43 protein-coding genes are annotated in these 57,671 nt (G+C 53.6%); 25 read left to right on the top strand and 18 right to left on the bottom strand.

What is annotated here, in order from left to right; all coding sequences use genetic code 11:
• Positions 1-126: 126 nt before the first annotated feature.
• Genes F454_RS0112045 through F454_RS15930 form a run of 3 tightly spaced genes read right to left on the bottom strand, consistent with a single transcriptional unit; the run spans position 127 to position 5,480 of the window.
• A complete protein-coding gene (locus F454_RS0112045) occupies positions 127-1,173 on the bottom strand; it encodes a hypothetical protein (RefSeq protein ID WP_018970911.1) in 1,047 nt (348 codons plus the stop codon).
• Between the two features lie 9 nt (positions 1,174-1,182).
• A complete protein-coding gene (locus F454_RS0112050) occupies positions 1,183-1,767 on the bottom strand; it encodes a Pvc16 family protein (protein ID WP_018970912.1) in 585 nt (194 codons plus the stop codon).
• A complete protein-coding gene (locus F454_RS15930) occupies positions 1,764-5,480 on the bottom strand; it encodes a pentapeptide repeat-containing protein (RefSeq protein ID WP_018970913.1) in 3,717 nt (1,238 codons plus the stop codon). The genes F454_RS0112050 and F454_RS15930 overlap by 4 nt, the downstream gene beginning before the upstream one ends.
• Before the next feature lie 242 nt (positions 5,481-5,722).
• Here F454_RS15930 and F454_RS0112060 point away from each other — a divergent pair, with 242 nt between their 5' ends.
• The 15 genes from F454_RS0112060 (at position 5,723) to F454_RS0112130 (ending at position 33,144) form a co-directional block, all read left to right on the top strand.
• Complete coding sequence (locus tag F454_RS0112060) at positions 5,723-8,236, top strand: hypothetical protein (protein ID WP_018970914.1); 2,514 nt, start codon at positions 5,723-5,725, stop codon at positions 8,234-8,236.
• Between the two features lie 36 nt (positions 8,237-8,272).
• Positions 8,273-9,121, top strand: a complete 849-nt coding sequence (locus F454_RS0112065) for a hypothetical protein (protein ID WP_018970915.1) — start codon at positions 8,273-8,275, stop codon at positions 9,119-9,121.
• A gap of 135 nt (positions 9,122-9,256) precedes the next feature.
• Positions 9,257-11,392, top strand: coding sequence for a phage tail sheath family protein (locus F454_RS15935; RefSeq protein ID WP_156817270.1), 2,136 nt, complete (start codon positions 9,257-9,259; stop codon positions 11,390-11,392).
• Between the two features lie 49 nt (positions 11,393-11,441).
• Positions 11,442-11,906 carry a phage tail protein gene (locus tag F454_RS0112075; RefSeq protein WP_018970917.1) on the top strand — a complete coding sequence of 155 codons (465 nt, stop codon included), beginning with the start codon at positions 11,442-11,444 and terminating at the stop codon, positions 11,904-11,906.
• Positions 11,907-11,917: 11 nt separating this feature from the next.
• Positions 11,918-12,379 carry a phage tail protein gene (locus F454_RS0112080; protein WP_026292882.1) on the top strand — a complete coding sequence of 154 codons (462 nt, stop codon included), beginning with the start codon at positions 11,918-11,920 and terminating at the stop codon, positions 12,377-12,379.
• A gap of 27 nt (positions 12,380-12,406) precedes the next feature.
• Positions 12,407-12,604 carry a DUF5908 family protein gene (locus F454_RS0112085; RefSeq protein ID WP_018970919.1) on the top strand — a complete coding sequence of 66 codons (198 nt, stop codon included), beginning with the start codon at positions 12,407-12,409 and terminating at the stop codon, positions 12,602-12,604.
• A gap of 5 nt (positions 12,605-12,609) precedes the next feature.
• A complete protein-coding gene (locus tag F454_RS0112090; RefSeq protein WP_018970920.1) occupies positions 12,610-13,281 on the top strand; it encodes a CIS tube protein in 672 nt (223 codons plus the stop codon).
• 2 nt (positions 13,282-13,283) lie between these two features.
• Positions 13,284-15,080 (top strand): type VI secretion system tip protein VgrG, encoded by a 1,797-nt coding sequence (gene vgrG / locus F454_RS0112095; protein ID WP_018970921.1) that lies wholly within the window; start codon positions 13,284-13,286, stop codon positions 15,078-15,080.
• 22 nt (positions 15,081-15,102) lie between these two features.
• On the top strand, positions 15,103-15,402 hold the full coding sequence (locus F454_RS0112100) for a PAAR domain-containing protein (protein ID WP_018970922.1): 300 nt from the start codon (positions 15,103-15,105) through the stop codon (positions 15,400-15,402).
• Positions 15,399-15,824, top strand: coding sequence for a GPW/gp25 family protein (locus F454_RS0112105; protein WP_018970923.1), 426 nt, complete (start codon positions 15,399-15,401; stop codon positions 15,822-15,824). Before F454_RS0112100 ends, F454_RS0112105 begins: the two co-directional genes overlap by 4 nt.
• A 32-nt stretch (positions 15,825-15,856) precedes the next feature.
• Positions 15,857-22,510: a baseplate J/gp47 family protein gene (locus F454_RS0112110; RefSeq protein ID WP_018970924.1), complete on the top strand. Its 6,654-nt coding sequence runs from the start codon at positions 15,857-15,859 to the stop codon at positions 22,508-22,510.
• Positions 22,511-22,512: 2 nt separating this feature from the next.
• On the top strand, positions 22,513-26,055 hold the full coding sequence (locus tag F454_RS0112115) for a hypothetical protein (protein WP_020684024.1): 3,543 nt from the start codon (positions 22,513-22,515) through the stop codon (positions 26,053-26,055).
• A complete protein-coding gene (locus F454_RS0112120; RefSeq protein WP_018970925.1) occupies positions 26,048-30,697 on the top strand; it encodes a contractile injection system tape measure protein in 4,650 nt (1,549 codons plus the stop codon). The genes F454_RS0112115 and F454_RS0112120 overlap by 8 nt, the downstream gene beginning before the upstream one ends.
• A 41-nt stretch (positions 30,698-30,738) precedes the next feature.
• Positions 30,739-31,809 (top strand): glycosyl hydrolase family 17 protein, encoded by a 1,071-nt coding sequence (locus F454_RS0112125; protein WP_018970926.1) that lies wholly within the window; start codon positions 30,739-30,741, stop codon positions 31,807-31,809.
• A 393-nt stretch (positions 31,810-32,202) separates the two neighbouring features.
• Positions 32,203-33,144, top strand: coding sequence for a hypothetical protein (locus F454_RS0112130; RefSeq protein ID WP_018970927.1), 942 nt, complete (start codon positions 32,203-32,205; stop codon positions 33,142-33,144).
• Between the two features lie 124 nt (positions 33,145-33,268).
• On the opposite strand, the gene F454_RS0112135 is transcribed toward F454_RS0112130, so the two are convergent.
• The 6 genes from F454_RS0112135 to rseP all read right to left on the bottom strand — a co-directional run bounded on the left by F454_RS0112135 (position 33,269) and on the right by rseP (position 38,707).
• Positions 33,269-33,823, bottom strand: coding sequence for a hypothetical protein (locus tag F454_RS0112135; RefSeq protein ID WP_156817271.1), 555 nt, complete (start codon positions 33,821-33,823; stop codon positions 33,269-33,271).
• Positions 33,824-33,892: 69 nt separating this feature from the next.
• A complete protein-coding gene (locus tag F454_RS0112140) occupies positions 33,893-34,867 on the bottom strand; it encodes a hypothetical protein (RefSeq protein ID WP_018970929.1) in 975 nt (324 codons plus the stop codon).
• A gap of 17 nt (positions 34,868-34,884) precedes the next feature.
• Positions 34,885-36,102, bottom strand: a complete 1,218-nt coding sequence (locus F454_RS15940) for a glycoside hydrolase family 75 protein (protein ID WP_018970930.1) — start codon at positions 36,100-36,102, stop codon at positions 34,885-34,887.
• A gap of 146 nt (positions 36,103-36,248) precedes the next feature.
• Entirely contained in the window at positions 36,249-36,620 is a 372-nt protein-coding gene (gene rplT, locus F454_RS0112150; protein WP_018970931.1) for a 50S ribosomal protein L20, read from the bottom strand.
• Positions 36,621-36,774: 154 nt separating this feature from the next.
• A complete protein-coding gene (rpmI, locus tag F454_RS0112155) occupies positions 36,775-36,984 on the bottom strand; it encodes a 50S ribosomal protein L35 (RefSeq protein WP_018970932.1) in 210 nt (69 codons plus the stop codon).
• Positions 36,985-37,231: 247 nt separating this feature from the next.
• Positions 37,232-38,707, bottom strand: a complete 1,476-nt coding sequence (gene rseP, locus F454_RS15130) for an RIP metalloprotease RseP (RefSeq protein WP_018970933.1) — start codon at positions 38,705-38,707, stop codon at positions 37,232-37,234.
• A 101-nt stretch (positions 38,708-38,808) separates the two neighbouring features.
• Between rseP and F454_RS0112165 the strand changes: the two genes are divergently transcribed.
• Complete coding sequence (locus F454_RS0112165; protein ID WP_018970934.1) at positions 38,809-39,792, top strand: hypothetical protein; 984 nt, start codon at positions 38,809-38,811, stop codon at positions 39,790-39,792.
• A gap of 55 nt (positions 39,793-39,847) precedes the next feature.
• Here the strand turns inward: F454_RS0112165 and F454_RS0112170 are convergent, their stop codons facing one another.
• A complete protein-coding gene (locus F454_RS0112170) occupies positions 39,848-40,810 on the bottom strand; it encodes a 6-phosphofructokinase (protein ID WP_018970935.1) in 963 nt (320 codons plus the stop codon).
• Between the two features lie 115 nt (positions 40,811-40,925).
• Positions 40,926-41,645, bottom strand: coding sequence for a DUF1287 domain-containing protein (locus F454_RS0112175; RefSeq protein WP_018970936.1), 720 nt, complete (start codon positions 41,643-41,645; stop codon positions 40,926-40,928).
• 177 nt (positions 41,646-41,822) lie between these two features.
• Between F454_RS0112175 and F454_RS0112180 the strand changes: the two genes are divergently transcribed.
• From F454_RS0112180 to purU, 3 genes are all read left to right on the top strand, one after another.
• Positions 41,823-42,356 (top strand): NADPH-dependent FMN reductase, encoded by a 534-nt coding sequence (locus F454_RS0112180; RefSeq protein WP_026292885.1) that lies wholly within the window; start codon positions 41,823-41,825, stop codon positions 42,354-42,356.
• Entirely contained in the window at positions 42,353-42,814 is a 462-nt protein-coding gene (locus tag F454_RS0112185; RefSeq protein WP_018970938.1) for a hypothetical protein, read from the top strand. Before F454_RS0112180 ends, F454_RS0112185 begins: the two co-directional genes overlap by 4 nt.
• A 76-nt stretch (positions 42,815-42,890) precedes the next feature.
• The gene (gene purU, locus F454_RS0112190) at positions 42,891-43,745 is read left to right on the top strand and encodes a formyltetrahydrofolate deformylase (RefSeq protein ID WP_018970939.1); all 855 of its coding nucleotides are present in this window, start codon (positions 42,891-42,893) and stop codon (positions 43,743-43,745) included.
• Between the two features lie 15 nt (positions 43,746-43,760).
• Here the strand turns inward: purU and F454_RS15945 are convergent, their stop codons facing one another.
• The gene (locus F454_RS15945) at positions 43,761-46,838 is read right to left on the bottom strand and encodes a DEAD/DEAH box helicase (RefSeq protein WP_018970940.1); all 3,078 of its coding nucleotides are present in this window, start codon (positions 46,836-46,838) and stop codon (positions 43,761-43,763) included.
• A gap of 121 nt (positions 46,839-46,959) precedes the next feature.
• Here F454_RS15945 and F454_RS15140 point away from each other — a divergent pair, with 121 nt between their 5' ends.
• The gene (locus F454_RS15140; protein ID WP_018970941.1) at positions 46,960-47,775 is read left to right on the top strand and encodes a ParA family protein; all 816 of its coding nucleotides are present in this window, start codon (positions 46,960-46,962) and stop codon (positions 47,773-47,775) included.
• A gap of 73 nt (positions 47,776-47,848) precedes the next feature.
• Here F454_RS15140 and leuD read toward each other — a convergent pair whose 3' ends face one another.
• The 4 genes from leuD to F454_RS0112220 form a co-directional block, all read right to left on the bottom strand.
• Entirely contained in the window at positions 47,849-48,445 is a 597-nt protein-coding gene (leuD, locus tag F454_RS0112205; RefSeq protein WP_018970942.1) for a 3-isopropylmalate dehydratase small subunit, read from the bottom strand.
• A 76-nt stretch (positions 48,446-48,521) separates the two neighbouring features.
• Entirely contained in the window at positions 48,522-49,514 is a 993-nt protein-coding gene (locus F454_RS15145; protein WP_205619041.1) for an alpha/beta hydrolase, read from the bottom strand.
• Positions 49,515-49,744: 230 nt separating this feature from the next.
• The gene (locus tag F454_RS15950; RefSeq protein WP_018970944.1) at positions 49,745-50,527 is read right to left on the bottom strand and encodes a peptidoglycan recognition protein family protein; all 783 of its coding nucleotides are present in this window, start codon (positions 50,525-50,527) and stop codon (positions 49,745-49,747) included.
• Between the two features lie 110 nt (positions 50,528-50,637).
• Positions 50,638-51,513: a hypothetical protein gene (locus F454_RS0112220; protein ID WP_156817272.1), complete on the bottom strand. Its 876-nt coding sequence runs from the start codon at positions 51,511-51,513 to the stop codon at positions 50,638-50,640.
• A gap of 90 nt (positions 51,514-51,603) precedes the next feature.
• On the opposite strand from F454_RS0112220, the gene F454_RS15955 reads away from it, so the two are divergent.
• Complete coding sequence (locus F454_RS15955) at positions 51,604-52,482, top strand: alpha/beta hydrolase (protein WP_018970946.1); 879 nt, start codon at positions 51,604-51,606, stop codon at positions 52,480-52,482.
• 124 nt (positions 52,483-52,606) lie between these two features.
• Positions 52,607-53,230, top strand: coding sequence for an N-acetylmuramoyl-L-alanine amidase family protein (locus F454_RS0112230; RefSeq protein WP_018970947.1), 624 nt, complete (start codon positions 52,607-52,609; stop codon positions 53,228-53,230).
• Positions 53,231-53,258: 28 nt separating this feature from the next.
• Here F454_RS0112230 and F454_RS0112235 read toward each other — a convergent pair whose 3' ends face one another.
• A complete protein-coding gene (locus F454_RS0112235) occupies positions 53,259-53,666 on the bottom strand; it encodes a globin domain-containing protein (RefSeq protein WP_018970948.1) in 408 nt (135 codons plus the stop codon).
• 80 nt (positions 53,667-53,746) lie between these two features.
• Between F454_RS0112235 and F454_RS0112240 the strand changes: the two genes are divergently transcribed.
• The 3 genes from F454_RS0112240 to F454_RS0112250 all read left to right on the top strand — a co-directional run bounded on the left by F454_RS0112240 (position 53,747) and on the right by F454_RS0112250 (position 57,164).
• Complete coding sequence (locus F454_RS0112240) at positions 53,747-55,435, top strand: serine/threonine protein kinase (protein ID WP_026292886.1); 1,689 nt, start codon at positions 53,747-53,749, stop codon at positions 55,433-55,435.
• Positions 55,436-55,588: 153 nt separating this feature from the next.
• Entirely contained in the window at positions 55,589-56,557 is a 969-nt protein-coding gene (locus tag F454_RS15160; RefSeq protein WP_018970949.1) for a serine/threonine protein kinase, read from the top strand.
• A 28-nt stretch (positions 56,558-56,585) separates the two neighbouring features.
• A complete protein-coding gene (locus tag F454_RS0112250; protein WP_018970950.1) occupies positions 56,586-57,164 on the top strand; it encodes a DUF1877 family protein in 579 nt (192 codons plus the stop codon).
• A 25-nt stretch (positions 57,165-57,189) separates the two neighbouring features.
• On the opposite strand, the gene F454_RS0112255 is transcribed toward F454_RS0112250, so the two are convergent.
• Positions 57,190-57,504, bottom strand: coding sequence for a hypothetical protein (locus F454_RS0112255; protein ID WP_018970951.1), 315 nt, complete (start codon positions 57,502-57,504; stop codon positions 57,190-57,192).
• Positions 57,505-57,671: the final 167 nt, after the last annotated feature.

Consider the following 57,671-nt stretch of genomic DNA (forward strand, 5'->3'; position numbering starts at 1 on the left):
CTATACAAACCCACACCTAACGACTCCACTCCCTCTCTATGAATCGTTTTGAAGTAACTTGCTATGACGGCAAAAAAGCCAGCTCACAATGTTTTTAGTCCACCTGAGTTATTTCATAAAGTGCGCTTAGACTCGGATCGAGACGTCTGAGACTGGCCGCAGCTTACCTAATTTTTTTTCGTAGCTATGGCCAGGATTGGGATAAGGAAGAACGCCCCAGTACTGCCCCAATAGCTCGAGCTTCACAGCACCAGATGGGGCTTGTTTGAGAGGAATTGGCTTGCTGGAAGTGAAGCAGAGTGCTTGTTGGCCATTGGGTGCGATGGTGGCCTTGGGGAACCCAAACTTCACCTCCGTGCCATTCAGCTCACCATTCTGAATTTTGCATTGTGTTGGCTCAAGCGCTCTCTGACTGAAAAGAAAGTAGCGCCAATAGCTTTGTATCGCCTTGAATGGCAAAGCCTGATCCGGTACGGACAATGTTGAAGCCTTGGATTCCGAACCCTTTGTACTGGGCGGCGATTCAAAATACTCATAGAGCCCGATGCCAGGCTTCCAGGCGAGGGCGGCGGAGTAGACGAAGTGATAGGGCTCGAGGGTGCCTCCCCCATCGAGGGAGACCTCGAGGCTGTACTGGCCGTCGCCGAGGCCTTGGAAGTCGAGGTCGATCTGTCGCAGCAGCTGGAGTTCGGCGGCTTCGAGCGCGAGCTCGCCATTGGCGTGAAGCACGCGGTAGGTGCAGAGCACGGCGGCGCCAGCCTGTAGTCGATCTTGCGCACTGCGGCGCCCGATGGGCGCAGCGGCGATCGCGGCCTCGAGCGAATACGACCATGCGGCGGGCTTGCAGGGCAGGGTCTGCCAGCCGTCTTCACTCAGGTTGTTGGCATAGAGCACGCCTTCGCTAGGAGCTGGTAATTGGGTGATCATGGCAAAGAATGGCCCCTCGGCGCGGATGGTGAAGGCCCGCGAACCTTGCGTGGGCAACTCGGAGCTATCGCCATCCTTACCAATGAGCAAAAAGCCACCAGTCTGGGCTTTGAACTCTAAAGATCCGCCACGCACGGAACTGGCGCTAGAGGCGGCCGGCTCGACCACCAGCCCCTCAGCGAGGCCTGAGTCAAAGTAGGCATGCGGGAAGCTGACTTGGTGGCGTATGGAAAAGGAACAAATCACGAGAGCAGGTCAGGTTTGGGTGTCGATAGAGATCGTGCGGATTGGCCCTTCGTACTCAGGATCTTGCTCATCGAAGAAAGAAATCATGCGCAGTTTGTAGACCACCGAGGGCATGTACTTGGCTCCCAATATCCCCCACATGTGGTTCTGCGCATGAAAGTCCAGTGGCTCCATGCTAAACTCGAGGCGTTCAATTCCATCTGGGAGGCCGGGTGAGTTGGCACGAGTGAACGAGGACTTCGACTGAAAGAACTGCAAGATGAGGGTGAGGTAATTGAGCGCGTCTTTGGCTCGATCGCCTTTGAAGTAGGCGGAGAAGAGAACCATGACATTCACATGTAGGGAATTGTATTGGATTTCCTCAGTGACACCACCACCGGGGATCGGCTGCATCCGCTGCGAATAGGCCAAGGGGTCGAGGGCGAGGTCCACCAAAGTGACGAGCACCACATTTTGCTCGTTGGTGGCGATCGAGCCATCCTGATCGACTACGTAGGAGAGCAGAACCTTACGTTCATCTTCCTGAAGCCCTTGCTGGCGGCAGATGTAGCGATTGAGATCCTCTGCCACGTAGGCTAACAAGTTTCCGATCATTGGCCAGCCTCCTCGTGGTTCACCTCAGAAGAAACCACCTCGGCCTCCTCCACCACTTCAACCACCTCGCCATTCACAACGACCACTTCCTCCTTCTGTTCTACAATCTTTAAGCTGTCCAGCGAAGCAGAGTCCCTGCGGAACACTGCGTTCATTGCATCGTTCCTGAAGATCCACTCTGGCGTGCCACGTATCTGCCCACGTTGCTCATCACTCAATTGATCCATCTCGATTTTCACCTTCTCAAAATTGGCTCCGAAGAGGTTTGCCCCCTCCAAGTTAGCGCCACGCAGATCTGCTCCCTCGAGGCTTGCGCCAAAGAGCGAAGCCCCTTGCAGGTCGGCCTTGATCAAGTTTGCTCCATCCAGTGTTGCGCCGTGGAGATTCACCCCATGAAGCGTCGCAGCGCTGAGGTCTGCGTCACGTAGGTCCGCCTGAAACATCGTGACCGCACTGAGGTCAGCTTGCTTGAATATAGCCCCCTCAGCCTGACAACGATCCATCAAGGCTCGGCCGAGCTTCGCCTGAGTAAGGTCAGCGCGAATGAGACTGGCTGCAATGAAGTTTGAGCGCTCTAGTGTGTTACCCGTCATGGTGACACCATCTAAATGCACTCCATTGAAGTCCGCAGAGCGCAGGTTACAGTCGACCCACTTGGTCTTGGCATCGATTCTTGCCTGCTCGAAGCTGACGCGTTCGAGATCGACCCTATGGAAGAGCGTGCCGGAGAGAGTCGCTTCATTCATGCTTGCTGCATTGAGGTTCGTGGAGGCAGAAACTGTGGCTTCGCTGAGGTCAGCTCCATTGAGGCTAGCACCCTCCATGGCACAAGCTTGCAGTGATGCGCCCCGCAAGTTCGCTTTCTCTAGATTCACTCCAGCCATCTGACATTTCTGGAATTCCGCTCCTTCACACTCGGCCCGGAACATCCCAACGCGTTCGAGGCCTGAATCCGAAAAGAAGGCCTGATTCATCACCGCATTGACCATGCTGGAGCCTCTGAGCTCACAGTGTCGAAAGCTCACCTGTTTCGCCACCACCTCATCCAGCGAGCAATCCAACAGCCATGAGTTCTGAATACTGCAGTTGCTGAGTACGGCGCCATTCATACGCGATTGATCGAGGCGTGTCCGCTCCAGTAAGGCGTTACTGAGATCCGCCCACGAAAAGACACAGGATCCAGCGTGCGAGTCCGTGAGGTCTACATTGTTGAGCTTCGCGCGTATGAAGCTGGCACCATGCATCGCACATTTCTGCATGCGCGCTTCGGAAAGATCGCTATGATCAAAGCTGGCATGATTCAGATGAGCGTGGTCCATTGTGACCTGACGCATCACACTATGATCCATTTGTGCATGAGCCATCTCCGCGTAGCGGAAACTCGAGCGACTCATCCGCACACGGCTGAGCACAGCCCCCTTGAGATTCGCAGAAGAGAGATTTTGCACCGTCAAGGCCTGCCCGGTAAAATTAAGATAATTCAGCGAACGCAACAACATGGGAGTAGGCAGTAACTGCGAGACCCCATAGGAGATGGACGAGGAAATATAGTCCACGCGCTGACCATTCATCCGCATCAACCAGGAGCCTAGCTCTTGCTGATTGTGCTTGCTCCACTCGACAGCTGAAACGCGCTCTGTCACCTGCGCTATTTGGCCGAGCACGATCGCGATCGAAGTTTCAGCATTGAAGGCCCCCGCTCGGAGCACACCAAAGTCCGCATGCTTCATCACCTTGTGGATTGGCACATCATGCTGCACCGCATGCCCAAACATCTCCGAAAAGACTGATTGCCACTGGCAGCGCTCACGCTCACCCAGCGCCTCTAACTTCTCTCGCATGAGACTCGACATAAAGAAGTAGGTGCTTTCAGAAATGGGCGCAAAGGCTGTGAGCGCCGTCCATTCATGCAACTTCTTTTCCAAGGCCACCCCTGCCTCGCGACTGACAATCGCAGCAGTCACACGGAGGATGCGGACCGCGATCAAATAGTCCCAAAACAAAAATTTCTGAATCCCGCCAGAAAGCTCCAGTAATTGATCCTCTTTGAAGAATGTGCGCGCCATCTTAGCTACCGAATCTGCCAATTTGAGATCAACCTGGGCACCTAGCAATTCTGTGAGATATTCGGAATCATTGAGCAAATCACGTAAGGTCTGAGTATCACAATCCCATGTAGTGCCGTGCCAACGCCACACCGCAACCTCTTCTAAGCACAGCAAATACTCCTTCGCTCGCTCAGCTTGGTGCCCGGCGAACTTGCCCATTAAAAAACTGGAAACATGCTGATACAAGGCACTGAGGTCATGCGCCTGAGCCTGAGCCAAGCCAGCCACCTGGTATGCATAGGCAATCAAATCATTGAAGAATGGGCGGCAAGTGAGAGACTCAGCACCCTTTGCCTGAATCATGCTTCGCGGATCCTCCAGAGCCCCTCCCGTGAGCCGGCGCCACTTGTCCCACCATTGCTCATTTTGATCGACCTCCATGAAGCCCCCCTCGGATTGTTTCGGCCACCAAGCCTTCCACATCCCACTAGGCGAGAATGGTAAAATCTCCAATAGGGCCTTACCTCGAAATGTTTCGGCATGATGCTTCGCAATACTCGGCATCCCCACAAAGGCGACGTGCATCCTCGTACTCCCAATATGACTATTGAGACGATCCGCCATGAGGCAGGTCTCACGCACAAAGGTGCTGCCCTCCATCTCACTGCCATTCGATCTTTCGTCAAGATGCTGCACGCCATCAAGCAAGAGCAGCACCTGATATTGCTTGAGAAATTGTGGATCCACAGCACTGAATCCAAATTTGCTCTGGCGCAGGCAGTAGGCACTTAGAGCATCTTCCACGGATTGGTTCAGCTGCAGTTGATCCACCGGAAGTGTGATCACAACACACCCTTGCTCCCGAAGCTCAAGCGCATGCTTGGCCACGAACACGGTACTAAACGTAGACTTCCCCATACCGCGCGCACCGATCACCGCAAGCTTATGGTGCTTCTCTTCCTCACTGAGCAACCAATCGCGTATATGTTCACAGAGCTTCACTCCCACACGCTCCGGTGCAACCCCCTCCCCCTGCTCATTATCGGCCGCTAGATACACCGCTCGCAGATCGATATAGACCTGCTCTAAACTATAGTCGAGCGCCGGTGGCACCTCGCTAAAGCGACGCTGCTCCACGGCCACGTAATCACGCCAGCCCCTATCCCAAGCTTTGCCATCCACAGGGGCGCCCCCTTTGGGAACCACACGCTCCTCAGACAATAGATCCTCAAGCCTGCCTCGTAACTGCGTGCGCAGCGAAACGTGCTCACTCGACGCGCAAATAGCCACACCTGCGGCCCACTCGAGATAGGTCGAAAGCCCCCAATCCACTATCAGATCTTCAGTCATTTCCGGCTCTCCCTCCAACAAACCACACCGCTTCGCAGCAAGCTCCACAAAGCCGTCCAAATCATTCGCCGTCACCGCCGCCTTGCGCACCTTTTCCTCATAAGATGCATGCTCACGCATGTGAGTGGCACACACCGACGACACACAACGCAGTAATGAACGCCACTCCCCTGACTCGTACCCACTCGAATCTGTCGATGACGGAGTCTGCGGTAAGGTCACCAAGATAGCCCCCAACTCGTCAGCCACGTGCTCGACCCTCACCCCGATCAAGGAGCCATTACTACCGCCACAAGATTGCGCATCAAGATCCATAATTATTCAATATGTTAGATTCTGTTAGCCGTAACACACTGGAACACACCGCGAACTAACAATCGAATTGATAGACTGCAAAACCCACATTCTACAACATCAAAAAAATAATTTCAAATACCATTGACGAAGTTCAAACGACTGATAGAGATCTAGAACTAACGGTTAGATCGTTAGCTATTTGTTAGCTAACAAATTTCATCAAACCTCTATTTCCAGTTAAAAAAACCACGTACATAGTCATGTCCAACAAACCCACGACTTCTGGCGACAAGCCATCCGATCAAGATGCGATTTCAGCGGGCAACACCGCGATGCTCCCAGTCACCAACGAGCTCTTCACAGTGCTCGACGACCTAGGCAAACAACAGAACGCAGAACTCGCATCAGAAGATGCAGCTCTGACTGCATTTTTGAATGCTGAAACAAACCTCAGCAACGCTACAACCCAGTTTGCAGGGCCATCCCCTCGCTTCAATGCACCAACATGGGAGGGCAGCACAGCCAATCCGAAGCGCGCATCATACAAAAAGGAATTCACCCCGATCATCCAGGACGTGCTCAACGCACCGACTGCGCAAAGTGATGAGATGGCGATCGCCGAGCAGCAGCTAGAGATCGCGATCAAGGAAGCATTCCAGCAGCAAGCACAATCCAAGAAGCTCGTGCAAGGTGGCAAACTCACCTTCAAGGATGACACCGTAGCAATGCAGTGGGTGGCTGACACCATCATTTCTCTCTCCGGCACGATCCCAGAGGACGTGCAGACAAACCTTGCCAACATGATGATCGCGCGCATCAACGGCATGACCGCGAACACCCTGTATAGCAACCTACAATCTGAAACGGACTACTGGCGCAGCATCACAGCTCTTGAAGTCTCTGGTGGCTCCACCACGGGCTATCTTGAGACAGCCATTGGACAAGCAGAGGTGTATCTAATGAACCTTTGGTCATCCAATTCCGATGCCAAGTCACTCGACAACAACGCCCTCACCGCGAGCACCAACGCTCTGATCAAGGAAATCATTCAGAACAGCAACGCACAGGAAGCATTTGCAGCCCTATCACCCAGTGAGCTTAAGCACTTCCAAGGTCGCATCACCGCAGCAGCGGCTAAGGCTCTCAAGGCGCTCCCGAGTCCTGCCCCCACGACGGCACCTCAGGACAACAACTACAAGGTGGTGAGCCAAGCACTCAGCAACTACTCCAAAGCCAGCAACAACGCATTCCTCAAGGCATTCCCCCAAGCAAAGGGTGAACCATCATGGGACGGCGACTTCTGGTCCATCGTGGAAACAGCCCTAGTGGGTAGCCCAGCCGCCTCAGAGGCTGCGAAGCAAGCAAAGCTCAACAAGATCCTCAACGCGCTTCAGACCACCTACAAGACACTTCCTCGCAACCCACTCAATCCGAATGAGCCAATCACCGACGAGACAGAAATCACCACGTGGGTAGAGACCACCGTCACCACCCTCGCTACCAATAAGGTTGTGACTCAGGCACAGGAAGACATGCTCAAATCTGGTCTTATCGACGAGGTCATGCAGCTCTTCCCTATCCCGGATAAGATCTCTTTCTACGAGACTTTCCAGGACAACCTCGTGGACGCGCTCCTCAACAGCCCAGAGCTCACCACCAGCACCACCACTCTCGAAGACGCCAGCCCAGCGGCGAATAAGAAAGAGGCAAAGGAAGATGCTGAGAAGGTGAAGCACCCGAACCAAGCGGGCAAAACTGACCCTAAGAAAACCAAGGCAGCCAAGCCATCAGACGGCACTGGCCTCCGCCACAGCATCAACACCGTAGCCGGCACTGCGAACTTGCAGAAGCTTGCTCAGAGCGTGATCGAGAATCAAAAGCAAGGTCAGCAAAACTACGTGGCTGAAGTGCTTGCCGACCCGAATCTCACCAAGCAACTCGAAGGTGTGTCCAAGGCACTCACCACAGCGTTGCTCGATGAGACTAAAAAGATTGTCGAAAAAGCCGTCAGTTCGGTATTCATCGGCCTTTCCGAGCAAGGTATCCAGGGGCAGATGATCTCTACCTCCTACGATTACCAGCTCATCAACCGCATCAGCAACTACACCTCCACCTTACTCGAACAGCTCGACAAGCACTACGACGAGGATGTGCCTACCAATAGCACAGAATCCATCGCAGCAGCTCAATCGATTACTGCTGCCTCAGTGAGCTTCAAGAACTACGCTGATGATCTACACGCTCTCGATCAGAGCTACACGGATGCCGCCAGCACCACGAATAAAGATTCCGGCCGCAGCACGCAACAGCTCGACCTATACTTCAAGGGCAATCAATCCAAGGGCACCGAAGCAGACTGGGCAGCCAGCCTCGACGACGTGGCAAACGCTATCTACGGTAGTAGCGGCAAGAAAGAAGCACTCATCCTCACTGCTGAGTACGACGCCGTTCGCCTCGCGGCCGATGCCGCTGGCTTCAGCAGCAACCTCAATGATGAATTCCTTCAGGATCGCTCCAGCGCTGAGGCGGCACTCAACAGCCTACTCACCAACGCGAAGCAACTCTTCGATACCGCTCAGACATCCTATGACAAGCTCTCTGGCGAGTACTTCGATGCTCTCAGCACCTACACCGCATCCAAGGAATCCTACCTAATCGATGAAGCCCTAAGCACTGCATACAGCAGCGCCCTATCAGGCCTCACCTCCATCATGGAAAACGGCAATGTCTCCTACGAGGCGGATTCCATGGCAACCCTCTCATCCAAGAGCTAAACACCCACGCTAAAAAACTCTAAAATTTAAGATATTATGTCAGCAACAGCTTCTAAAGGCTCCAAGACACCAGCCATCAACGACAACATGGCAGGCACCAAGGCGCAGCAGTACATCAACACGCTCCATCAAGAGCTACAAACTGCGACCAACAACTACAACTCACAGAACACGATCCTCTCCAAGTATGTGACCCAGCAGAAAGACTACACCACCAAGAGCGCCAACGCAGAAGCACTCTTTGAGCGACTTGAATCGAACCTCAAAGATGCCAAACAAGCACAAAAAGATGTAGAAAAAGTGGTCACCTTCTTCTCAAGCCAACAGGCTGCAGTAGCAGAGATGGTAGGACACGCTAAGGATATGTCCACCCACGCTTATGAGTCACTTTGCTTCCTCGTGCACCAAGGGGTTGGCCGCGTCAATGCCTCGAACACCGTGATCAACGGCGACAACAAAAAGTTCGAAGATAGTAAGCACTCCGACACACCGCCACCATCCAACGTACCACAACCATGGACCAATTCTGTAACGGGCGCCATCGGCACAGCCCAAGCATCCGGTGCAGCAGCCGTCACGGCTGGTCAGGACGCCTGCAAAGCAGCCTTCCAAGCCTACATCTCCAACCAGAGCATCTACTCACGTACCACCTCGTATCTCAGTAGCTTCAGCTCATTCTCCAAGCAACTTCAGAGCCTTCACAATCGCCTCGTCAAAGAGACTTCTCTCGCCAAGCACCAGGCGATTCAACTCAAGGCCCAGCTCGACATGATCAATGAGCGCGTGAAAGCACTCAACACCCTCGTCGACCAAAAGAAGATTGCCATGGATGAAGCGCAGAACAAATACAACGCGGCGCAGCAAGGCGCCTCCTACGCAGGCTAATCAAGCCACCAATGACGAGCCAAGTGATGACAGGCTCCAGCTTCCTGCGAGCCTGTCATTTCCCTTGGTAGGTTGAACACCAAACCCACCCACCAACTCGCATTGATTGATCAAACTCAGATTCAGGTTAATTCTATGATGAATGCTAATAATCCTATGACCCCTGGGGTCTATACGGTTGAGAAAAGTGCTTTCCCACCCGCTGTTGCAGAGGTACCGACTGCAATCCCAGCCTTTATCGGCTACACCGAGTTTGCCACTAAAAATGGCAAGCCGCTCACCGAGCCGCTCTTGATTCAGTCCATGGCTGAGTACAACCAACACTTCGGTGGACCACCACCATTCCAGTACCCGATCCAGAAGCTCACTCCGCCGAGCCCAGGCGTGGCGCCAGCCGGCTACGACTTCGAAATCAATGACAATTATTACAAGGTAGGTCAGGCCGGCCCAGGAAATACCTTCTACCTCTATCACTGTCTTCAGCTGTTCTATCAAAACGGTGGCGGCCCGTGCTACATCGCCTCTGTAGGCACCTACTTTTCCACTGCGCCGAGCCTCACTCCGGGAGCTCCGCCAGAGGTGAGTCCCACCATTCCAGACAAGGATCACTTCCTCGATGGCCTTGCGATGCTGCCACGCATCCAGGACCCGAAGCCCACCATGATCCTCACCCCGGACTCCCTGGTCCTCGATCAAGCAGACTACTACACCGTGCAGGAGCAAGTACTCATGCAGTGTGGCGAGCTCAAGGACCGCGTCGGCATCATCGATGTCTACGACGGCAACCTCACCAACGAGGACGCCGGCGTCATCGACAACTTCCGTAACATGATTGGCAACAACAACATGAGCTACGGAATCTCTTACTACCCATTCCTCGACACCACCATCGTAGAAGCCAGCCAGGTGACCTACGCCAACGTCGACCAAAGCAAGAGCAACCCAGACGCCACCGCACTCACCGACATCTTCCCTGGCGCCCAGGCCCTCAATAGCTTGGCCTCCATGACCGAAGACCTCAAGAATGTGGAGCAGCTCACCATCCCAGCGCCGTACAACTTTGGCAATGCGACCCCGCCGAGCAGTGTGCCATCTAAGGCAACTCCTGGTGTGGGACCGTATCCTAACTGGAATGTGGCCTTCAGCGCAGCAACCCCGCCGACTCCAACAGACTTCGCCAGCAACCTCAGATGGCAACTCAACGTGATCTACTCGATGGCCTTCACCCTGAGCCAGCTTGGGGCGAACAAGTCTCTTCCTTACCCATCCGTGAAGATCAGCTCACAGGACCTCATCAGCGGCATTGATGCGATGATGAAGCCATCTGGCTACCTCGCAGGCTTGCTCTACGGCTTGGCTCCATTCGATTCAAACTTCGTGACAACCGGCGGCAAGAAGGGCCTCGGAATCCTCACTAGCAGCACCCTTCCAAAGGCGTGCTCAACTGTAGCTGGTTCCAAGGCTCCTACGATCTCCACCGCGAATCCGTATCCTGCCACAGCCACCACACCGGCGACCCAGTACGGCATCATCAATGCGCAGATTAAAAAGGTCTTCGCCGCGATGAGCAATGCCATCAGCCAGGTGACCACACTCGCGAACACCTTGCTCACACAGTACAACACCTCGTTCGAAAATCAGAATTCGGACTACAAGAACCTCATGGCCGGCATTGCCAAGGAAGCTTCCTTGCTCCCTCCTGGCCCTGCGCTCGCAGGGGTGATGACCATGGTGGATGATAGCGAAGGCGTCTGGGTTTCCCCAGCCAACATCAACATCAACTCCGTCACCCAACCAGCGGTTTCTATCAACAACGACGAGCAAGCTAGTCTCAACGTCGACGTCATCGCCGGCAAATCAATCAACGCCATCCGCGCCTTCACCGGCCGCGGCCCTGCCATCATCTGGGGTGCTCGCACCCTCGACGGCAATAGCCTCGACTGGCGCTACGTATCGATCCGACGCACCATGATCATGATCGAACAATCCGTGGCCAACGCCGCGTTCCAGTTCGTCTTCGCCCTCAACAACGCCTCCACATGGAAGACCGTTGAAGGCATGATCTCTAACTTCCTCCACAACCTCTGGAGCGCAGGCTGCCTCCAAGGCGCCTCACCTGCAGACGCCTACTCGGTATCCGTTGGCCTCGGTAGCACCATGACTCCTGTCGATATCCTCGAGGGCATCATGCGCGTGGAAGTCAAGGTGGCCATCGTCCACCCAGCTGAGTTCATCATCATCACCTATGAACAAGAAATGGCGAAGAGCTAACAAGCTCGGCTACTCACTAACAATCTATAACATTTCACACTAAGCAATTATGTCCACAGACGGCAGCAAAGAAAATGCGATTTGGCCAATGCCACAGTTCTACTTCCAAGTGAAGTGGGGCTCTACCGAGATCAACTTCTCAGAGATCAGTGGTCTCGATAACGAGGCTCAGATCATCGAATACCGCCACGGCAACAGTCCGGTATTCTACCCAATCAAAATGCCAGGTTTGGGTAAGGTAAACAACGTCACCATGAAGCGTGGCGTGTTCGTTGGCGACAACACCTTCTGGGAGTGGTTCTCCAAGATCAAACTCAACACCGTAGCCCGTGTCACCGTGACCATCAGCCTCCTCAATGAAGCTGGTAAACCAACCATGACATGGACCCTGCGCAATGCTTGGCCAACCAAGATTACCAGCACGGGAATGAAATCCGATGACAGCTCGGCCGCCATCGATCAGCTCGACGTGGCCTTCGAGACCATGGAGATCGCGAACCAAAACAACGCATAAGCCGAGTCCCCTTGTCAGGTTCATCCTCAGGTAGCGCTTTGTACCCCGCCGTTAACTTCCACTTCGATGTGAAGTTCAATGGCGGGGACATTAACGCCGAGGGTGGCTTCCAACAAGTCTCAGGACTCGAAGCCAAGTTAGGTACCGAAAAGGTGAAGTCGGGAGGCCCCACACCATTCTTCGACCTACCAAGTCCAGCGTCTTACCAAAACCTCAAACTCACCCGCGGAGTCATGAAAGGCTCCTCACTCAGGCACTGGGTCACTCAAGCCATTTATAACTTCGAGTTCACCCCGATCACAGTAACAATAATTCTGCTAGACGAAGAGCAGAATCCGATTATTACTTGGACCGCCTACGACGCTTGGCCGGTTTCTTGGAAGGTGGACGACCTCAATTCTGAGAGCGGCAAGGTAGCCATCGAGACCTTTGAGCTAGCTTTCAGTAGGCTCACCACAAAATTTAAAACCTAAGGCTTTCTAGCAAGTTCCCACTCATTCATGCCTGTAGAAATTAGAGAAGTGATCATCCGGGCAGAAGTGACCCAGGCTCAGCAACCGAGCAGCTTTGCAGCGGCTCCCCCCTCGCAGCTCACGCCGGAGATGAAACGCCAAATCAGCAACATTTGCGCGGAAGAGATCAAGCAAGCCAAAGAGAAGATCCAAGGCCAGATGAGCGTGGATCGATTTGAGCGATAGTCGCTATGCCAGAGCAACTCACCATCACCGCCTACAAGGACTACAACTACACCGACACTACCGGCAAGTTTGAGGTCTTGGTGAATCCGGCTAACTACGACACCAAGCAAAGCATCCAGTACGCTGAAGAGCAGGCGCTGGGCAGCCCCGGCTCCGAGCCTCGCTTTCAGAGCATTCCTTCAGAAGACTGCAAGCTCACCCTACTCTTCGATGGCACCGGCATCATTCCCTCGCCACCTGCCAGCCTCAAAGGCAAATCAGTTCCCGAGCAAATTGACGCTTTCCTCAAAGTCACTTCCGACTACTCGGGCAACATCCACAGCCCACCACCCCTAGAGCTGGTGTGGTCGGACTTCACCTTCAAAGGCGTGCTCGCCGACATGAAGGTGAACTACAAGATCTTCAAGCCCGATGGCACCCCGGTGCGCGCCGAGGTAGACGCCACCTTCAAGACCGCTTCCTCCACCCAGGAGTCCTTGCTGCAGGCAAAAAAGTCGTCGCCCGACATGACCCACATCAAGACCATGAAGGCGCAGCAAAGCATCCAACATTTCTGCCAACAAATCTACGGCGGTGAGAACTACTTCGTCCAAGTAGCCACGGCCAATCAGCTCGACCACCTGCGCGGCAACAAAGTCGGTCAGCAGTTGGTCTTCCCGCCACTCGTCAACAAGTAACAATGACCGTCAAAAACAAAGAAATTGTTACTACCAAGATCTTGGTGAGCGGCTCGGCCATTGCCGACACGATCCAGGTGAAGGAGATCCAGGTGCAATCGAGTCTAAACCGCATCGCCGGAGCACGGATTGTCATCCTCGATGGCTCACCCGCCAAAGCCACCTTCGAGGTCAGCAGCGGCAGCACCTTCGTGCCGGGAAACAAGATCGAAATCCAAGCCGGCTTCGGCACCCAAACCAAGACGATTTTCAAGGGCCTGATCACTGCGCAGTCCATCTCAGCCATGCAAGATCGCGGCTCCGAGCTCGTCGTAGAATGCCGAAATGAAGCACTCAAAATGACGCTCGGACGCAAGAGCGGTGCCTTCACCAAGCAAAGCGATAGCGACGTGATGAGCACCCTAGCCTCGCGCAATGGAGTCAGCGCCACCGTCAAATCCACCACCCCTGAGCTTGAGCAATTGGTGCAGTATTGCTGCACCGACTGGGACTTCCTTCTCACCCGCGCGGAGGTCAATAGCTTGGTGGTCGTGACCGACGACGACAAAGTCACCGTCGCCGCGCCGGAGACCGGCAGCTCCGTGCTCACCCTCACCTACGGCGACGACATCGTTTCGATTGAAAGCACCATGAGTGCCGCACATCAGTTAGAATCTGTTTCGGCACAATGTTGGGATTACTCTTCGCAGCAAATGGTGACTGCCAACGCCACCTCGCCAAGCGTGCCAAGCCAGGGCAACATCACCGGCGACACCCTCTCTGAAGTCCTCTCCCCGAAGAAGGTCAACCTCGTCACCACCTCGAGGTTAGAGACGCAATCGCTTACGAACTGGGCCAGTGGCGAATTCCTCAAATCGCGCCTTTCAAAGATCCGCGGCACGGTCAAATCCTTTGGAAATTCCGATGTCAAAGCCAACACCGTCATCACCCTCAAGGGCCTTGGCGATCGCTTCAATGGCGACGCCTTTGTCTCTGGTGTGGAGCACCGTATCGAGGACGGCAACTGGTGGACCCAGATCACCACTGGGCTCAACCCACGCTGGTTCGCCGAAGAAATGGAGCCGAGCTACCGCCCAGCCGCAGGCCTCTTGCCCGGCATCCGCGGGCTTCAAAACGCCATAGTCAAGGCCATCACTCAGGACCCCGACAATCAGATCCGCGTGCAAGTCACCGTGCAAAGCATGACTGCCGACTCCGAGTCGGGCGAGCTCTGGGCACGCTGGACGCAGCCCTACGCCACCAATGGCGCAGGCTTCTTCTTCATGCCTGAAATTGGGGATGAAGTGATCGTCGCCTTCCTCAATGAGGACCCGCGCTTCCCAGTGATTCTCGGCAGCCTCTACAGTAGCCAGATGTCGCCACCCACCCAGCCTGCGGATGACAATCCGATCAAAACCATCGTCACCAAAGAGAAGCTGACCATGGAGATGGACGACAAGAATAAGGTCATCACCATCAAGACCCCCGGCAACAACCAATGCATCCTCAGCGATAAGGATCAGTCGATTACCATCGAGGATCAAAACAACAACAAAATCACCATGAGCTCGAGTGGTATCGAGATCAAAAGCGCCAGCGACATCACCCTCAATGCCACCGGCGAACTCAAGGTCAAGGCCGCAAGCCTCAGCGCTAGCTACGAAGGCGAAGCCCAGATCAGCGCCGATGCTGCGATGACCATCAAGGGCCTCGATCTCAACCTCACAGGAGATGCTTCATTCAAGACCTCCGCCCCGCAGGGACAGGTCTCCGCTGATGCCGTCTTGACTCTTCAAGGGGGCATGATCAACATAAACTAACAAATACTAACAAAACCCAACAATGCCTCCAGCAGCAACCATCACCAGCATGCATGTGTGTCCGCAAGTGACGCCAGGATTGCCCCCCATACCGCACGTGGGTGGGCCAGTGCTCGGGCCTGGAGAACCGACAGTATTGATCAGTGGCATGCCGGCAGCGCGCGTGGGTGACATGGCTCTCTGCGTGGGTCCGCCCGACAGCATTGCTTCAGGCTCTGCCACGGTGATGATCGGCGGTAGCCCAGCGGCTTTCCTTGGCAGCGAAACCGAGCACGGCGGCACCATTGTGGTGGGAATCCCTAACGTGATGATCGGCGCATGAGTGCAGCAGAAGACAAAATCATAGGCTCCAGTTGGGCCTTCCCGCCGCGCTTCAACCAGCACGAACAATCCGCGGTGATGGTCACTGGCGCGGACAACATCGCCCAAAGTTTGAATGTGCTCTTTGGCACCCAACGCGGCGAACGCCTGCTCGTGCAGGAATACGGCTGCGACCTTTCTTCACTGATCTACCGCCCCGTCAGCGCTTCCACTGCTGCGACTCTGAAGAACCAAATCGAACGCGCCATCGTACTCTACGAACCGCGCATCATTCTGCAGAAGCTAGTGATAGACACTAGCGACAGCATCAATGGCAAGGTCAGCATCCGTATCGACTGGATCGAGGAGAAAACCAACAACCGCCGCAACATGGTATTCCCATTCTACGCGGCTGAAGGAACGCTCATCCCAGCCAAGTCCTAGCGTCTAACCCACGATGACTCCCCGCCACCACGATGCAGCAACGCCCAACCGGAACCACTCAATCAGCTCGCCTATCTGCGCAAGATATGGCGGTGGTTCCGAGCGTGGTCGACAGCTCTGAAGCACAGTTTCTCAACTTCGTGCAGGACTTCGCCAAGGTCCTCAAATACTGGAATGCTCAGGGCAACACCGAGGGCAACTGGCAGCCCTTCTTCCGCTCAGATGTGAGCTTTGTCCTCGCAGACATCGGACGCTATCAAGTCGCCCCGGTGCGCAAGGCGATGCGTGCACTAAAGAAGCGCTTTCTAGCTACCACGCGCTACCCAGAACAGGAACAATTGCTCGTAGAATTCTATGAGCTGCTCCTCACCGAGGCGCAGACTCTCGGCCAGTGGTACGATCGGCTTTCCACGGCGAACAATGCGGACTCGGGCCTCAATGACTTCTTCATCGAGCGCACTCGGAGTAACCTCCACGGCGGCTTCCAATCCTTTCTCAGCAGCTACGATGTCCTCTGCAGTAGCCTCGACACCTTGCCCAACAAACTGGCCGGCAAGGACATCTCGCAGATCACGCAGAACGTCATCATTCTCTTTCAGCCCTTGGTGAACCCGCAGGCTCAAGAAATAAGCTCGCCCGGCAATGGCCAAGCAGCGAACATCGAGAGCTTCTGGATCTACTACGAGCAATTACTCCACTCCCTGCTGACCACGATCACCCAGGTGCTGACTGCCACACCAAAGTTCCTACAAGACACGCTCAGTACGCCGAACCATAGCCCGCAGGTCGCTTTGCTTCTCGGGTTCTATCAATTAATGGGACCTGCTAGGGAGCAACTCAACCAACTCTCGGCTCGCCAGCTAGACTTCTACCTCAACAAGGTACTGCAACAAGCGCCGCTGAGCCACACTCCGGATAGCACCTTCCTTTCCTTCCAAATTGCTAAAGGAACCAGCCCCTTCATCCCTGCGGGCACTTCCTTCCTAGCAGGCACTAGCAGCGCGGGAGCTCCGATCCTCTACAATACCGAAAAAGACCTCTCGCTCAATCAGGTCCAACCCAAGGCCTTCCAGACCGTTTACAACGGCACCAAGAATAACTCTTTAAGGCAGGCGGTACGGGGAACGGTGACTGCCAATCCGATGGCGAACTCGGCAGATGGGCTCGGCGCAAAGATCACCCAAAAGCCAGCCTCTTGGCCGACCTTTGGCCTCACCTCCCAGCAGGCACCAAACAACGTGGTCGACAACCCAGCACAGCTCGGCTTTGCCATCGCCTCCCCCGACCTGTATCTCTCTGATGGTCAGCGCCGCGTCCGATGCTCAGTCTTCACCAAGGACGAGGACATCTCCGCCCTCGCCACCGCCATCAAGTCGCTGCAGCTTCCGAAGCTCAAAGCGCCGGCTCTGAGCTCCACGCAACAGGCGCAGCTCAATACTTGGAAAGATAAATACCAGCAGGCGATGGAACTGCGGCAGGAATTGCTCGAACAAATCGATCCCAAGGCCAACCCTGCCGCTGCTCCAAAACCGCCTAGCTCAGACAACCCGGATCCACAGCCTGCAGCCCCCTTCAACCCTAACCTCAACCCCTTCGTTGAAGCGCCCGCCCCAGCCCCAGAGAAGAAACCCAAGCATGGATTCCTCAGCAAGCTAGGGAGCTTGTTCCACCACCATCACAAGCCGCAACCCAAGCCAGCAAAACAACCTAGCAGCAAAGAAAATGCGCAGAAAAAAGAGGCTCATGCTAAGGCCCTCAAATTCTCACAGCTAGAACAAGAATTTGATACTCTAGAGACGACCTTCAATGCAGCCTATCAAGAATGTGTGCGGACGATTTCCAGTATCAGCGGGCGCGACCCACTGCCACTCGATGATTGGTTAGACGCCTGCATCGAGTGCGTGATCTTCCAGATCAAGTACCACCTCCTCAACAACCACCACGCAGCCAATGTCACCCATCACGTCCACCCGAAGCATGACATCCTCCATTCAAGCTTCATCAAGGACCTTCAAAAAACACTAGGCAAAGCACTCAGCCCGAAGGCCGATGCACTGGGCAAGCTCAAGTCCCTCGCAGACATGACCGGCCACGCAGAGCTTGCCAACAAACTCACAGGAGTCAGCGACAGCCTCAACCAAATCGCGGAAGAAACGACCGGTGAATCACTCAGCAAAGACCTTGCCTCTGCCTCCAAGATCACCGACTACTTCAAAAAACTCGGGAAAAAACAGACCCCGAAAAAAGCGCAAGCGAGCATCAATGAGGAGATCAAACAGGAGCTGCAAAAGCTCGGCGATGAATCCCACACCGAGCAAGTAAAAGACCTTGAGCTCCAATTGATGGAGGCGCTGGATCGCACCAAGGCGGTCACCCATTCGATCTTCAGCCAACAATGGTTGGTACAAATGCGCAGGCAGATCCAAGAGCTTGAGACCAAGCTCATCGATGCTTCCACTCACGCTCTAGCAGTCACACCTAGCACCTTCACCCAACAGAAGTGGCAATTGCTCTCAGAGATGGTTCCCTTCCTTCAGCAACTCCAACAAGAACATCCAGCCAGCGCCAAGGCACCCGGATCTGACGCCGCGGGAAAACCTGCAGCAGCGCCGAAAGAGGAAAAACCCAAAGGGCTCTTTGGTAAGTTAGAGGCCGATGTAACACACGTCGGCGACTCGGCCATCGCTAAGAAGGCAGAGTCAGAAATCCACGAGCTCACGGACTCGTCACTCGCTCAATCGGTAGAGAAAAAAGCCGAAGGCGTGGTTGAATCCAAGCTAGGGGGGGCAGTCAGCGCGGGTGTGCATGAGTTAGAGCACCTGATCCCAAAGCACAGCAAGGCGCTCGACGACACCATCAACACCCTAGCACTGGCCCACAAAGGATGGAGCCACGTCAATGAACTCTTTGGCGACCTAAAAAGCGACGTCAGCAAGCCCCTGCTCAAGCACCTCGAATCGCACGTCACGCCGCAGAACCTCAACAAGCAATGCTCGACGATCCTCGGCATGACCAACAAGGTCCTCGGTGTCGTCGAACCCTTTGCATCGAAAAGCCAGCAACAAAAGATTGGCTCTTTGAATGATAAGATCGACGGCCTGCAGCAACGAATCAGCACCATCGATCAAAGCCACGTGCTGCAGACCAAGCAGCTCAGCTCATTGATCGACGCCAGTGCTGACAAACTCAAAAACCAACAAGACCGCATCGAGCAGGCACTCAAGAATGCCTCCTTGTTGAAAGCCCTCGGACAACAAGCGCTCGGCGACCTACCTGGCCTGGGCAAGATGCAGCATCATCAGCCGAGTCCTGACGCCGCAACTCCAACTAGTTCGGATGGGGGCGCAGGCACCGCGGCTCCGCCAGCACCGAGTGAGCCCATGGTCACCGCCTTGCTCGACCTCAACAAGCGCCTTCGCTACTGGGCAAAAGATGGAGAAGTAACGACTCCAACAGATGCTAACACAAAAACTGGAGACAACTCGGCAGCCACAGCTCAGACGAACAACGCAGACGCTTCAGTAGCATCCACTGCCACGACAAGCGCGGCAGATCATCCAAGCCCACCACCACCACCACCACAGGCTCCTCCTATTTTCCCAACAGAAATCGACTGGAGCACCCTCAACACGATTCTGCAGTCGGCCTTTCAGGTGGAATACAGCAGCGCCAAAGGCTGGAAGACTCCAAGTACCTGCCAAATCGGCTGGACCTACCAGCTGCCAGAGAAGAGCGCCAGCGACCTGAGCCCAACAAAGAGCGGCCTGCTCTACGACCTCAGTCTCGATGCTCTAGCAGCGGCTCCAGCGGCGTGGAGTCAGAAGAGCTGCGGTGGCAACCTAGGCACCACTGACCCCGCCCTCAAGTTCACGATCCAACAATCGATGCACCTCAGCGAGGCTACAAAGGACACCCTGGCACTCAACCCCTACCCGCTACTGGCCCCACTCGAACTAACGGAGATCGAGCTACTAGGCGACACCGTCGGCACGCGCAACTTCACCGCGCAAAACCAAATCTCAGCACTCAACCCGAAGAAGCCTTTCGCCCCCTTCGGCGAACAAGCGATCCAAGAGGCGGAGTTCTATCTCGGCAACAACGAGGCCTTCAGCAAGAAACTCGATTACCTCAGCCAGGAGATTGAATGGTACAACATACCAAAAGCTGCAGTTGGCTTCGCCGAGCCCTATGATCTCTACAACCGCTTCGGCCCGAGTGGCACATGCTACACCAATGCCAGCTTCAAGTGGTCGCTCGACATCCTCAATCAAGGGACATGGAGTCCCCTAAGTTCCGTCCCAGTTCAGATCACCGACAAGGACTCCGAGAGCGCGATGAGCAAGGCAAACACCAGCGACATGTTCGAGTGGCTCCAGCTGCCTTTCACCAACAGCACTCTCTATCAGAGCCACACGAATTTCGAACCAAAGCGTCCCTCCTTGGTGAAGCCGCCTGCTTCGATGAAGTTCAACGCAGCAGCATTTTCCTCGTGGCAATACCTCCCGATGCCCCAGCTTCCAGGCTTACCGCAGATGTCGCCGCTAGACGTGGGGCCTTTGTTGCCAAGCACCTTGCTCATCATCGACCCGAAGGGACTTGGCCAAACGACGAACACCGAGGCTCCGAGCAGTTTTTCTAGCAAAACAACATGGAGCGATGCGAGCCAAAGTGGCTTCCTGCGCTTCACCTTGCAGCAGCCCGAATACGCCTTCGGTTCCAGCCTCTATCCAGAGGTTTTAGCCGCTATCAATGGCGCTAACATGACCCGCATGGTCGACCTTGTCGCCTTCCGCGCATTGAAGCCCGACAACCAAAAAGCGCTCATTGAAATCTGGCAATATGAGCTCGAGCAACAAGCCGCCCAGTGGAAGAAAGAGGACGCTGCCGACAAGAAGGCTGAGAGCGATAAGGCAAAGAAAGACAAACCCAAGCCCCCACCGCCACCGAAAGGCCCGTCGCTTCTACACAGCATTGCCAAAGGCCTCGAACACGGCTTGGTCGGTGCCGCAATCGATGGCATCGGCATCGCCGAAAAAGCCACAGCCCTCAGCCCAGAGGGAGCACTCGTGAAAATCTTGGGCGACTTCGCGGGTAAAGAACTCCACCACCTCACAGAAGACCCACCGCCGTCATCACACCCTGGCACTCCTCATCAGCCGAACGCGCCGAAGCCTCCAGCCATCGACACCAACAAGGTCTTCAAGCCACTGAAGCCCCCACCATTGCCGTGGGTGCCGAAAGTTAAGTCGATCGTGAGCAACTACGGCAGCCATGAAGCGCTCAAGGTAGCGACCCCATCAGATTCTAACATAACATTCTACCAGCTTCAGCCATTTGGTTGCAGCGCGCCTCTAGCAAGCACTAACAGCAACGTGGAGACTACCCCCTTGTTGGCTCGTTTTGACGACCAAGCCTACCTCTTCATCGGATTGGAAAATGTTGAAGCACCACAGACCATCACCTTGCTCTTCGAACTGGATGAGGCCACTGGTAACCGCAAGTTACCGGCTGCGAGCCCGGAGCTAGCCTCCCTCACCTCGAATGGATGGGAGACACTGCCACAGACTCAATGGCAGGATGGCACCGCTGGATTGATCAAATCGGGCGTCCTCTCCGCGACCTTGCTGTCAAAACCGGCGAGCAGCACGAGCTTGTTTGAGAATACGCCAAGCCTCACTTGGCTACGTCTGAGCGTGGCCGAATATGCGAGCGCAGCTTGTCAGACCCTCAATGTGTTGAGTCAAGCAACGGCGGTGGTATACAGCAGCGGTGCAGACCTCGACACCCACTTCAATGCTCCTTTGCCTGCCGGCACCATTTCCAAGCCAGCCGCGCCGATCCCAGGAGTTACCAAGACGGTCCAGCCACTCGCATCCAGCGGCGGCGTTCCGGCAGAGACTCAGCCCCAGTTTCACGCACGCGTGGCCGAGCGCCTACGCCACAAAGACCGCGGCATCACCCGCTGGGACTTCGAACACCTCGCACTGCAGCAATTCCCGAAGCTACGCGCGGCCCTCTGCCTCAACAACACCAAGCCAGCAGCAACAGGGAGCAGCACCCACCCAGGAGCCACCACTGTCGTGATCTTCCCAGAAATCAGTGCCCAGCAAGCACCACTTTTTCCACTAGCAGAGCACGCTAGCATCATCGAAACCAAAGCATTCCTAGCGGCACGCTGCGATTCTTTCCTTGATCTCACCGTTTGTAATCCCGAGTACCAATTCCTCATGGTGGAGGCGGCATTGAGCTTCACTCCAGGCTACGACCCAAGCCATTACCTGAAGCTACTCAACCAAATGTTGGTCGATGCCATCGCCCCGTGGAGCCAGAGTGGTTCGACTATCAATCCTTTTGAAACCAACACCACGCGCGACACCTTGTTGCAGAAAATCCAAGCGCAAGACTACATCCAATCGGTGCAATCCATCAGCCTCAGCATTGCGAGCAGCGCCGCGGGCGACGATGCCCAGCCGTTAGAAGTGCAAGGGAGCGAGGCGATCCTACCCGCCAATACCTGGGGCCTCATTAGCTCGGTGGAGCAACACCAGCTCAGCATTGCCACAGGCCCTAGCAAACCACTAACGAAAACTAGCAGTTCAACTTCTAGTAAGACCGTTAGCACGCCCTCTCCTGCCACCACCGCTCCTCCGGCGGGCAACACCATCTTCATTGGAGCCTCCTCATAACCATGGTCACCACGAACACAAGCACCAGCATCAGCGGTCCCGGCCAACTCCCAGAGGAGCTTAATTTTCGCATCCTCAAGCAACTCGGCTTGGACAGCATCATCGAGTCCGGCTCACAGCAATGGACCGACTACAACGAGCATGACCCGGGGATCACCATCCTCGAGATCCTGACCTTGGTGGCCACCGACCTATCGTACCGTAGTAAGTTCCCGATCGAAGACATCCTCACCATCGGCCCCGCTGCCAATGGTGGAACGAATTACTTCCCAGACCAATTCTACAGCGCCGCTGAGATCCTTAGCACCAGCCCGGTCACTCTCACAGATTTCCGCAAGGTCATGATCGACCTGCCCGGCATCGCCGATGCCTGGGTGACTCCCTGCGATGCCCAAGGCAGCGCCATCCAAGGGCTCATCGACATCACCCTTGCACCGAGTGATGCTCTGCAAAAGGGGCTCGCCTCCTATCAGGCGATGCGCACCGAGCTCAACGAGACTGAGACCACAAAACTCAAGGCGGACCTCAAGACTCTAGCTGCAGTCCCTGAAGGTGAGACCATCCCCATCCCACGTAGCCTCGTCACCCTCTTGGTTGACCTCTGGGGACTCCCGCCACGCAACGCGGCCGACCTCAAGATTGCGCTCGATGCCTACTTCCACGTGCTGCCCGATCAACTGGCTGAGATCACTCTCAAGCTAAGCTGCTTCACCCTGCCGCAGGGGATTGACGGCGGCTCACGCGATCAACGGATGGATCAACTTTATGGGCTGCTAGAGAATTTATTCTTCAGCAAGCGTCTACCCGACGACCATTGGCTACCACTTGGGCTGCGCGCAGTGCTCGAGAATATCCGCAGCGCGGCCGAGCTCCAACAGAGCACTCTAGCGGCAGCAGAAATGCTCTATCTGGAACACCGCCCCCTAGGCAGAGACCTACGCAAGGTCACCCTATTGGAGCCCGTTCCTATCTTGTTCAAACTCGACCTACAATGCACCCCAGGTGCCGACCAAGAACAGACCGTAGCCCAGGCACTATTCACGCTGAAGCAGACACTCTCGTCGGCAGTCCAATTCCTCAGTCTGGAGCAGATGATGGAGCTTCAGGCCAACGACACCAATGCAGTGTTCAACGGCCCGAGCCTGCAGCATGGGTTCATTGATGACGCTCAGCTCACGCCACGTGTGCCATTCTTGTTAGCTAGCGAATTGAGCAACGCGATCCGCCACCTACCGGGGATCTTGCACATCAACCAACTGCACTTCGCTTTCAGTACGAATGGTAGAACGCCCGATGACTACGAGTGGACCGACGCAGCCGTAGTACCCGCCTCCAAGCTTCCGGTGCTCGGGCCCATACAGCACAACCATTGTAACCTGACGCTGTCCGAAGAGCAGCTGCAATACGCCTTCGACACCCTCATCTACAGCGAGCCAGCAGCCAAACTCAGCCCCCGCAGCCGCGATCTCGAAATCCCTGCCGGGCAGTTCCGCGACACCGCAAACTACCAGACGATTCAAGAGGATTTCCCAAGAATCTACGAGCTGCAACCCTACGGTCCGAGCGAGCCAGAACCTTCGCGCGAACGTATTGCCGAGATCCGTCAGTTCCAAGCCTATCTCTTGATTTTTGACCAAATCTTGGCCGACTACTTCACCCAATTGTCTTGCGCCGGCCAGCTGTATTCCTGGTCGCCAGACGTCACCTCCACCCGCTTCTTCCAAGGGCTGGAGCGCGTGGTCGATCAGCTCGACGATCTGGTGGATCTCGAAAGCTATGCCGAGCAAACAACCGCGATCATTGAAGGAAAACCGAGCTTCGTCCGCCGGCGTAACCAGTTCCTAGAGATGCTGCTCAAACGCTTTGGGCGTGGCCTCAGCAATGAGCTCAACGCACTCTATCAAACACCAAATCAGCGCGAGCTAGGGGTCGATATACGCCAGCAATTCTTATCCCAACTCCCTGCTTTGAGTGGGCGGCGTGGCACCTCCCAGAACTACCGCAGTGCCACTCCTTCGCTGCATCTCTCGGGCCTGATCAACACCATCAACACCCTCTGTGGTTTCGACCCTCTAACCGAGCAGAATCGAATCTTCCTTGGCCTATTCGCCCAAGCGGATCTCAAGGACATCTCCATGCTACAAGCCTGGATGCCGCACTACACCCTCACCAATTGCCAGTCACAGCCGATCGATTTCAACACCATGCTGCCGGTCGCGCTGGATAAGAAGAACTACCGACTCGACCGCAAGAACCTCCCCCTCAGCGAGGGTGAACAAAAGCAATGGTTAGGCTACTCCTTGATTGCGAAAAAACTCAAAGCCAACCAAGACCTCACCAGCTTGCTAGAGAGCCCCGCTTCACCAAACAGTATCCTTGTTACGCTCTATCGGGGCAGCTTCATTTTCCGAGTCTACAACGACTCGGGCCAATGCACACTCAACCTCTCCTCGCTGCAGCTGGAGCATGTGCAGTCGCAGCTCAAGGACCTGGAAAAGGCACTGGAACCCTACTGGCACAAAGACCAAGTGGCTGCCTCTGCAAAACAGAATATCATTCTCCAAGTCATCTTCTTGGTGCAACAAACCCACCGCCTCATCCTAGCGGGTTCACTTGCCGACGGAACCTTCCTCGAACCTTGCCAGCTGAATCAAACCTTCGCGGATGATGACAGCGCCGCCCCAGTGATCGAATCGCTGATCCAAGTCTTCACAAAATACGACGCCATCAGCCGCCAGGTCACCATCGTCGAGCATTGCCTGCTGCGGCCCTCGGATCAGGACAAACAGTGCAAGGTCTACCTCCAGAATGCTGACTCCACTCAGTGGGCTCTGAGTGACGCAAGCTACAGCCAAGATGCCCTCCAACAAATCGCGATTGGCGACCGAGAGACCGTCACTTGGTCGATCCATAACAACTCCAAAACTGCAGTCTATCAGAGCACTTGCCTGCCACCATTTGCTACACAAAAGCAGGATTCAGCCAGCACGGAGCCAGATTGGTTGAGGTTCCAGGTCACTGGCCCAGCAGCTGATACAGGCCTCTATCAGATACAGATTTCCTATGGCGAGGCCAGCCACCCGGTCGCACTCACTAGCACACAGGGCTTCGACTCTCCAGATGACGCGGAGCAAGCCATCCAGAGTTGGGTGAGTTATGCTGTATCACAGCGCAGTCACCAAGGAGACGCCTGGGGAATCACTCTCGCTGGTACCGATTCCACACTAAGCTCAGTCCCAAGCTTCCTCAGTAAGGATCCGTATTCTTCGGTGGCCACGGTCCTGTTACCGCAATGGCCATTGCCATTCCAAGACAGCAGCTATCGTCAGACTCTGACCGAACTCATCCAAGCTGAGGCTCCGAGTGGGATCTATTTGAACATCCTCTGGGTTGACCTTCCGTGGTTCCAACAATTCCTATCACTCCACGAGACATGGCTATGCCTCTACCAGAACCCGCAGACAACACCTGAGTGGTTGTCCGCCGCAGGTAGCCCGATCATAGACTTGATCCTCGAGGAGACCGCACGCCAGAACCATGGATGAGCACCATCGGATCGAGACCATGCGCTTTATGTTGGAGACGCCTGATGGGGTCGACACCCACGAGCTGCAGAACACGGTAAGCCGTAGCTTCAAGGACCGCGTTCAACCGCGCATGAGCCAGCTCCTTAGCGAAGCGAGCCAGGGGCAACACTTCACTCTAGACACCCTCGAAGTCGACCTCGGCAGCATCGACATCGACCACCTCGAATCCGAGCTCCCCGAGCGAGCCGTGGAAGCGATACGCACCCAGCTGCGCCAAGCGATTCAGATAGAATCGATCCCGCCATCACGGGCTGCACCATCGCAGACCTTGCGCACTGCCATCTATCTGCTAGAAAATGCGGCGACCCCCTGGTGGGCACCGAATGCACAGGCCCATTCTCTGGGCGACTGGCTCCTCGAGGCCATCAACGACTCTCCACTCGCCATGCTCGAATACTTGGAGTCGAGCCTCCAACAAGCCTCGCTACGAGCGCGCTTCCTCCAAGCCCTCAGCCCCAAGCAACGCGAACGCTTTTTCAAGCGTGCTCGCCGTCAATCGAGCGGCAAGAAGTACAGCGAGTTGATCGAAACACTGGAGCGCGAGCTCGAAGCTCCCGAAGGTAACGCGCTTGAATCACTGCGAAGTTTCCTCATCCGCCCTCCGCAGAACATCTACCCGAGCCAGCTGCAGACAATGATCACAGCAGCGGTAAAGTCACATTCTAAAGAACGCATCCGCCAAGAACTACGACATCACCTGCGCTCTGCAAGCCTGCGCCGTGCACTCATCGATCGCCTCCCTAAGCAAGGATTAGAAGACCTCCTACGCTATCTCGCACCCAACCAATCGCAAGCACTCATCCTACAAACACTGGCTGCCTTGGAACTGGTAGAAGGAAGTTTTCAGAACCATGCATCGCACCTGAGAAGCGCACGACACAGCCTATGGAGCCTGAGCATCCTAAGAGTCTTGGAAACTGGGGATAGCCACCATCATCTCAGCGCGCTCTTGGACGCCTTCCCCAACCACCACAGAGTCGACCGAAAATCGCTCTACCACTCGGTCAGTCGATCACTCGCTCAGAAGCAACGCAGCTTCGCCCCTGACCTAGTCGAGCAGGTACAAGCATGGCTGGAGCGCCGCCCCTCAGAAGACAAAATAAGCAGCAGCGTCGAAGATGAAGAAAGTAGCGTAAGCGAGGAAGTACTCGAAGAGCAGAATGAAAAGACCACACTCAGCCCTGAGCAGGAAACTTTGCTAAAGCAGCTGCAACAAGTATTGAGAAGACTTCAGCCGCTTGGCCGCCCCATCGCTGAGGACATCGTGCAACGCGCGCTGCAAACCTATCAGGAGACTGGAGCAGAGGGCATTGATGCAGACGATGCTCTCCTCTCGCTCTATCAAGACATCGCGAATGCTGGGGGAATTACCTTGGTAGAACTGCTAGAAACGTTCACCGCAATTAGTCCACTACCTGAACCCTTACGCTCGATACACCAGCGGATCGACGACCCAGCCGAGCCGAATGAACAAGCGTCCAAACCACTGCTCCAGCACCTCGCCGCAGCGAGCCCGCGACCGGAGCTACAAAAATACCTAGAGAGTGTCCGCGCAGAGGACGTGAAGCGAGCGCTAGAAGATCGTATCACCTGGTCGGCTTTCCTCGATGCCCCAACGAGCATCCAAGCCCTGATTCTCAACAAGGCTTCTCCAAATAAGGCAGACTTCTATCAAGAATACCTGCCCCAACTTTGGTCATTGAAGCAGGGCAAGAACCTCAATGCACCACTTCCACCTAGCACGCTCTACGCGACCTTAATGCGGGGGATGCTCGAGCAAACTAAGAAATTGCAGTCGGCTCTATCTCCTTGGCAAGAGGTGCTAGAGGCAACACGCACGAAGCTCTCAGTGACTCATGAAGATTGGAGAGCATCGTTCCAACCATGGCTGGAACAACAACTAGATCCGCACGTCACAGCAGCGGCAGCAACGACGCCTACTCAAACAAAAAGAAGTTCGATCGAGCTGCTAAAAGAGCTGATCGAGCAACTGGAACAGGGTAATCGCATCGATCAGAAATCCTTGTTAAAGCATGGCGAGCAGGCCTTGCGTGAGTCGCCGCGCGCTCTCAAAGAGCAAGTCGAACAAGCTTGGTTTCAAAGCAGAGTCTGGAAGGATGCCATCCTCCCGCAGTCGCTCACCCTCGGCTTGATTAAACTCGTCGCTCCGAGCCAAGCAATCCCGCAAGTGTACCCAAGATGGAAGGCAATACTCTCTGCACACGGCGAGTCGCCCATGCTCAGTGAAGCGGAGTTTCTCCAAAGCGCGCTACAGCACCTGCTAGAACTCGCTAGAGACAAGGGCGAAGCAAAGATGGAACAACAGATACTCGAGTCATTGGCTGAGGAGGTCTGTGACGTGCAGGCCGAGCTGAGGAAGGAGTTAGTCCATTCCATTTCTAGCGCAGAGCCTGAACCCACCGCCGCAGCTGAGAGCCCGAGCTCCGCTGAGGCGATCGAGGCGATCGACCCAACGCAAACACCACCGAGCGCGGAGCCCTTCGAGGTGCCTAGCGACACGGAAGCCATGATCGAGCTGTGGGCTCAGATGTTGGAAAAGCTTTGGACTGATGATCCGCTGAGGGTGATCCAACATCTCAGCGAGGCCAGCCTCAGCGGCACGCACGCTGCGCAATCGCTACGATCCGTCTCGATGTCCTTAGTCAGAGACTTCATTCGCACGATCTACCCGCAGATTGCCACGCGCACCTTGGCGATCTTAGAGCAATTCGACGCCTTGCAGGAAGCGAGTCATCTGCCGGGTATCGAGACTCAGTCGGAACTCGACGCTGTCGTCTCCGAGACTCTCTTGCTTGCTCTGACAGCCAAGCGCCGCAGTGGCCATCACAGTGAGTCACTGGCGCTTCTCATACTAGAATCACTGGCGGATGCTGAGGGTGAGAGCGTTTCTAACTATGCGGGAACCATACTCAACTCGGTCATAGCGAAGAACACTCAGGCTCTTCCAGAGGGTGAGTTGCTCGACATTCTTCGACGCCTTTCAGGAGATGTTCCGAACAAGCAAAACTCACTCACAGGGAGCCTCCCAACAGATTCTAGCAGCTCGGCACTCATTACCGTGCTCAGCCTCACGGACCCGGTAGTGCCTACACCTGAGGAGCGCGAACTCAACGCGGCGATCCATGCGCTAAGCTACAGCGAATCGCAACACGCGCGACAGCAAGTCATCACTCATGCCGACACCTTCCTAGAGCGTAGCCGAATCCTATCGGCAAGACTGCAGATGGATCTAACCGGCATGCTAGCGCCTCGCCTGCAAACGATTCTCCAAGCAACGGTCCAACGTGTGGCGGACCTCGCTCCCCGCCGCAGCGAGCAGGAACTTGGGATGCTCGCGCTCCAGGCCTTAATTGAGAAGCCCATGTCCGAGCTGCGAGAAGTACTTCTGCATTACTTCAAGCTACTCGAGCTCGAAGCTACTCCGACCCTCTACCAATTGTTCGATACCAAAGTGAAGCGGCCTAAGCTTGGCGATACCGAACTTGACCTGTGGCTGTTTCAGGAGCTCGAAGCAGCTGAGGAAAAAGCGACTGCGCTAGAGTGGCATGACCTCGACGCGGCGCGTCGAGCTATACAAGGCCTGGTCGAAAACGAGCCAGAAGCTTTACGTAGCCAAGCCTCGCTCGACGCCATCGTCCGAAGCCACGAGATGCCTGCTGCCTCCATTTCACTCATTCGAGACTTGCAGCGCGTCCTCGTCGCTACGCGCTCCGAGCCTGAGAGCGCCGATTTCTCCCCACTCACCTTGAGCCTGCTTCAGGAGTCGCAGCAAAACCTTCACAGCGACGTGATCGAGCATGTGGCGCAGCTTCAGGGTGGCGACCGCCGCGATTGGATCACCCAACATTGGCAGACGATCCAAGAGCTCGCGCCCAGTTTCGAAAACCCACGCTCGCTGCGCGCCCTCCACCAAGCCGCAAATCGCTTGCTGCCCGACCAAGCGATCTCATTGCCGAATCTAGCAGGCTCAGTACCAACCCACTTCGAACAAATTCCAGCAGAACCTATCAGCATGCCAAATCAGCCTAGAGAATCAAGCGAGACTCCCGCCCCCGTGGTCACCGATGTGGAGAGTGAAGTATGGAAAATCGAGAATGCGGGGCTAGCACTTTTTGCCCCCTACATCGAAATGCTTGTCGACCGCGCTGGCTTGCTAGAACACCGCAATTTCCCTAGCACAGAGCACGCTATTCAGGCGGTGTTCCTCCTGCAGCACGTGATCACTGGAGAATACAAGGCGCACGAGCCAGAGCTTTTGCTCAACCGCATCATCTGCAATCTCCCCCTCGAGCAACCGCTGCCGCGCTCCGTAGAGCCCGATTCCTCCTGGCCTGAGCTCGTCGCCGGCCTCAAGAGCGCCGTCATCCACCACTGGAGCACCATCGGCGAAACCACCCACGAGGGTCTGATTCAAACCTTCGTCAAACGCAGCGGCTCCCTACGCTACCACCACGAAGACGGCTGGAGCCTCCACGTCGACTCCGGCCCCTACGACATGCTCCTCACCAGCCTGCCCTGGGCCATCTCCAAAATCCAGTTCCCCTGGATGCACGAAGCCATCCGGGTCGAGTGGATATAATCCCCAACTCTTTCAGCTAACACCCAACACCAGTAAACCCAATGCAAAACAAACCCACCATCACTGTTCCCAAACACTCACCTTTCACCCAACGCGTCGGTATCAACTACGACGCCTGGGCCACCAATTGGTACACCGGAGCTTCCTCTGAAGCGATGGTCACCAAGCAAATCGACACCATTTTACCTGACTTTGCGACCATCCACTTGTACCGCCTCTGCGGCTGGACTGAGATCGTCAGCAACAACGACCTCGACCCCGTTACCCAGTCCGTACTCAGTGCCGTTGTCGCTTCGAATCAATCTGGCGTTACGGTAGAAGTCTCGCTGGGAACCTCAAACGGCTTGGTACCACTCTTAGCCAATGGTGACGGCACGTATTCTGCAGCCAAATATTGTAGTGCTTGGCTCAATGCACTCGTGGGCTTCTTCAATGACACTGCGATGCTGAAGCAAACGATCAAAGTCATCACTCTGGGCAATGAGCTCGACACCTCCTCTGTCACCCCAGACGAACTCGGCAAGGCCATGGATAATCTCTACGCTGCGCTCTCTGCGCACCCAGACGATTACTCAAGTATCCCACTCTCCATTTCCCTCTCCAACATGTCCCTCACAAACAAGTGGGGAACATTTGCCAATAGTACCTCCGACAATCTAATGGCGACGGTGACAGCACACTGGAAATCAACCTGGAATCACGGGCAAGCCTTCCTATTTGCCAACCACTACCCGAAATGGATCTATGACCCAAACGGTAATAAGAACGGATTAGATGGCTATCTAGCAGGTGTCCAAGCCTACAACGCAGACACCCACAAATCGAATGAAGGCAAGGCCTACGACATCGATATCTATGTTGGAGAAACCGGCTACACCGCTGAAAGTGGAAAAGAAGCGGATGAAGCCACCTACATCAACGATTTATTTGGCTGGTTAGAAGCGCAACGAAGCGCACACGGGAACTGCATCCCACTCTTTATCTTCGAAGGCTTTAACGAACCCAAGAAACCAGCCGGCCAGCAAGCCATGGGGATCTACGACTGTGATAAAACCACTGGCGAGCCTGAGGGACTCAAAGCTAACATTTCTATCCCCAAGTGGGTAAAATAAGGATCATCACTAAGCAAGATCCTGAACATGAACGACACCACACAGACCTCATCCAAGACTCAAACCATTCTTGCTATATCTAGCATCCTCATGCCTCTCCTACTCGGCTACTTTTGATACATCTACCAACAGATAAAAACACAAGAAGGCATCCATGAACAGTATGTGAGTATGGCCGTAACCATTCGCCAACAGCCCGTTGACCCTGAAAAATCAGAACTGCGGAAGTGGGCAATACAAATCCTCGATCAATACAGTGATGTACCTCTAGATCCTACACTCAAACAAAAGCTACAAGAAAATTCACTGCCTTAATCACCCGCCAAACTTAATAAGCTAGACCTAAGAGCAATTACATACCTTCTGCTAGATTCTACCTAGAACCGATGTGCAATGAATACTCACTACCTTCATACTACTAAATCTCCAGAGCACTTCATAGGCCTAAACCAGCTGGCACTAAAAAATCAACCGAGGAATCAGCATTCTAACTTTGTCGACAATCGATACAATTCACTGATTCAGAGAAAGGTAAATTACAACACTGTCTGTGTAGGTCTTAATAACGGCGATGCTATTGCAAACAAAAATGAACTAATACTCGCCATTAAGAAACGCTGGCCCCACCTCGACGATACACGCGTGAAAGGAATCGTCACAGACATCGCTAAAAAGAAGGCAATATGGTCAATGGCTCAAATACATGGAGCAGTTCAGAACATTGTAAACCGTGAATCAGCGGTGCCGACCTCTACCAAAGGGCGTCCTCCCACACTCTATACCTACACACATACACATGTGGACAATGCAATTAGCGAATATGGGGTACCGCAGGGTCCTCATACTTTAGGTTATTCCGCAATCCATGAATCATTACACACCACTACCCAAAAAAGAGTGGAGCGTTCACGTTTCAAAGAACAAATCGAAAGCCCAAAAGATTGGTGGAATTTGATCAAAGGGGAACTCACTTCGAGCCAGAGGAAAGACACCATATTGAAAGCACGCCTCACTAAGGCTAAACGCAGCTATCAAAAATACTACGATGAAGCCATCGCACATTTTAACACGCTCGAATCCCCAACAGCGACGAAAGGCAAGAAGCAGCAGGCAAGAACAGAGATAAAAATCCTCATGAATCACTTGATGCAGCTCCACCCCTACGCAACGTTCGCGTGGGCTGCTAGAAATTCAAAACCGGATGTTAGCGGTAAAGGCGAAAATAGAGACATCGATGATGACAGAAATATCGATAAAGCCGCGAGATTTACCCAGATGGACGAGCTCAAGCTCTATATCAAACGACGCAGGCTTCTTGGCAAGAAGGTTGACTAAGCTTGTTGGTTTGTCTTTCGATTAAGTGAGATAATTAATCCAGTATCGTTCGCGTGAAAGACTACTAACACCCTTTTATACAAAAGTTTCATGATGTATCCCTCCCTCAATTTCTAGAAGTATCTCATGCCTTGTAAGAGATCACTGGAGATGTTGGGTGATACGATATCGCACTACTCTCTGGACTACTAGGTGAAGAGCTGAAGTAGGCAGTATCATACTTCAAAACCCCATTCTCTAAATCGGCATAGGTAACTACTACCATGGTCTGTCCTTTGACTGTGGTTGGGAACAGACTCACACATTTACCGGAGTGTTTTTTAGCTTTGTGCTTATTGTAGATTTTTGAGGAAATGGTATTTCCAACATCTGCAGCCAGCAACTGAGCTTTTGCCACACCATGACCATCATCCCGATAATGCTTTGTCTCTATTGCGTCTACAAAAGAACTTAAGAGTTGTACGACCTTATATTGGATTGGCTCAGAGCTTTCTTTATCACCTGAACTAGGCAATTCTTGTAATTTTCTCTGAGCAACAGATTCAGGGCGATTATTCACAAACCCAAAGCCTTGCTTTCCCTCAGTTTTTTTCTGAACAGTAGAGTGACCGACCGCCCCTCTGTTTCTCTCTTTGTTTTCATAAGCGCACGCATACATATCTCTAAATCCACAATCCACTTACATCATTAAACATAATAAAAACACAATTAAACACACCAGAACAAACATCTATATATAAAATATATTTCAACTTGTTCGCTTTTCAACTGGCACATTCTTTTTATAAAGGGTTGCTGATTTAATTTTACTCTTGGGTATCGAGCCAGGATGAAGCACTTCAAATTGTTGGGGAAATCTATTTTTAAAGTTCCGAGTTTTCAAAAGATCAGCCACATGAATGTACTTATCTAACTCCAACTCCCAAACCACTCCATATTCGTGCTTCTCAGTAGCAAAGTGGAGTGCTGTGTCAAAATCCGTTGTACAAGAAACCATACCGTTTTTAAGTGTATTGGTATGAGTATGTTCAACAACTCCAGCAAATGAAATATCCGACGTCCCTCCAGCTGGGATATTGGTAAAAGGTAGGTCTTTGAAACTATCAGGTGTAACGTCTCTTCCATCACCTCGAAGAACTGTTATTGCAGGTTTAGATTTGGCCATGTAATCCCTAAAATGAATCTCATCCATTTTAGTAAACTGAGTGGGATCATTTCGCTCTTTGGATAACAACCCCTTTTCTGCAGAACTAAAGATGTTATTAAATCGGTTCATTCCACCTGATTTAGTAAAGAAATTGACCTTAGATATAAAGGTTTTACATACTTTACTATTAGTTATCGCTCGACGGGATAAGTCGTTCATTTCTTCAAAGTTTGTATCTAGCATTTTAATTTCTTCAGTTGCATGCGCCCAACCTCGATCTTGAAAGTACCCTAAATAATTTCCGAAGCCTCCACGCTTTCTTAAGGCGTCAGCCAGTGCTGATTTACGTATTTTAAGGTCCTCAAATTCTTTTTTTGCTACCTCTAAATTTTTCAATTCAGCTACATTCAGTGGACGAAGTTGAATTGTTGAAGATGGTAAACGTACTCCTTTCTCCAAAACGTCTGCTGAACGGTTATCTAGAAAATTTTGTATCACTAGCGCTTTGTTCTGAGAAGCAGTGTTAATCTGTACCCTTGGACTTCTTTCTTGATATTTCTCTACTTGATGATGCATATGCTGAGATTCACAGTTTATGTCACACCCAACAATTTCTTCAAATTCTCCACCCCACCAAACTTGCTGAACAACTGGGCGCCGGTTTGGTTGATGGCGTCTAGCGATTGTGGGCGGTGGTTGCCGCTGCGGGGGAAGAAGCAATAGGCGATGCCGCTGGAGGTGCCACCGTCTTTCGGGCTGTCGTTGACGCCGAGGGCTTTGGCGAGTGCTACGGAGCCTTCGCCGAGGCTATTGGGTGGGCCTTCGTCGGCGGCGATGACGTAGGCTAGTTTGCCATTGTCGAGATTGAGCACAGCGCCGAGATCGCCCATCGCGCCGCCAAAGTTGTTATGACTCAAAGGAAGGACAATGAAAGGAATCTCTGAGGCATTGACGTAGGCCTGCGGGCTGGTGGCCGGATAGTTCGGGTCCTCCAACGAGGTGGTGGAGACGTAGTAGCCGGGGGCTGGATCGTTCGGCCCTTGGACCACAGGGGTGCCGGAGTCGTTACCATTCTCAGTGGCGATCCCCCACCAATTGCCTGGGCTGCCAGCATTCGGAAGATAATCGAGCCCTTTGTCGCTGTCTGGTTTCGGGTGGTAGGCGAAGGGTGAACCGTCGGCATCCACATTGAGTCCGCTCTGGTAGATCACGGCATCGAAAGGCGCGGTCTGGTAGACGGTGACGCCACCCACGGTGGTGAGCACGGACTTCTGGGTTGCGGCGGGCGGCGGAGAGTCGCTGCTCAGGGCTTGGTGTTGTGGCTCTTTGGCTGCGCGTTGCTGGGCACGCTCATGCTTCTTCGAGGCGCTGAGGTCTGGGTGCGCTGAAGCTGACGCTGCTGGCGCTTTGCTATCCGAGCTTGCAGTCTTGTCTTTTTCTGACGCTGCCTCTGAAGGTGCAGAAGTGCTCGTTGGCGTACTTACTTGCTTGCTCTCCGACTCGCTCTGTGAAGCTCGCGTACTGACCTCCTTAGCTGAGCTGCTGACCTTGTCGGCCAGCTCGGTGACGTCGTTGAGCGCCTTGCTGGCCTGCTTTGGCAGGAAGTCGGACACCGCGCTCTCCGCAGCACTGGCCTTGCCCGCGACTTTCTGCAGTTCTGAGCCCGCCTTGCCAGCTTCACCTGAGACGTCGCCTACAATGGCGAGCGCTTTTTCTTCCAAGCCCACATAGTGCTCGACGAAATCGACAAGCACCTCGCTCATGTGGATCAGCGCGTTGATCGCGCGCTTCTTTGGAAAGAAACTAAACATGCTAACTAATTACGTGTTAGAATCTATAGCCGATCTGAGAAGTCAATGAAATTGACGCTGTGAACAGGCCGAAAACAAAATACCGCCACTCGGCGAACCAAGTGGCGGTATGAAAGTGATAGTTGCTTCTCTAGCTGGGCTAGTGATTAAGCAGCGTTCTTTTTCGCGAGTGCTTCTTTCGCTTGCTCAACGATGGTGTTGAATGCAGCGATGTCGTTGACTGCAAGGTCAGCAAGGATCTTGCGGTCTACTTCGATGGACGCGGCCTTGAGGCCTTCCATGAAGCGTGAGTAGGTGATGTTCTGTGCACGGGAAGCAGCGGAGATACGCTGGATCCAGAGGCGGCGGAACGCACCCTTACGCTTCTTACGGTCGCGGTATTCATATTGACGCGCCTTGATGACAGCGTCCTTCGCATAGCGGTATAGTTTGGAACGGAAACCACGGAAACCCTTAGCGCGTAAAAGGATACGCTTGCGGCGGGCGCGGCTTGCCGGACTGTTTGTTGCTCTTGGCATTTTCTTTTCCTTATTTGATCAAACTGTTTTTCTTAGTTACTCCCGTAGTCTCGTCTGATCGTATTCCCACTTGGTGGGACTGGCTACGTGGAGTTTCCTCTCGATTCGCGAGAGGGCGAGTCTGTGCTCGCGGTTCGTGTTCACTGGTTAGGGCCTAGAGAAATGGAAGTGATTCCCTTACTCGTGGTAGATCTGCGTCAGAAACAAGTGCTGCTTTTCCGAGGAAACGCTTACGCTTACGACTCTTCTTCTGAAGAATGTGTCGCTTACCTTGTTTACGGCGAAGAATCTTGCCTGTACCTGTGACCTTGAAGCGCTTAGCTACGGACTTACGTGTCTTTGCTTTACCTGCTGTTCTAGCCATGGGAGGCGCAAGCTACCTACAATCCACCAATTTTCAAGAGGAATATTTTAGAATTTCTCAAATTATTCCGTATTGGGTGGGAATTCAACCTTCGAATACGCATGTCCAGTAGAAGGTGTGCGTTCTAAATCGATGATTTTGAAAAGCAAAAGCCTAGGACACCCGTTGGATTCTTGGGCAGCTGAAGAGCGTAAATTCTAGACAAGACCCCACAGTCGATCGGATTCGACGATTGAGAAGACTTGTCTCACTCTCCGTTGAGTAGGCTATCTAGCTTCTGCTGATCCCAGGTTGGTGCCTGAGGGGCCGATTGATCGCGCTTCGGGGCCTCCCCACCGAACGAGGTGAAGGTATCCTTCATCGTCACATAGACAAACATGGTGAGGAGTAATGCGACGAAGCCCGATTGCACGAACTCGAGCACCCGAGTGTTGAGCGGCTTCTTGCGAATTGCCTCCATCACCGCCATGGTGATATGACCACCATCGAGCACAGGGAATGGCAAGAGGTTGAAGATTGCGAGATTGACATTGAAGAGCACCCAAAAGTGCATGGTGAGGCTCAGTGGATAGTCAGTGTGTAGGATGCGGTACATTACCTTGCCAATACCTACAGGTCCGGAAAGGTGCTGTGGTCCAATACTGGATTTGGGCGAGGTAAGCGCCTCGATCGTTACCGCCATCATCTTGCCTGAAGTTGCCACTTGTTCCCAAGGGCCGGGATGCACCAGCTGAGTGGCGCTGGCCGGCGCTTGAAAGCTCATACCGATCATCGGTTTTGGCTCTGCGCCAGGCACCACGGAAAAGCCATTGTTCGGCACAATCGCCATGGTCTTGAGGCTGAGTTTTTCATCTCCTCGCATCACCTCCGCCGCCAGGGCTGCATCGGGCTCTTCTTGAATCAGGCTGATAAAATGTGACACACTCCAAACGGTGCGCCCATTAAGCGAGAGAATGCGGTCGCCAGTTTGAAAGCCCCCCACATCGGCGGGGCCACCAGGCGTTACGAGCCCTACAATGACTTCGCCCATCGGCGCAATGCCCACCTGCCGGACCCCGTCGCGCTTGGTGAAATTAGTGGCTTCATCGATATGGAAATTGGTGGTGAGTGTCAGCTCTCCGGCACCTGGGCGTTTGACCAAGAGGTCGATGCTATCCCCTTTACTGAAAATGATCTGTTCCTGGATCGACTCTAGGCTACCAGCAAAACCGAAGACTGGCTCACCATTCACTGCTAGGATCTCGTCCCCCAGCTGCACGCCTGCTGCCGCGGCCGGCATTCCCGGCACCACGTAACCCACAGTTTGCGTTTCGATTAGTTCTTTGGGCTTACCGATCTGCCAAACGACTACTGCCGCAGCGAGAGCAAGAAGGAAGCTGAACAAAGGCCCTGCGAACGCGACGATGATTTTATCTAAGGGTGTGATCGGAGGTAGCGGTTCTTTGCGCGATTCGTTGTCCCCCTCGATGGCTTCCATCGGCGCCATTTGCGGCAGAGCGACAAAACCTCCAGCCGGAACTGAGCCCAAGCCGTACTGCACCCCATTGATGGTTTTCTTCCAAATGGGTTTCCCAAACCAGATCTGGAATCTCTCGACCTCCAGTCCTCGCCAGCGGGCAGCCAAGAAGTGACCAAGCTCGTGAACAAAGATGATCACATTGAAACTGAAGATGACCACGAGGATAAATCCTATGGTTTTGAGTACGGTGAGAATGCCTTCCATAATCTGGTATTGATGCGAAGGTAATGGTATCTGCTGGATTTTCAAGCTGATATCAGCAGCGCTGTATTGACTTAAGCTGAAATTCCATCAAAATCGTAATAATGGCATTTCGTATTGATCAACAAATCATCTCCGGATGGATCGACAATACCACCCCTGGAGTCACTAGAGGTGAGATCATCATTGCCGGAGTGGATCGCCCAGTCCGGCTCTACATCCGAGGGAATTGTCTGCGCGACATCGCAGGAACACGCGTCCAATTCCACAACCCGAATCCACAACCCAGCCGCGAAGTTGCCGAAAACCTGCACGCAGTTCAGCGCGGCGCCATTGGCGTCTGCACCGCTTCGCAAAAAGAAAGTTCGCTGGTCAAGGGCAAGGCCAAGATACTCAATTTTCTGCAACTCGAGTGGTTCAGCTTGGTCAATGCCCATGTCGTGATCCACACCAGCGACTTCGAAATCGAAATCTCAGACCATGAATGGACGCTGAGCAAGGAAGAGGAAGCAACCCAGCAAGAAGACAACGCTGCCGCACTCCAGCACTTCATCGAAATCATGCACACTGCGAACAAAGCACAAGCTCAGGTGAAGGAAGTGGAAGGTGAGGTCGATGAATTTGAATGGGAAAAACGCCTCCGCCTTCGCGACACATTAGAGGAAGCGGCTTGGTTCCTTGGCACACAAGCCTACAGCCCTACGATTGAGACCCTCGAAATCCATGAAACCGCGATTGAGTCCCGCGAGCCCATCATGCAACACGCCCTACTAGTACAAAGCAGAGCTATCGACCTCATCGGCGAAAACATCGAAGATATGAGCCCAGAGAGCGACCTCGCTCTCGCCACCGCCTACGTCGCCGATGCTCTCGACGAGCTATGGCCAGACAAAGCTGTGGATCTAGAAAATGGCTACATGATTGCCGTACTGAAGCGAGCCCTAGACACCTGCCACGTGGCCATCGACGTCTGCAACAAGCTCATCGAAACCAACGAGAGCTTCGAAGACCTAAGAATCCATGTCTTCTACTTGCGCGATCTCATCTTTGATAAATCGGTTGAGCTGCGCACTTCAGAAAAAAAATAGCACCTCCCTCAAGAACTGAAGGAAATGCTAGAAATTGGGTTCAAGCTATCTCTTGCTAGCGTGAGAGGTGCGATGACATCATGACAATGTCATCCGCCAGCTTCACCTTCGAGCTATTGACCACCTCGATATCGACGGAATCCAAGACTCCTTCCTTAAATACCATGATCTTGTTGGGGTGACCGGCGAGCAAGGAATCCACTGCTGCCACCGCAAAACGATAGGCCATGATACGATCGTAAACTGTGGGTGACCCACCACGCTGCACGTGACCAAGCACCGTGAGGCGCGCATCCATATTCAAGTTCACCTTGATCCATCGCGTCAGGTACTCCGCCATGTTTGTCCCCTCGGCGACAACAGCAATGATGTGGTCACGGCCATTTTTAATATCTTCACGCAAGCGCTCACCAATCTTCTCCAGATCGTACTCATTCTCTGGGACGATGCAGATCTCAGCACCACTCGAGAGCGCACTGACCATGGCGAGGTAGCCACAATCACGCCCCATCGTTTCAATCACAAAAGCGCGGTTGAAAGAACTCGCGGTATCACGGATAGAGTCGATACTATCACGGATCATGTTGAGTGCTGTATCCACCCCCAGACAATAGTCCGTGCCGGGAATGTCATTGTCGATCGTGGCTGGAATCCCTGCAAACGGCACTCCAAAGTCAGCGTAAAAGCGATTCAGAGCAGCAAACGAACCATCGCCGCCAATCACGATGAGCTTGGTGATCCCCAAGTTCACGAGATTGTCGTACGCTTGCTTGCGGTACTCATACTCAAAAAAGCGCTTCGAACGAGAAGAGCGGAGCACGGTACCACCTCGGTGGAGAATACCAGAAACATCCTGGCGTGATGCCTCGGTGATCAGTCCGTCGATCAAACCTCTCAAACCATCCCTCACGAGGTACGGCTTGAGCCCCTTCTGGGTGGCATAGTCCACCACACACTTCACAGCCGGATTCATCCCTGCGGCGTCGCCGCCAGATGTCATGATTGCAATGCCTTCCATCTTTCTAAAAATTTAATTCCACACGCGGCAGTGGCCTTGTGCTGACAATGATTTACAGAACTCGATAGTTAATTGCAAGCAGCAGTCACAGATAAGCTGTGCATAAATACTCACGCTATTGGTATTTGTAATGACCAACCACATCGTAGTCCAATAATGAGTCGATCCACTGAGAGCCAAAGCCTCGGTTAGAGACAACCCACTTCTCTGCAGAGCGAGCTCCTGGCCCGGGCACCACAATGCCGCTAATCAAGCTACCATCTGGCTTTCGCCAAATCACAACATCTCCATTTTCGTAGAGTACCGCGTCACGTTCGACACTCATTTGGACTTCTATGCGCTCAAAATAGCGCTGTAGATTCGGGATTCTGCGGTGGTCGATGTTGCTATCGGGCTTGCGCATCCCCCAAAGCTGAGGATAGCTGCGAAAGGCATTGTCCATGTCTTGGTGCACTCTCTCTTGGAGATCCACCCCGACAGACCGGAAACTGCGAACAAGAAGGTCTGCCTCACCCTCACGCTCTTGCGGGATATCGCCCGCAGGGAAATCAATCTGATAATAACCAGAATCGTAAATGTGTTGTTGTAGCGAATGCTCCAGTGCCGCAGCAGCGATACGATCTCCCAGTTGCTCGCTTGCTCTCAGCTCAGATGCAATGCGATTCGCTTCATCCACGGAAGCATCCACCTGCTGGGTCTTGACGTAGTCTGCGAATGTAGGCCAGGCAAAATAGCTCACAAAGAGTCCCGTCATCAACAGGATCACCCAACCGCCTATCACAGGCTTACGTTTTTTCTTTTGGGGGGCGGGTCCAATGTACTCAATCGGTCTCATTTACTTCGCTCTTGTCTGTCTCTGGGAATTTCTTAAACATGAACCTACGCACAGAATGCCTAATATTCAACGCTTTTTAAGTTTTTGATCTATACGTCTGAATGCAATCTTTGCTATCAGTTTTCACAACAATCCTCCCAAAGCAATTTGCAGGCCAAACAACAGCCAAAAAACCTCATGAATATTCTGTCCATCGGCGCATCATCTAGCAGCAAATCGATCAACCAACAATTGGCCAATTACGCTGCTGGAAAAATCAAGAACGCGGTAATCCAAGAGGCCAAGATTGGTGACTTCCCCGTCCCAATTTTCTCGACAGACCTCGAGGAGACAGAAGGCATCCCCGAGCAAGCGCAGCGCTTCAGAGAACTCATCCAATCCTGCGACGCCATTGTGATCTCCCTGGCAGAGCATAATGGCTCCTACACCGCGGCCTTCAAAAACCTCTACGACTGGGCATCACGCATCGACTACGCAGTCTGGTGCGAAAAGCCGATGCTACTACTCGCCACCTCACCAGGCGCGCGTGGTGGCGCCACGGTGCTCGAAGCAGCCGCGGCCACGTTCCCACGCATGGGGGCGCAGCTTGTTGGCTCGCTCAGTGTGCCAAGCTTTCACGACAACTTCCAACACGGCGCGCTCAAGCACAGTGAGCTTGACGCACAACTCAATTCACTGACACAACGACTCCACAAACCCACATCCATATGAAACGTATCTTATTCGCTCTAGCCCTCACGCTCGGAGCCATCACCGCAATCCCTAGCTGCAGCTCAGTCGTAGGCATTGGCAACAACAGCAGCTCATTCGCCTCCACTGAAATCCACAATGCATCGCGCAGCCGCGTGCGCAATGCTGTGGTACAAACCTTCCGCGCCGAGGGGTTTTCATTAATCTATGAGAAAGGCAACAGCCTGCGCTTCCAAAAATGGGGCGGCACCTCTGCTGAGCTTATCTATGGATCATGGTACACCGAAGGCGTGGCCGTGGAGCCCGAAGTTGAAATCGTTGAATTGGGTGGCAACAGCTACGCCGTACTCTGTGATGTTTTCATGCGCGAACACAGTGGCTCAAGCTTTGATGCCAACTACCGCATTCTCGCCACTGGCAAGATGGCGTACGATAAACTCATGAAAAAGATCAAAAAGATTGCAGAAACCCCAAGTTAATGAGCATAGAGGTGCAGCGCCAGCTCGATCCCATCGCGCTCGCGCCCATCCATTGATCTCATCACTACCTAACGTCATGCCTGGGCTCATTCTCAAATTCACCTGTCCCGACCAACAAGGACTCGTCGCAAAGATCTCGAACTACATCGCCGATCGCCGCGGCAGCCTCACCGAACTCCACCAGTTCACCGACGCGCAGAGCGAAAAGTTCTTTGCACGCTTCGAAATTGACATGAGTGCCCATGAAGGCAGCACGCAGCACTTCATCGATGGATTTGAAGAACTAGGAAACGCCCTGCAGGGCAGCTGGCACTTCCGCGAGTTTCCCTACAAGATGAAAACCGCCATCTTGGTGACCAAGACCACGCATTGCCTCAACGAGATCCTCAACCGAGCCTCGATCGGCGAGCTCCCTATCGAGATCACCTCGATCATTGGCAATCGCGACCACTGCAAGCACATCGCTGAGATGCACGGCATTCCCTTCCACCAAATCGATATGGATGGCGCTCAAAAAGAGGCTGGCTTCCAGCAGATCCGCCAGATCCTCATCGACGAAAAAGTGGAACTCAGTGTGCTCGCGCGTTTTATGCAAATCCTGCCTGATTGGTTCTGCGAGGAATTTTCAGGCCGCATCATGAACATCCACCATTCCTTTCTCCCGGCATTCATCGGAGCCAATCCATACCGCCAAGCCTACGAGCGCGGCGTCAAACTCATTGGAGCCACCTGCCACTATGTGACCCGAGACCTCGATGCTGGACCAATCATCGAACAAGAGGTGAAGCGCGTGCAACACTTCCACAACACCCAAGATCTGATCCGATTAGGCAGCGACTGCGAACGCTTTGCTCTGGCACGCGGCATCCGCTACCACGTCTACGATCGCACCATCATCGATGGACACCGTGCGATCGTCTTCCCTGACTGATTGAGACAAGATCGGTCACACCGAGAGGAGACCGCGTAAATCCTCTTCACTCAGACCATTCATCATCGGCTGAGATTCATCCCCCACAGCGGCACCAATCACGCCACGCTTTTGCTCCTGAAGCTTGAGAATCTTCTCTTCCACAGTCCCCTGAGCAATCAACTTGTAGACGGTAACAGGCTTCGTCTGGCCAATCCGGTACGCGCGGTCAGTCGCCTGAGCTTCCACCGCTGGGTTCCACCACGGGTCAAAATGCACCACGGTGTCAGCCGCGGTGAGATTGAGCCCGTAGCCTCCCGCCTTCAGACTAATCAGAAAGACATCTGGCCCATCGGCGCGCTGAAACCGCTCCACCTCAGCCCCGCGATTGTGCGTAGAACCATCCAAGTAGGCAATGCTGAGCCCCGCCTCCTCCAGTGACTGCCTGATCAACTTCAATGCCTGGGTAAACTGACTAAAGACAAGAACCCGGTGGCCCCCGCGCTTCGCCTCTTCGAGCAGATCTAGCAACATCACAAGCTTCGAAGAAACGGAGTCGATGCCATGCTTCAGCATGCCTTCATCACCCAACAATCGGAGGTCACAGCTCGCCTGGCGGAGGCGCAACAAGGTGGTCAACATGCGCATGCGAGCCGCACCTCCTTCTGCTTCACTCACACGCTCCGCGCCCTTCTTCAATAGTTCCTGATACGCTTCTTTCTGAAGTTTACTCGGCTCACACCAGAGCACCTGTTCCAGCTTCTTCGGGAGGTCTTTCGCCACTTCTGACTTGGTGCGCCGAATCATAAATGGCGCGGTGCGCAAGCGCAGCCTACGCAGCGCACTCGGATCGGATTGTCCACCAGCTAGCTTCGCCTCATAGCGCTGGGCAAAGTCTTCTTGAGTCCCCAAGTAGCCCGGCATCAGGAAGGCAAAAAGCGACCACATATCGCGCACCGCGTTCTCCACTGGCGTTCCCGTCAGGGCGACTCGGTAGTCTGACTGCACCTTGCGCAATGCCTTGGCATTCTGCGTATTTGGGTTGCGGATGATACTCGCCTCGTCGATCACGAGGGCATTCCACTGCCGCTCTTGATATTGTTTGAGGTCCTTCGCGACCAAGGAGTAACTCGTGATCACCAAATCATATTGCTCTATGCTGTCAAAATGCTCATGGCGCTTTGCCCCGTGCATCACCAGCACCTTGAGCCCCGGAGTCCACTGCGCCGCCTCTGATGCCCAGTTCGCAAGCAATGATCGCGGACAAACCACCATCGACGGATGCCCCGGCTTTTGCAGAAGCTCAAGTACCGACAGCGTCTGCAGCGTTTTACCGAGCCCCATATCATCAGCCAACAAGGCAGCACCATCTTCGACGCAGCGCTGATGAAGCCAAGTCACCCCTTCACGTTGGTAAACACGCATCGATGTTGCCACTTTTTGCGGCAGTTTCTGCAGCAATTGTTGATCCACCTCTAGGCTTTGTGACTCACCTGCATAGTAAGCTTTCAAGCGCTTTAGGTAAGCTCCTTGATTCTTCGGCACATAGTACTTCCCGCCTTCCTGGCGCGGATCCGTATCGCGCAGCACCGATTCTACGATCTCGGCATCAAAGTCAGAAATCACGACCTGCTTACCATTCTTGGAGGTCGCCGTACGCTTGCCAGATCGCAGCATCTTTTCGATCGCCTCACGTGGGATCTCACGACCTTCATCTGTAACAAACCCATAATCAAAGGCGAGCCAATCTTGGCCACTACCTTCGAGTTTGAATGTCGGTTTCACCCTCACCAGATTCCCTTTCACAGTGCGCAGTTTGCCAGCCGTAACCACGTGCCATTCTTCCTCAAGCTGCTGCATTGCCCCCGACAGAAATTCCACCACTGCATCAGTACCGTCCAAGACCCAATCGCCCTGACTACCGTTGAGTTGGAAACCACAGCTCATGAGGCGCCCCGCCGCAGCATCCTCTGCATCCACACTGCGCTCGATCCAAGCTCCGGCCTCATCTGGGTCTGCAACAGGGAATTCAGCTTGCGCATGCCCAAAAATCCCCAGAACCACCTCAGCAGCCTCGCTGTAGCAGGCGATCAAGCGCGCCTTCAGCTTATGAGTATCACCGAACATCTCGAGCCTGATCTGAGGGCTCTTCTGGCGGATAGGAATCTGCTGTAGCTGCGTCGGCTCCTGCCAATGCACCACGGCCTCCAAACGATCCAATTGCTGAACAAGCTGCTGCACGGGTAGAAAAACCGCGCCTTGCAAGGTCAATGCCTGCCACAGCCGCTCCGTCAGGCAAGACTGAGTCGGCACCACCAGAAGTACTGCCTGATCGGCCTCCCACATCCAGATTCTACCAGCGCTAAACCACACCCTGCCATGTTGCTCAAGACTGGGGTCCAACGAGAGCTTCACTCGATCACCATCCAGCTCCAGATACACTGGAAGGCGCACGCCATCAGCAGAGACCTGCATCCTTCTCCCCCCAAAACTGAGTCTCCCGTGCCCCGCCAACGACGCCAAAAACTCCAAGGCCCTCTCACCTTTCAAACTCATCATCGGCGGGATCTGCCCACCAGCATGTTTCAACAACCAAGCAGCAAAGCGGCGGTCTGCCTCACTCTCCAGAACATCCTCCCCTTGGAGCTCTTGGAGGCGCATCGATAGCCCACCATCCGGCAATCCTTCGGGAAACTTCGGTGAAAACTCGACGCCAATACGCGGCACCGGCACGCCCTCAGGCAACGCCTCAAGCCTTTCAGGTGACCGGCGCGGTGCGCCTGAAGGCCTCGAACTCCCCCCCGAAGATGCCACTACTGTAGACACCTTTTCTCGAATCCCCAGCACACTAGCGAACATCACAGCCACAGCACAGCGGCAGATTTCGGCACGGCGGCGGCAGGCAGGCTTCGGGCAAACCACATCAATATCGGTATCAGAATGGATGCGTACCGTGACCCGCGTCGGCTTGGCGCCACCACCTTGCAAAGCACCAGTAATGATCGAGCCATTCTGCTGGACCTCTATCACCGAACCTCGCTCATAGAGCTCTTTTCCAGCCTTCGTGGCCTTCCATCCCGCTGCTTTGCGAATCCACGCTTCATCAATCTTCATCACTCGGTTCTTTTCGCTTTCTAGGTTGGCAATTTTTATGCAAGGTCTAGCCGCTAGCTTCAATGCTTAGTATCCACTTTCCAACCTAACTACAATCACCAACGCGCCTAAGAGCACCACCATGAAAGTCGTCGCTATCGCCAACCAAAAAGGAGGAGTCGGAAAAACCACCACCGCGATCTCGCTTTCTGCAGCCCTCGCCGATCTCGGCCAGCGCGTTCTCATGCTCGACCTCGACCCACAAGCCAATGCCACCTCCGGCATCGGCATCGAACCCAACAGCGAAGGCTCAATGTATTACCCCCTCCTCGGCGAGGCGACACTCGCAGAGAAAATTGTGGAAACCCATATCAACAATCTCTCACTGGTACCATCCGGCATGGACCTCGCTGGAGTTGAAATCGAATTAGCGCGTAGCGACGACCATCTCACGAGACTTCGTTCCTTGCTCGATCCCGTGAAACAAGCTGACCTCTTCGACTTTTGCATCCTCGACACACCGCCATCTCTCGGCGTGCTCATGACCGCGTCACTTGCCTCAGCCGATGAAGTCGTCATCCCGCTCCAATGCGAATGGTTCGGGCTCGAAGGACTGGCTAAGATTGTGCATGTGATCCAGCAAATCCGAGAGTCCCACGCCGCCCCAGATCTCACCATCGAAGGCATCCTCATGACCATGTTCGACGGCCGTACCAACCTCTCACGCCAAGTCGTCGAGGAAGTCTCAAACTACTTTCCTGAGCAACTCTACAAAAGCGTCATCCCACGCACCATCCGTATCGGCGAGGCACCATCGCACGGCAAGACGATCTTCGAGCACGATCCCAATGGCATCGGCGCCCTCGCCTACCGCACCGCCGCTAAAGAGTTCCTCCAACGCCGAGGCGTCAAAAAGCGCTCACCAAAGGCGAAGAAGAAAAACAAGCTCAAGTCCTAACGAGCCCTCAGGCTTACAACAAAAAACCCAGGCCTTCACCTGGGTTTGAAAGTCATTCTTATCGGGAAAAAGCTCAGACGTAGCTGAGCTTGGCAGCAGTTGCTTCGATCGCAGTCTCGTTGCTAGCAAGCTCACCAATGGTGTCCCACTTACCTTGCACCAATGCTTCGCGGGCTCCATCAGGCATGTCCATTGCGAACACCTCATTGGCAAATGATACGGTCTTTGCTTCGAGGTCGACCTTCACTTCCGTGCGCGGAGACTCAGCAACCAAACCCATCAGCTTCTCGTTGTCTTTCAGGCTCAGAGAAACACAAGGCATCCCAAGGTTTACCGAGTTGCCAAAGAAAATTTCTGCGAATGACACCCCAACGATCGCGCGAAACCCAAAGCGTCGGATCGATTGTGGTGCATGCTCACGAGATGATCCGCAGCCGAAATTAGGCCCCACCACCATGACGCTAGCACCTTGGTACTCAGACTGATCAATCGGGTGGTTTTTACCGCTTCCATCTTGTTCGAAGCGCTCATCGTAAAACATCCCCTCGGCGAGGTCGTCGAATGTCACACACTTGAGGAAACGCGCTGGGATAATACGATCTGTATCCACATCCGCACCGGGTACCGGCACAGCTGTACCAGCCACTTGTTTGATTGATTCGATAGCCATAACGTGCTGCGAACATTGGGCAGTTCTGCCAGAAAATCAAGACCTGATCACACCCAGTGGATTTGCTCTAGAAAACTTACTTTTTCTCCACCGGTTTCTCCAGCAATGCTGGTCCCTCGAGGTAACCCAAAGAAACCAAGAATGCATCGACATCCAACGTCGTGCGCACAAGGTCATCTCTGCTGAGCCAAATGTTGAAGAACCCATGTTCACGGTCCTGGTAGACCTTCAGCTCACAACGCCCACCAAACTCTTTCATCTTGGCAGTGTAGCGCTCGAGAATCGAAACTGGCAAAAGCGCGTCCTTAGATCCTGAGATAATGATGGTAGGTGGTGGATTCTCGCCAATATTGTGTGCTGGTGAAATATCCTCCCAATAGTCTTTCACCATCCCATGAGCAAAGCCACCAGGACCGTTGTCAAACACGGGATTATACAACAATAGCGCGTTTGGCACTGGGCTCACACTTTGGTCTTCACCATCCTCTTGAAAGGCGTCGCAAAATGCCACAGCCGATGCAATGTGCCCACCTGCAGAACCCCCACCAGCAGCCATGCGCTCTGGATCAACACCAAATTGTGCCGCATTCTTGCGCAACCAACGCATCGCTGAAATACCATCCTTCACACACTCCTTGGGGCTATTTTTGAAGCGCTTGATCGTGCGGTACTCAACAGAGAAAGTCACCATACCTCGGAGTGCGAGGTGTCGGCACTGTGGGTAGAACTGATCCGGCGTCCCGCTGTGCCAGCCCCCACCATGGTAAAATACCGCGGCCGCCCGCTTGTCACTCGGCTGATGCCCTTTCGGGTAGAATGTCTGAATCCGGAGTTCGACTGGCTTACCTTCATGCATCACCGTTTTGTATACCTGCGTAGCGTCCGGCTTCAGGCTGTACTCACCATTGCCAATATCCGCTCCAGTGAACATCTCTTTGGCTGATGATTGCGTGACGAAGCACATCAATAATAGCGCAACTGCTAGAAGTAGGGAGGCAATCAAGTTAGACGAATTTTCTGCGCGGACTGCCGCGACCTTCACTCGGGATTTCATTTGGTATTGTAACATCGGTTGTGTCTGGGATGGAATCATCTTACCCCCTAGATACGACATTGTTAGCCTATACTTTCAACTCCTCCTCATCATATTTCTTAGGAGCCGCATGAACCCCAAAAAAAGTTGAGCCTCCAAAGGGAGAACTTTGGAGGCTCGGGTACAATGCACTTCACCAATGTGAAGCGCCCTGCGGTTTGGCAAAGACAGCCATCGTTGAATTTCCTCTCGATGTCAATGACGGATCACAACACGGGCGCCTGCGGCCCAGCGATACTCCGGTGGTATGTGGAGACTTTGTCTTGGAACCACTTCCACTTCGCGCCTGGTTTGCCGCCATCAAGCAAGTAATGCGGACAATTCTTGTGAGGCTTGGAGAGGCCATGCCGTGGCCAATGGTAATGTGGCACCACGTGTTGCACCGGAATGTCATACTTCCACATCAGGTAGGCCGTCAGCTTTGCCGTGCGGTCGACGGTTTTAGCTCGGCTATTCCCCCGGTTCTCACACATCTCAATCCCAATCGAATAGTGATTTCCAGGTCCCTCAAAATCGGCGTGCTCACCTTGCTCGGTATCCGGGATATGCTGCACGCAAATATCTTGATCCACAGAATAATGCCAGTAAAGGTGGCCCGTGCGATTCACGCCAGCACGTTTGCGGGCTCGGATTTTACCATTCTTGAGCGCCAAGGCATGCCGACGCGCATCGGCACTGGGAGAATAGTTTTGGGTGCTATGAATCGTAATATAGCGCGGCCTCATCGAATGAGGATCCTTGCGAGAATGAGTACCCAAACGAATAAAATCCTTCTCCACGCGAGCCTGACGGTACATCTGCTGAGGGCTCACGCGATATGATGGAGACCCATAGCCCAATGGGCTATTCAGTGGGTTGGTATAGGCCACCGTCATCGCGTCAGAACCCGATGCTAGCGAAGCACTCGTCCCACCACCACTGCAGGAAACCAATGCCAGCGGAGTCAAGCCAGCCAACAGACATAGAAACACACCACGGAGAAAATTCATATTCTTTCAAATAGCACAATTCTGGCCAATCCACGAGTATCAATTACTTACAACCACTCTCAGGCGACCTAAACTGAGACCTAGCCACTCTCAAGTCGAGAAGCGCACCCTCACTTCCCGAAAATAATCTTCTTCGTCTCTGGCCCGATCATAAAGTTCCCGGAGCCAAACGGCTGCACTTCCTCACCCTCATTCACCAAGTACTCGTATGCCTTGATAGGCTTGGTACCTTCTGCATAAGACATCAAATAGACGCGCACACACATCGCTTCTTTCCCCGTACTCCCCTCCAAGCTCTTGGTTGCGAATTGAACCTCATTGAGCCCGTCAATCCCGCCGCCTATCACAATCTCAGCAGCCCGAGTATCTTGAAAGCGATGGTCAGAAATCTTATTCACCTTCACCTTCACCTCACGGCCTGGGCAAAACACGTAAACCTTGGCAATAAACGCGGCAGGGCCAACAGCAATCGGCATCTGTGGTAATCTTCCTGAAGCTTTGAAATCATCTGACTCCACATAGGCATAGTTGCCCTGCTGCAACTGCTTGCGCACATCGGGAAGCGACATGAGATTGATAAAGTCGGCACGGTCATACTTCCACTGCCCACCTTCGTTGACAAAATGTAACAATAACAAGTTGTCGGCAATCTCACCTTTGATCCCAAAATCCACTTTCCCAAAATAACTTAGTGCCGCAGTTGGCCCTAACACATGAGCACGCAGCAACTTCAAATTCCCCACCAATGGCGGCGCAGTCGGCAGATCAAATACCGATTGAGGGTACTCGCGACGCTCCGAATAAATCCGATTCCGCATGCTGAGCTTGCGATTTTTTGCCGTGGTCTGCGTCCATGTTTGCGCATCGCGCTGGCGCACGGCCTTACTCCACGCAGTGTAAACATCCTCCAACACCTTCACCTTGGGCGAGTTGAGAGCTTCCTCAGCTGACACCCCCCCAACACCCAGTAAACATGATGTTAGCACGATGGAAAAAATTCGCTTTATGAACATGCGCTACATTGCACAATGTATTTACCTAGAGGTAAAACTAATTCCTCACTGATCCTAAGAATCATGGAAGCTTCGAACGCAGCCACACCACCAATCGCAGTGATTCGCGACGAAGAATTGCTCCAAAAAGCAACCAAGAAGGAATACACTCAAACGCCTGAAGGGCCACTCTATCTCCACATCTTCGAGCCAAAAAACCACGTTGAAGACCAACGCCGCTCCGCCATCATCTTCTTCCACGGAGGAAATTGGGACCAGTCGATGGTCACCCAATTTGCACCCCAAGCCATCAATTTTGCCTCACTCGGAATGATCGCCATCGTCGCTGAGTACCGCACCTCCTCACAGCACGACTCCAACCCTATCGATGCCGTGGAAGACGCTCAGAACGCCATCCTCTGGATGCGCCAAAACCACCACAAGCTAGGCATCAACCCAGAAAAAATCGTAGCTGCTGGCTCCGGATCCGGCGCACACCTGGCACTCTGCGCAGCCCTACACAAGCGAGTGATCCACGACGAAAGCCACACTTCAAAACCTAACGCACTCATCCTCTGGAGCGCATTGATCGACACCACCAAGCACGGCAACGGCATGGAGCTCTTTACAAGTGCTCGCGAAGCACGCCTCACCAGCCCTACCAAAAACGTGCGCCGTAAATCACCTCCGATGATTTTCTTCCACGGCCAAGAAGATCCATTCATCCCGATCCAACAGGTCGAACGGTTTTGCTCACGACTCAGCCGAAAGAAAAATGACATACGATTCGTTCCCTATAGCAGAGCAACGCATTCATTCTTCAACTTCAACGTCAACCAACACTACTTCATTAGCACCCTAGAGGCTGCCGAAGCATTCCTACACTACCACCACTTTCTCGAACAAACATCAAACCCCTCAGAGCTCGAGCCTCAAACCTACAGAACCCAACCTCGCAGCTAACACACCACGCCGCAATACATCTAGTAGCACCTTGACATCTAGCAATCGGTGTGCGACTTGATAGATCAACAGAATTTTGCACTTCAGACTGCTCAGATAGTGGTCAGCTTTCATTCCCTTCACCATGCCACCACTTCGCCTCATAGTAACCTTGCTCGCCTCCTTTTGGTGCTTGAGCTCCGCGGCATTGGCTGGTCCCTTCAGCACGATTGTGATCGATGCTGGCCATGGCGGTAAAGATGTCGGAGGCAACTACAAGAAAGTCTACGAGAAGCATCTCGCCCTAGATACAGCAATGCGCCTCGAATACATGCTCAAGAAAAAGGGTTACAGAACGCGCATGACGCGCAAATCAGATGTCTTCCTCTCCCTGCAAAAGCGCGCTTCCATCGGCAATCGCTACCGCAACTCAATCTTCATATCGATCCACTACAACTACACCTACCGCAAAGGCGCAGCTGGTGTGGAAACCTTTTACTATTCCAAGCGATCAAAACCGCTAGCACAGTACGTCCACAGTGCCGTTCTTAGCAAGACACGCGCCTACGATCGCAAGGTTAAATTCGCGCGCTACTACGTGATTCGTAACGTGCGAAACCCTTCCATCCTCTTCGAAGGCGGCTTCCTCTCAAATTCCAGAGAAAGGCGCCATTGCCGTAAAGGCTACTACCGCCAGCGCATCGCCGAAGGCATGGTGGCCGGCATCGATCGCTACCAAGCCGCGCGTCGCGCAGGCCGCCTACGTTAGGCACCCAACTTCCTTGAAGCCCTCAGCATCATGCTCTGGGGTTGAAATCGATCCCTGAGCCTTCTGCTTGATTGCGCATAAAGTCAGCCACTTGGAAAAAAAAGGCATTCAAGGCTTCAATCACATCTTCAGGAATCTCGGCAGCCACCATGGCCTTGTGCATCAGCTCCACCCAACGGTCGCGTTCTTTCTCACCGATCGAAAATGGCATATGCCTTGCTCTCAAACGTGGGTGCCCACGTTGTTCAATATAGGTCTGATCCCCGCCCAACCTGAACATCATGAAGTGAAATAGCCGATCTTCAGCTCCTTGCATATCATCTTTTGGGTACATTGGCCCCAAAATCGAGTCATCGGGAACCAAACGGTAAAACTCTGCCACCATGGCACGTACCCCATGTGACCCAATCTTTTCAAAAATTAATTTCTCATCCATCACCTATTCGCTTTTCTTTCATTGGAATTTCAAACTATGCTGCGCCCGCAGTCATCTAGTCTCAATCACTATAGATTCATATGTCTCACGATCAACACCAGCCTACCACTGAATTCCAAGCCCCTCTGCCTGAAGAAATCGATGCGTACCTCGCGAACTACCGAGTGGACACGCTTCTGGCGACTGGCGGCATGGGTGCCGTCTACCAAGGCACTCAGATTTCTTTGGACCGCCCAGTAGCGATCAAAGTGCTCCCACGCGAGCTAAGTGCTCAGCCAGAATTCCGAGATTCCTTCGAAAAAGAGGCCAAGCTAATGGCACGCCTCAACCACCCGAACCTGATCGGCGTATACGACTTTGGCGACATCGACGGCATGCTCTTCATCGCCATGGAATTCGTCAATGGCCAAACCTTATTTGCAGCGCATCACGGCTATCGCGTCGAGCTCACTGGCGCACTCCGAGTGACTGCAAGCATCTGCCGAGGACTCGAGAATGCCCACCAAGCTGGCATCCTCCACCGCGACATCAAACCAGCGAACATTTTCTACAACCAGTATGGTGAACCAAAAATCGGCGATTTCGGCCTCGCTCGTCCATCATCAGACGTCGAGAGCGGCGTCATTTTTGGCACCCCCGGATACACCGCACCCGAAGTCGTGGCGAGTCCACAATCAGTGGGCCCAGCCGCTGACGTCTTCTCGGTAGGCGTGCTTCTATACGAACTGATCACTGCGACACTGCCACAAGAACCGTACCAAGTGATCGACCCGATCAGTCGACCACCAGCTAGCGTCGATGCCATCATTCAGAAAAGCATCCACCCAGACCCAGCAGTACGATACCAGACAGCAGGCGAATTCGCTCAGGCGATCGACGCCGTCCTCGTAGCCGTTCAAGACCCACAGTACGCCATCGCTCAAAAGCTCCAAGTCCCAGTCACCGAGGCCCCCGTGGCACTCCCGCTACAGACCCCCTCAGCGGATGCACCTGCGACCAGCGTACAAGCCCAAGCACCCAGCAAAAAAAGCGGCCTTGGCTTCGCCAGATTCGCCATCATATTGGTACTCCTAGGCGGGATTTATGGCGCCATCGAACTCAAAAAATCTAAGGAAGATCGCATCACCGATGTGGAAGCCAAGCAGGACGAAACCATTGAGAAAATCAATGAAATCAACGAGGAAACAAAGAAAATCGTAGCCGATGAGCGCGCACGCTACGAGCGCCTCAAAAAGACCTCAAAAAAGAAGACTCAAAAAGGGCAGGAGCCGCCGCTCAGCCCACTCCCACCATTGGATATCGACCAGTCGCCCGAGTACTCTAAGCTGCGAGCCAAAGCGGAAGAGCTCGTGACAGCAAAGAACAACAAGTACTACGAACAGATGGAAGCAGTGAGTGACAACATGCTCTGGGACCTAGAAATCCTTGCAGACAAACTCAGTGAAGAAGACCAACAAAGCGAAGCCAACAACATCGAGGTCATCAAAGATAGCATCGACCCCATCACCTTCAAAATCGACAGGTTTTCCAGTGACGTGTCAGACAACGAAAAAATCAACACTCTCGTCAATAGCAGTATCGACAAGCAAGGTAAAATCACTGCCGGCTACGAGGAAGAAATCGACGTGATACGCAAGCACTTCATCAAGCATGTCACCACCTTACGCAAAGGTTTTCGCACCACGAAGCAACGTGTTGAAGAAAAAGATGCCTCGCGCATCCTCAAACGCGCCGGGGAGAGCCCACGCTCGTTTGCCACTATGTTTTAGTCACTCACGAAGACAAAAAGCCCAACAGAACACCGTACAAGATCACCTTGCCCGGTGGTTCATGCCATATTGCGAGTTGGCAAGACATAGCTTATTAGTTAAGTTTTCTTTAATCACCCCAGATGAAGAAAGCCTAACCCCTATAGAGCGAAGATGCCGACCGGTTACCAAGCGCCAACTCCGGCAGAGTTGGACCCCTATTTTCCAGAGTATAAAGTCACCGATTTTATTGCTCAGGGCGGCATGGGTGCTGTATTCAAAGCCACGGAGGTCATGCTTGATCGCCCAGTGGCCATCAAGATTCTACCGTACGAGCTAGGCCTCAAGCCTGAGTTCAGTGATTCCTTTGCACGCGAGGCCAAGATCATGGCCAAGCTCAATCATCCCAACCTGGTTAAAGTCTACAGCTTCGGCAACATGAGCGGGATGTTCTACATCGTGATGGAATTCGTCGCCGGCAAGTCACTTTACGCCTCAGCAAAAGGCAAACGCGTGCGCATGCATGAAGCGGGAAGGCTCATTAGTTCTATCTGCCGTGGCCTACACCACGCGCACAAGCAAGGTCTGATCCACCGCGATATCAAGCCCGCTAATATCCTCATCAATGCCCACGCTGAGCCGAAAATCGTCGACTTCGGACTCGCGCACTCACTCGGCAATGAGGGCGCCGCCAGCATGATTTTCGGCACCAAAGGCTACGCGGCACCTGAAATCACGGCTTCACCGGATTCGGTCGATCTGCGCGCAGACATCTTCTCTACCGGAGTCATGCTCTACGAACTCCTCACTGGTGAGCGCCCAAGCACACCATACATCCCAGCATCTGAAATCAGCGATTCCCACCCAGACTTCGACCCCATCATCGAAAAGGCAATCGACCCCAAGCCCCACCTTCGCTACAACTCAGCTTTCACAATGGCTGAAGAGATCGAGCAATTGGTGAAACAACTCGAGGAAGAGAAGTACGAGAACATGAAAGCCGAGCGAACAGTGCAACTCGACACGCAGCCGCATGTCATGCCCTCCGAAAAATCAAAATTCATGGGTCAGCTCGCCTTCTACCTGACATTGATCATTGCCTCAATCGCGCTCTTCGCGACCATCATGATCTTCATTGGCTAATTCCGGCTCACCTGTTATTGCTGCCGCCATGAACCTTAGCTTCACCCGCGTCGTAAGCGACGACATTGATTCTTTAATCCACGATGAAGAACTTGTCCTCGCGCTCGTCACCGAGCTTGGCTTCGACTCAAGTGCCCTCATTCAGGTAGCATCCAATGCAGAGCAAGCCGACCCAGAAGCACTCTTTCAGCTACTCAATGAACGCTGGAGCGGCGAGGGACAGGTCTTCTCCCTGGAGGACCAACTGCCACTCCTCCTCCACTGCGTGCAACTCCTCAGTGGCGACCACACACTACTCAGCTCCATTCTCAAACGCAGTCGCGCCATCCCCGTCTCCCACGCCGGCGAAAGCATCCGCGTGCTCTTCCCCCACCAAGTCATCGAGATTCACGAAAGCCTCCAAGAAATTGCCGTAGAAGCACTCCAAGCTAAGGTCGACGTCGCAGGAATCAATCATGCCATCGTGCCACCGCATGGCTCAGATTGGAGCGAACAAGAAATGATCACCGCTCCGCTCTGGCAGATTTATGACGGGTTCTGTCGCTTTTTTGAAAATGCAGCAAACCAAGAGGCATACATTTTAATCGCTCATCACGAGCAAGGATAAGTCACGCATCAACGCAGCGCAGTGACTACTGGCAAAGGCTAAAAGGAGCACAAGCACGCAGCTGCTCCGTGTCTGGGGACGTGTCTCGCAGCAAGGCAGCCACCTCCGCCACAGATCCATTCTTTAGAATCTTTTCCCACTCCAAATAGACGCCACGGGCGGCACAAAATGGGCGCTTGAGTTGATCACGCACCTTGGAAAGCCCGCTCTCAATCACTCCAGGATGCGACTCGACAAACTCAGCAAGTCGCGAATGCACACGCTGCTGGCGCGCCTTCATGCGCTCCAATCCTGCACGCTTATTCTCAAGCATTTGTTCGATATCGAAAGACTCAACCATGTCCGCTCAACCTAGAGAGTAAATCATCTCATGTAAAGCATGAGATTCTAAAACACGAGAGAAGCCCCGTCTGCGATTATGAGACATCATCGCTTGTTAGTTTGAGATCAAATGGTATAAATAGAATCGCTGCTGGGAATAATCTCAGCTCTCCGCCCTCCTATTGA

This window comes from Rubritalea marina DSM 17716 (assembly GCF_000378105.1).
Lineage (GTDB): Bacteria > Verrucomicrobiota > Verrucomicrobiia > Verrucomicrobiales > Akkermansiaceae > Rubritalea > Rubritalea marina.

What these genes read in the sequence shown, in the direction of transcription:
- F454_RS0112050 (WP_018970912.1), bottom strand. Translation starts at nt 1,767, where the DNA reads ATGATCGGAAACTTGTTAGCCTACGTGGCAGAGGATCTCAATCGCTAC.
- F454_RS15930 (WP_018970913.1), bottom strand. Translation starts at nt 5,480, where the DNA reads ATGGATCTTGATGCGCAATCTTGTGGCGGTAGTAATGGCTCCTTGATC.
- F454_RS0112060 (WP_018970914.1), top strand. Translation starts at nt 5,723, where the DNA reads ATGTCCAACAAACCCACGACTTCTGGCGACAAGCCATCCGATCAAGAT.
- F454_RS0112065 (WP_018970915.1), top strand. Translation starts at nt 8,273, where the DNA reads ATGTCAGCAACAGCTTCTAAAGGCTCCAAGACACCAGCCATCAACGAC.
- F454_RS15935 (WP_156817270.1), top strand. Translation starts at nt 9,257, where the DNA reads ATGATGAATGCTAATAATCCTATGACCCCTGGGGTCTATACGGTTGAG.
- F454_RS0112075 (WP_018970917.1), top strand. Translation starts at nt 11,442, where the DNA reads ATGTCCACAGACGGCAGCAAAGAAAATGCGATTTGGCCAATGCCACAG.
- F454_RS0112085 (WP_018970919.1), top strand. Translation starts at nt 12,407, where the DNA reads ATGCCTGTAGAAATTAGAGAAGTGATCATCCGGGCAGAAGTGACCCAG.
- F454_RS0112090 (WP_018970920.1), top strand. Translation starts at nt 12,610, where the DNA reads ATGCCAGAGCAACTCACCATCACCGCCTACAAGGACTACAACTACACC.
- vgrG (WP_018970921.1), top strand. Translation starts at nt 13,284, where the DNA reads ATGACCGTCAAAAACAAAGAAATTGTTACTACCAAGATCTTGGTGAGC.
- F454_RS0112100 (WP_018970922.1), top strand. Translation starts at nt 15,103, where the DNA reads ATGCCTCCAGCAGCAACCATCACCAGCATGCATGTGTGTCCGCAAGTG.
- F454_RS0112105 (WP_018970923.1), top strand. Translation starts at nt 15,399, where the DNA reads ATGAGTGCAGCAGAAGACAAAATCATAGGCTCCAGTTGGGCCTTCCCG.
- F454_RS0112110 (WP_018970924.1), top strand. Translation starts at nt 15,857, where the DNA reads ATGCAGCAACGCCCAACCGGAACCACTCAATCAGCTCGCCTATCTGCG.
- F454_RS0112115 (WP_020684024.1), top strand. Translation starts at nt 22,513, where the DNA reads ATGGTCACCACGAACACAAGCACCAGCATCAGCGGTCCCGGCCAACTC.
- F454_RS0112120 (WP_018970925.1), top strand. Translation starts at nt 26,048, where the DNA reads ATGGATGAGCACCATCGGATCGAGACCATGCGCTTTATGTTGGAGACG.
- F454_RS0112125 (WP_018970926.1), top strand. Translation starts at nt 30,739, where the DNA reads ATGCAAAACAAACCCACCATCACTGTTCCCAAACACTCACCTTTCACC.
- F454_RS0112130 (WP_018970927.1), top strand. Translation starts at nt 32,203, where the DNA reads ATGAATACTCACTACCTTCATACTACTAAATCTCCAGAGCACTTCATA.
- F454_RS0112140 (WP_018970929.1), bottom strand. Translation starts at nt 34,867, where the DNA reads ATGCATCATCAAGTAGAGAAATATCAAGAAAGAAGTCCAAGGGTACAG.
- F454_RS15940 (WP_018970930.1), bottom strand. Translation starts at nt 36,102, where the DNA reads ATGTTTAGTTTCTTTCCAAAGAAGCGCGCGATCAACGCGCTGATCCAC.
- rplT (WP_018970931.1), bottom strand. Translation starts at nt 36,620, where the DNA reads ATGCCAAGAGCAACAAACAGTCCGGCAAGCCGCGCCCGCCGCAAGCGT.
- rpmI (WP_018970932.1), bottom strand. Translation starts at nt 36,984, where the DNA reads ATGGCTAGAACAGCAGGTAAAGCAAAGACACGTAAGTCCGTAGCTAAG.
- rseP (WP_018970933.1), bottom strand. Translation starts at nt 38,707, where the DNA reads ATGGAAGGCATTCTCACCGTACTCAAAACCATAGGATTTATCCTCGTG.
- F454_RS0112165 (WP_018970934.1), top strand. Translation starts at nt 38,809, where the DNA reads ATGGCATTTCGTATTGATCAACAAATCATCTCCGGATGGATCGACAAT.
- F454_RS0112170 (WP_018970935.1), bottom strand. Translation starts at nt 40,810, where the DNA reads ATGGAAGGCATTGCAATCATGACATCTGGCGGCGACGCCGCAGGGATG.
- F454_RS0112175 (WP_018970936.1), bottom strand. Translation starts at nt 41,645, where the DNA reads ATGAGACCGATTGAGTACATTGGACCCGCCCCCCAAAAGAAAAAACGT.
- F454_RS0112180 (WP_026292885.1), top strand. Translation starts at nt 41,823, where the DNA reads ATGAATATTCTGTCCATCGGCGCATCATCTAGCAGCAAATCGATCAAC.
- F454_RS0112185 (WP_018970938.1), top strand. Translation starts at nt 42,353, where the DNA reads ATGAAACGTATCTTATTCGCTCTAGCCCTCACGCTCGGAGCCATCACC.
- purU (WP_018970939.1), top strand. Translation starts at nt 42,891, where the DNA reads ATGCCTGGGCTCATTCTCAAATTCACCTGTCCCGACCAACAAGGACTC.
- F454_RS15945 (WP_018970940.1), bottom strand. Translation starts at nt 46,838, where the DNA reads ATGAAGATTGATGAAGCGTGGATTCGCAAAGCAGCGGGATGGAAGGCC.
- F454_RS15140 (WP_018970941.1), top strand. Translation starts at nt 46,960, where the DNA reads ATGAAAGTCGTCGCTATCGCCAACCAAAAAGGAGGAGTCGGAAAAACC.
- leuD (WP_018970942.1), bottom strand. Translation starts at nt 48,445, where the DNA reads ATGGCTATCGAATCAATCAAACAAGTGGCTGGTACAGCTGTGCCGGTA.
- F454_RS15145 (WP_205619041.1), bottom strand. Translation starts at nt 49,514, where the DNA reads ATGTTACAATACCAAATGAAATCCCGAGTGAAGGTCGCGGCAGTCCGC.
- F454_RS15950 (WP_018970944.1), bottom strand. Translation starts at nt 50,527, where the DNA reads ATGAATTTTCTCCGTGGTGTGTTTCTATGTCTGTTGGCTGGCTTGACT.
- F454_RS15955 (WP_018970946.1), top strand. Translation starts at nt 51,604, where the DNA reads ATGGAAGCTTCGAACGCAGCCACACCACCAATCGCAGTGATTCGCGAC.
- F454_RS0112230 (WP_018970947.1), top strand. Translation starts at nt 52,607, where the DNA reads ATGCCACCACTTCGCCTCATAGTAACCTTGCTCGCCTCCTTTTGGTGC.
- F454_RS0112235 (WP_018970948.1), bottom strand. Translation starts at nt 53,666, where the DNA reads ATGGATGAGAAATTAATTTTTGAAAAGATTGGGTCACATGGGGTACGT.
- F454_RS0112240 (WP_026292886.1), top strand. Translation starts at nt 53,747, where the DNA reads ATGTCTCACGATCAACACCAGCCTACCACTGAATTCCAAGCCCCTCTG.
- F454_RS15160 (WP_018970949.1), top strand. Translation starts at nt 55,589, where the DNA reads ATGCCGACCGGTTACCAAGCGCCAACTCCGGCAGAGTTGGACCCCTAT.
- F454_RS0112250 (WP_018970950.1), top strand. Translation starts at nt 56,586, where the DNA reads ATGAACCTTAGCTTCACCCGCGTCGTAAGCGACGACATTGATTCTTTA.
- F454_RS0112255 (WP_018970951.1), bottom strand. Translation starts at nt 57,504, where the DNA reads ATGGTTGAGTCTTTCGATATCGAACAAATGCTTGAGAATAAGCGTGCA.